This window comes from Corynebacterium sp. TAE3-ERU2, from assembly GCF_019209955.1.
Taxonomy (GTDB): domain Bacteria; phylum Actinomycetota; class Actinomycetes; order Mycobacteriales; family Mycobacteriaceae; genus Corynebacterium; species Corynebacterium megadyptis.
Genome location: NZ_JAHUTL010000007.1, coordinates 1 through 57333, shown reverse-complemented (window position 1 = coordinate 57333; position 57333 = coordinate 1). Strand labels below are relative to the sequence as shown.

Genomic DNA, 57333 nt, shown 5'->3' with positions numbered 1-57333 from the left:
GCCGTGATGGTATCCCACAGCACGGCCTCGCTGATGACGCGCATGATCGCATAGAAACCAAAGGAGACCACCGCGGCCACGATCGTGGCGAAACCCGGGGACTGGTACTTGGGCGTCACCTGCGCGAAACGCTGCGGCAGCGCCCCATAGAACCCCATGGCCAGCATCGTGCGGGCGGGGCCAATGAAGGTAGATTGCAGCGAGGCCGCCGAGGACCCGAGCACTGCGATAGACATGAGGATCGCCACCGGCCCCATCACCGGACCAGCCAATTCGGCAAAAATATTCTCCTGAATCGTCTCATTGCCCAAACCGAACTCGCCGCTACCCGGACCGGAATAGCGCAGCGTGGAAATCGCGATGATTTGGTAGAGCACGACGATCACCAGGATGGTGGCGGTGGCTGCCTTGCCCGGGGTGGAATTGGAGCCTTGGGTCTCCTCACTCATGGTGAGCACCACATCCCAGCCCCAGTAGATAAACACCGACAGCGCAATACCGGCGGCGAAGGCCGAGAAGGAGCTCACCCCGAAGGGATTGAGCCACTCCCAACTGAAGGGGGTGCTATCGAAAGCGCTGCCTGTTTCTGCCTTGTATAGCGCCATCCCAGAAAAGAGCAGCAACACCCCGATCTGCACGGCCACCAGCACATACTGGATGGTCTTGGTGGTATCGAGACCGCGATAGGAGATGGCAGAAGCGATAACGATAAACACCAAGCAGGTGAGAATATTGACCAGCACATTATCTTTTAGCGCCGCCAGCTCGGGGCGGAGAAATACCTGCGAGAGCAACAGGTAGAAGAAGTCCACCGCAATACCCGCGAGGTTGGACAGCACCAAGATGGTGGCGGCCAATAATCCCCAGCCACCCAGCCAGCCGATGACTGGACCGAAGGCGCGGGTGGCCCAGGTGAACGTGGTTCCCGAGTCCGGCATCGATTCATTGAGCTGGCGATAGCCGATGGCCACCAAAAGCATGGGCACAAAGCCCACCAAGAGCACGGCCGGCATGTGTTCGCCGACCTCGCTGGCAGTGGGCCCCAACGCTCCCGAGAGGGTGTACGCCGGGGCGATACAGGAGATACCAATCACCGCAGCACCGATGATGCCGACGGTGCCGGAGCTCAGCCCCTTGGATACGGACAGAGAGGGAGTCTCGCTCATGATGTCCTCCCCTCCTCCACCGCAAAGCGCACGCGATGGCCGCGAGGCACAATGATCATCGGCACCGTCAGGTGCTTGAGGATGCGCATGGTGATGGAGCCGGCGAACACGGAGCGGGATTGCTCCACCCGCGAGGAGCCCACACACAGCAGATCCCCCTCGCGCCACTCCACGGTGTCCACAGCGTTGGTGATCTCGCTGCTCTTGCCCATCTCGATCGCCACCGGCACCGCGCGGGTGGCGATGCCGAGGGTCACCCGTGCATCATCGAGCACTCGTTGGGCGTTCTCCTGAGCGAAGGACTCTCGGGCTTCATCGTGATTGACCCCCAGCAGCGCCAAAAGCCGCAGCGGCACCTCTGCCCGGCGCGCCGTGAGCAGCCCTGTTTCGACGAGGCTGCCCGAGCCGGGGCGGGTGCCCACCGCGCAGGTAATGCGGCTGAGCGGGTGGCGGCGATAGCCTCGCGGCGCCAAGGCCACCGGCACCGGCGAGCCAAAGAGCAAGTCCGTGGCCACGGTTCCCAGCTTGTGCCGCTTCAGCGGGCTGGAGGACGCCCCACCCACGCACAGCAGATCCGCCTCGAGTTCCTCGGCGGCACGGCTGAGACCTGCGGCGGTCGTGGCCCCCGAATAGATACGGGCGCAGGTGCGCACGTCCTCGGGCACGAGGGAGAGCGCTTCTTTGAGCCAGCGGAACCCTTGGTTGAGCAGAATGTCGTGGGCATCGCCGGTGGGCGGGTATTCGTGGCTAAACACATCGTGGCGGCGCAATACGAGCACGATGGTGAGCTCGGCATCGAGGGACTGGGCCACATCGATGCCCAAGTTCAACGCGTCGAGCCCTTGCGGGGTGGCTTCATAGCCGACTACACATCGCATGATCACTCCTCGAGCAAATCGTGGAGCGTGGCCGCAACCTTATGCCCCATGCGGATCGCGCCATCGACGTGCTGGTAGCCCGCGCCGGCAATATCCGAGCAGGCGAAGTACATGCGCCCGACTGGTTCCTCGTTGTACTTCCCCCAGCGGAAGAGCCCGCCCATATCGTAGGAGCAGGCATAGGCGCCGCGGGTCCATTCCTCAGCGCCCCAATCGGAGAGGTAGAAGGACTCGGGCTCGCGGGCCTCCTCGCCGAGCATCACGGCCATGGCGTCGAGAATGGTGCGCTTGCGCTCCTCCTCGGGCAGCGCGAACATCTCCTCCGCGCGGGTATCGATGATAAAGCCCACGAGGGTGCCGCGGGCATCGCCGTGATTGGTGTTGTCGTAGATCTCCTGCACCAGGTGCTCCGAGGAAAAACAGGTGCCCGAGAGGCCCTTGTCGCGCCAGAAGGGAGTGGCGTAGGTGGCGTGCACCTTAATCACCAGACCCATGGACTGGTGCTGGTGCATGATGTGCTGGGTGCGGGGCATCTCCGGCACATAGGAGATGCGATTGTAGAGATTCGGCGGGATCGCAAGAATGGCATAGGCGGCCTCCACCACGGTGTCGTTATCGCCATAGACCACCACGCCCTCATCACTGCGCTCGATGGTGCGCACCGGGGTGCCGAGCAGGATATTCTCCGAGCCAATCCGCTCGGCGAGGGTGAGAGACACCTTCTGCATACCGCCCACCACGCGGGCGTCGAGGATGAAGTCCTCATCCACCAAATTGCTGAACGAGCCCGCCGAGGCGGCCATGTGCAGCGCCTGCAGCGCGGAGAAGGTGTGGGCCGGTTTGGTGAGCATGCCGCCGGCAATGAAGAGACCGATGTTCTTGCGCGCCTCCTCATCATCGGACTGCTGCTCCAGCCAGTGCTGGAAGGTCACATTGTCCCACTCCTCGGCGCGCGGATGCTCCCAGGGCCGGGCCGGATCCATGTCGGAGACGTGCTCATCCATGAGCGCGATAAGGCGGAGGATCTCGCGCTGCGTGGATTCGGCGCACGGGAAGAGATCGCCCGTATAGCGCTTCACCTCGCCATCGGGGCCGAGGTAGATGTTCTCGCCCTCGCGGTAGCGTTGAAACGTCTCCAAGCCGAGTTCATCGAGGGTGGCGAGCAGCTCGGTTTGATCCGGCGACACCCACTGGCCGCCGATCTCGAACCAGCCGCCATCCATGACATCAGAGCGGGTGCGCCCACCCACTCGGTCGCGGGCCTCGAGAACGGCCACGCTGTGGCCGGCCTGGGTGAGACGATGTGCAGCGGACAAGCCGGCAGGACCGGCGCCAATGATCGCAACATCGACAGTGCGGTGCTCAGACATGATGAAACTCCTTCGATAACGCAGGGGGACGGGATAGCGCCCCTAATAAGGAGGGCCGTGGATACAGCCCGTGGATACGGCGTCGTACGCCGCGGCGATGAGCCACTAGTGGGCGCTCATGACGTGCTTGATACGGGTGTATTCCTCCAAGCCGTAGAGGGAGAGGTCCTTGCCATAGCCGGAGTCCTTGAAGCCGCCATGGGGCATCTCTGCCACCAGCGGGATATGGCAGTTGATCCAGACACATCCGAAGTCCAGCTCGCGGCTGGCGCGATCCGAGACCCGCACATCGCTCGTCCAGACGCTGGAGGCCAGACCATAGGAGACGTCATTGGCCAAGGTGAGCGCCTCATCGATATCGGCGAAGGGCTGCACCGTGAGAATCGGGCCGAAGCTCTCCTCCTGGATGGCGCGATCCGATTGCCGCAGCCCCGTAATCACGGTGGGGGCCAGGTAGAACCCCGTGCTGCCCACGCGCTCCCCGCCGGTGGCGATGTGGGCGTGCTCGGGAAGGTCGTTGAGCACACCCAGTACTTTCTCGAAATGGCGGGGATTGTTGAGCGCGCCATAGAAGGCCTCGGTGTCCTCCGGTGCGCCCGGCCGCAACTTCTCGGCCTGTTCCACCAGCAAGGACGTGAATTCTTCCTCCACGCTCGCCTCCACCAGCACCCGGGTGGCGGCAGTACAATCCTGGCCGCCGTTGAAGAACCCAGCCTGCGCGATACCTTCGGCAGCAGCGGCGAGATCGGCATCAGCACAGACGATCACGGGGGCCTTGCCACCGAGCTCGAGGTGCGAGCGCTTGAGGTTCTCCCCGGCGCTGCGCCCCACGGCGCGTCCGGCCGGAACCGAGCCGGTGATCGCACACATCCGCACCGTCGGGTGCGCCACCAACGCCGCACCGGTGGAGGCATCGCCGAGAACGATATTGACGACACCATCCGGCAGAATATCTGCCAAGAGCTTGGCCAAAGCCAGAGTGGAGGAGGGCGTCGTATCGCTCGGCTTGAATACCACCGTATTGCCGGCGGCGATGGCGGGAATGATCTTCCACAGTCCCATCATCAGCGGGTAGTTCCACGGCGCTACCTGGGCCACCACGCCCAGCGGCTCGCGGCGGATCGAGGAGGTGTGTCCCTCCATGTACTCGCTTTGCGCGACCCCCGACAGCGTCCGAGCGGCGCCGGCGAAAAAGCGGACCTGGTCGGCGCCCACCTGGCACTCCTCGGCCTCGATCATGTGAATGAGCTGGCCGGTTTCGCGGGATTGCACCTCGGCCAGGTGGCGAGAGTTCTCTTCGATAGCGTCGGCGATCTGCAGCAGGTAGCGTTGCCGCTCGCTGGGAGTGGTGCGGCTCCACTGGCTAAAGGCCGCCTCGGCCGCGGCCACCGCAGCATCGATATCCTGCTGGCCCGAGATCGGCGACTGCCCAAGCACCTCCTCGGTCACGGGACTGATGAGGTCGAAAGCCTCGGAGGTCTCCGCTGGCACGAAACGATTATTGATAAAGTTCTCAAGCATTGCGCCTCCTAGCACGTTAGGCCCACCACGCTGCGGGCTGTGCTGTTCAGTATGGGGAGGCGGTCCACCACACTCACATCGCCCACGTGGCAATAATCACTTTTCAGATTCACCACGAGGGAGAGTGCATTTCACGGTTAGGGTACGCTAATCGCGCGCGGGCTTGAGGTGGTGTGGCATGCGGGGAGCCGGAGGAGAAGAGTTCTGGTGCCGGGAGGGCGGCGTCGATAAGCGCATAAGAAAACCGGCCACCACCTCGAAAGGCGGAGCCGGTATCTCTTATGCTGCTATAGGTTTAGCGAGCCTTCTCGACGATCTCGACGAGACGGTAGTGCTTGTCCTTGGACAGCGGGCGGCACTCTTCGATGCGGACGCGGTCGCCGATGCCGGCGATCTCGTTCTCATCGTGTGCCTTCACCTTGGAGTTGGTGCGGATGGTCTTGCCGTAGAGGGCGTGCTGCTTGCGGTCCTCGAGCTCCACCACGATGGTCTTCTGCATCTTGTCAGAAACCACGTAGCCGAGACGGACCTTCTGAGCGCCCTTTTCCTTCTTGTTCACGTTTGCCTCACTCATTGTTAAGCCTCAGCTCCCGGAACCACGGACAGGCCCAGCTCACGCTCGCGGATAACCGTGTAAATGCGGGCGATGTCGCGCTTGACCGTGCGCAGGCGGCGGTTGTTGGTCAGCTGACCGGTAGCCAACTGGAAGCGCAGGTTGAACAGCTCTTCCTTGGCCTCGTTCAGCTTGGTGGTCAGTTCTTCTGCGGAAAGCTCACGCAATTCGTGTGCAGGGGTACCGGTAGCCATTAGAACTGGTCCTCCTTCCTAACGATGCGGAACTTCATGGGCAGTTTTTGACCAGCGCGACGCAGTGCCTCCAGGGCAACTGCCTCGTTCGGGTAGCTCATCTCGAAGAGGATGCGACCCGGCTTGACGTTGGCGACCCACTTCTCCACGGGGCCCTTACCGGAACCCATACGCACGCCGAGCGGCTTCTGGGTCAGGGGGCGATCCGGGAAGATGTTGATCCACACCTTGCCACCACGCTTGACGTGGCGGTTGATGGCAATACGTGCGGCCTCAATCTGACGGTTGGTGACGTAGGCCGGCTCGAGAGCCTGGATTCCGTAGTCACCGAAGGTTACGCGAGTGCCGCCCTTGGCCATACCGCGACGGTGCGGGCGGTGCTGGCGACGGTACTTCACGCGCTTGGGAATAAGCATGAGGTTTAGCCCTCCTTCTTCTCTGCGCGCTGACGGCGCTGGCCACCGCGGCGCGGACGCTCGCGACGGTCGCCGCGGCCACGACGGGCCTGCGGTGCGTTGAGCTCGGACTCGCGCTTGCCACCGACGACGTCACCCTTGTAGATCCACACCTTCACGCCGATGCGGCCGAAGGTGGTGTGGGCCTCGTAGGTGCCGTAGTCGATCTCGGCGCGCAGGGTGTGCAGCGGAACGCGACCCTCGTGGTAGCGCTCGGTGCGGGACATCTCGGCACCGCCGAGACGACCGGCGCACTGCACCTTGATGCCCTTGACGTGCGGCTGGCGCATCGCGGATTGGATGGCCTTGCGCATAGCACGACGGAAAGCAACGCGGTTAGCGAGCTGCTCGGCGATGGACTGAGCCACCAGCTGAGCGTTAGCGTCGATGTTCTTGACCTCGAGGATGTTGAGGGCGACCTGCTTGCCGGTCAGCTTCTCCAGCTGGCCGCGAATGCGGTCGGCCTCGGAACCACGACGGCCGATCACGATGCCCGGGCGGGCGGTGTGAATGTCGACGCGGACGCGATCGCGGGTGCGCTCGATGACAACATCGGCGATACCAGCGCGGTCAAGACCCTTGGAGAGGAACTCGCGGATCTTGATGTCCTCAGCGAGGTAGTCTGCATAGTTCTTGTCGGCGTACCAGTGGGACTTCCAGTCAGAAGTGATACCCAGCCGGAGGCCGTGGGGATGGATTTTCTGGCCCATGCTTAGGCACCTTCCTTCTGGCTCTCGACAACCACAGTGATGTGGCTGGTGCGCTTGCGAACTTGGAAAGCACGACCCTGGGCGCGCGGACGGATCCGGCGCATGGTCGGGCCTTCGTCTGCCCATGCCTGGGAGATAACCAGGGTCTTCGGGTCCAGACCAAAGTTGTTTTCTGCGTTAGCCGCAGCGGAAGCAACGACCTTCGCGACCGGATCGGAAGCGCCCTGGGGGGCGTACTTCAGGATCGCGAGTGCTTCGGACACGGACTTGCCGCGGACCAGGTCCACGACACGACGTGCCTTCATCGGGGAGACCCGGACGAAGCGCGCGGTAGCGCGGGCGGTAGTGATTTGGTCACTCATCGCTTACCTACGTCCCTTCTTGTCATCCTTGACGTGACCCTTGAAGGTCTTGGTCGGTGCGAACTCGCCTAGCTTGTGGCCCACCATGGAATCATCCACGAACACCGGCACGTGCTTGCGACCGTCATGGACGGCGAAAGTGTGACCGATGAAATCGGGAAGAATGGTGGAACGACGAGACCAGGTCTTGATTACCTTCTTGGTACCGTTTTCGTTCTGAACATCCACCTTGTTGAGGAGGTGCTCATCGACGAACGGGCCCTTCTTGAGGCTACGTGGCATCTAAATTCCCTCCTCTTAACGCTTCTTGTTGGAACGACGACGGCGAACGATCATGTCGTTGCTGTAACGGTTCGGCTTGCGGGTACGAACTTCCTTCTTACCCCAAGGCGACACAGGGTGGCGACCACCAGAGGTGCGGCCTTCACCACCACCGTGCGGGTGGTCAACCGGGTTCATCACGACACCGCGGACGGTAGGACGTACGCCCTTCCAGCGCATACGGCCAGCCTTGCCCCAGCGGATGTTGATCTGATCCTGGTTTCCGACCTCGCCGATGGTGGCGCGGCAGCGCACATCCACGCGGCGGATCTCGGAGGAGGGCATACGCAGCACGGCGTACTTTCCTTCCTTACCGAGCAGCTGGATCGAGGCACCAGCGGAACGAGCCAGCTTGGCACCAGCGCCCGGCTTCAGTTCCACGCAGTGAATGGTGGTACCGGTCGGGATGTTGCGCAGCGGCAGGTTGTTGCCGGGCTTGATATCAGCATGGGGGCCGGATTCAACGATCGCGTGCTGCTTCAGGTTCTTCGGCGCCACGATGTAGCGCTTCTCGCCATCGGCGTAGTGAAGCAGAGCGATGTTGGCGGTACGGTTCGGGTCGTACTCGATGTGAGCGACCTTGGCCGGAATACCGTCCTTGTCGTTACGGCGGAAATCAATCACGCGGTAACGACGCTTGTGTCCGCCGCCCTTGTGGCGAACGGTGATGTGACCGTGTACGTTACGGCCACCGGTCTTGCTCAGCGGGCGCAGCAGAGACTTCTCCGGGGTGGAACGAGTGATTTCCTCGAACTGGGAGACAGAGCTCTGACGGCGACCCGGCGTAGTCGGCTTGTACTTACGAATAGCCATACTTTCTCAGTCCTTAATGTCTCGACTCGCGGGTTACGCGGCCGAACCGCCGAAGATGTCGATTGCGTCGCTGCCTTCGCGCAGAGTCACGTAGGCGCGCTTGGTTGCCTTGCGCTGGCCGTAGCCGCCGGTGCGGGTGCGCTTGCGCTTACCCTCACGGTTGGCGGTGTTGACGCGAGCCACCTTGACACCGAAGATCTCCTCGATGGCGTGACCGATAGCGCGCTTGTTGGCGCGGGGGTCCACCAGGAAGGTGTAGGTGTTCTGCTCCATCAACTCATACGACTTCTCGGAGACAACCGGAGCGATGATGATGTCGCGGGGATTGGCGATCTTAGCCATTACTTCTCCTCCTTCTCGACGCGCTGTGCGCGGGTCACGAAGGCGTTCAGTGCCTCAACCGAGAACACGACGTCGTCGGAGTACAACACATCGTAGGTGTTGAGCTGATCGGCGACGAGGGTACGAACGTGCGGCAGGTTGTTGACGGACTTACGCGCGGTGATGTCCTCGCGAGTCACGACAACCAGAATCTGACGACGGTCGGTGAGACGCTCGAGGAAGCCCTTGGCCTTCTTGGTGGAAGGCACCTGGCCCGGCACGAGCTCGGAGACCACGTGGATGCGGTCGTGACGAGCGCGGTCCGAGAGAGCGCCACGCAGAGCGGCGGCGATCATCTTCTTCGGGGTGCGCTGAGCGTAGTTACGCGGCTTGGGGCCGTGGACAATGCCGCCACCGGTCCAGTGCGGAGCACGGATGGAACCCTGGCGAGCACGGCCGGTGCCCTTCTGGCGCCACGGCTTCTTACCACCGCCGCGGACTTCGCCGCGGGTCTTGGTGGAGTGAGTGCCCTGACGCTTGGCGGAGAGCTGTGCATTCACAACCTGGTGCATCAGCGCAATGCTGGCGTCCTGGTCGAAAATGGATGCGGGCAGCTCAACCTGGCCGTCGGTGCCACCGTCAGCGGTGTGGACGTCAAGCTTGAGATTGGTCATGCGTGTGCACCGCCCTTCACTGCGGTCTTAACGGTTACGATTCCACCGCGTACACCAGGGATAGCACCCTTGATGAGCAACAGGTTGGAATCGGCGTCGATCTTCTGAACCTTCAGGTTCTGGGTGGTGACGCGGTTGTTACCCATGCGTCCAGCCATACGCTTGCCCTTGAAAACGCGACCCGGGGTAGCGCAGGCACCGATGCCACCGACGCGGCGGTGAGCGGCCTGGTTACCGTGGGCTGCGCCCTGGCCAGCAAAGCCGTGACGCTTCATACCGCCGGCGAAGCCGTGGCCCTTGGAGGTGCCGGTGACATCCACGAAGTCAATGCCTTCGAAGATCTCCACGGTCACGTCCTGGCCGACCTCATATCCGCTCACATCGTCGAGACGAATCTCGGTGAGGTGGCGGCGAGGGGTAACGCCAGCTTTCTTGAAGTGACCAGCGCCAGGCTTGTTCACCTTGCGAGGGTCGATGTCGCCATAGGCGATCTGGATGGCGTTGTAGCCATCGGTTTCAACGGTTCGGATCTGGGTAACCACGCAGGGCCCAGCCTCGACGACGGTCACCGGCACAACGCGGTTCTCCTCGTCGAAGACCTGGGTCATGCCGAGCTTGGTACCCAGAATGCCCTTGATCTCTTGTTCACTCATTATCTATTCTCCGTGCCAAAAAGTTTCGTCGATCACTGAATGTTCACGTCGACGCTGGCCGGCAGATCGATGCGCATGAGGGCATCAACCGTCTTCGGCGTCGGGTCGAGGATATCGATCAGGCGCTTATGCGTGCGCATCTCGAAGTGCTCGCGAGAGTCCTTGTACTTGTGGGGAGAACGAATAACGGCGTACACGTTCTTTTCAGTGGGCAGTGGCACAGGGCCGACAACACGGGCGCCTGTGCGGGTGACCGTCTCCACGATCTTGCGTGCAGACGCATCGATCGCCTCATGGTCATAGGCCTTGAGCCGAATGCGGATTTTTTGTCCCGCCACGCTAATCCTCTTCCTCGCTTGTCCCACATCGAATTCGAGTGGTGGGAATCGCTTTCATGTTCTCTATAACGTTGTCCGGCCGGTCAGTTGGGGCTGGTCGCAACGCCAGTGTTACTTGTCGGTTTCTCACAAAGTAGGAAAGAAAGTTGGGTGCATGATGCAAACATCACGCCCAGTGCTTTGTATCCCTACGTGCTAGTTCCGCTTCCCCCTAGTTCACACTGGATGAGAGCGAGACGATGACCGTAGTTATCCAAGCTGGAAGGGATTGTTCATCCGGTTTCCATACTGCCGCTGTTTACTTACCATGCCCCTTCTTCGCGATCCGGTCTCCGCGCAACCTTGTGCGCGGACTCCATCTCTACGGCCGCATCCGAAGATGCGACAGAAGGTGGTTCATGCTTGCCCTACCAGCGCCGGCCAACCTCTATCCACCCTGCTAGAGGGCAGTTTTGAGGCGCCGCCGTGTTAAGGCAACTCAAGTATTAAAACACAGAGCTCCCGATAAGCGCAAGTAGTTGCTACTTTTCCGCTCCGCGGCACGCTTATCGACGCCGCCCTCCCCTCGCCCTCACGCCCCGCCCGAGAAGCTATGAACACTGGGCGATGTAACGCTTCGTACCCCGCGCGCGTTTCAGCTTATGTGCCGTCTACATCGCGGCGCGCGACCGTCTACCTATTCCGCCGTGCCTTCGTGCACTCCAGGGCGACATCACCCCACGCCCCTCGGGACGTGGTCGCCCGGCACGGCGCTAACGAACAGAATGAGATTAATGAAGCCCTCCTCCCTTTTCGCCACTGTTGCCGCCGGCATCATGGCCGCAGCCGCCGTTTTCACTCCCGCCGCCAGCGCCACCACCCACGCCGGTGACTCTATTTTGATGGACACCGCCAAAGGCAGCACCTATGGCTGCACCCTCACCGATATTCGCCACGACAACAACGGCCGCGCCTGGGGCGTCACTGCAGGCCACTGCTTCGAGGAAGCCGATGTCGTCTCCGTGCGCTCCGCCGGCGATAACCAGGTGCTCGCTACCGACGCCGAATTGGCTGAGCTCAAGACCTTCTACGGCCACAATAACGAGCTTCTTCCCCCGCAGGTAGAAGACGTTGCGGTATTCCCACTCGCCGCTGACGTGGACTATGACACCACCACTATCCACTCCTATTCGCACCACCGCCCCATCCTGAGCGAGCTGGTCAAGGGCAATCCTTTCTACGATGCATGGAACTCCCCGTGGGAGCTCGGCGAGCCGCAGGCCATCACTCCTGATCTCGTCGGCCGTACCGCCTGCCAGGAAGGCGGCTCCTTGGGCCGTACCTGTGGCGTGATCGTCTACTCCGATCCCGAGTCCTCCACCGTGGTGGCCATTGTGCCCACCATCCAGGGCGACTCCGGCGGCCCGCTGCACGTGGCCGGCCCGGACGGAAAGCGCCACGTCATTGGCGCCCTGTCCGGCGGCACCATCCTGCTCGTCAATTCCTTCTCGGACCCGAGCCATTTCCCGCTGTTTGGCTAAATAGCGCCGCGCGACTGCGTACCTCACCCCCGATCATCCCTGCGATGCTCGGGGGTTTCGTTGTGTTTATCCCGTGCCGTTCGGATGTGGGTAAACCGCACAGAATTCCACTAAGAACATTGAAGAATAGCGATATGACGTGTAAAAGGCGTTCTTTTCTCGCCTATTTTTCTTCGTTACTGAACTGATACCTAGCGAAGGGTGCCAAACCAGCAGGTTAGGTCTAAGATGGCGAGGGCGGCCTTAATTATTAAGTCCGCACGCATGCCGAACACCGTCGGCCCTGCATACTGGGCCGTCTCACCTAAGGATTGATTCTCTGGTGAGAAAGGATCCGGCATAGAATTTTCGATACTTTATACAAAGGAGAATTTCTCATGGCTGAGAACGAGAAGAAGACCGGCACCGACATCGACGTCAAGAAGGATTCCGTTTTGGACACCCAGCGCGGCCGCACCAGCATCGACGACGTCGTCGTCGCCAAGATCGCTGGCATCGCTGCCCGCGAGGTCTCCGGTGTGCACGACCTGGGCGGCGGCGCTGCTCGTATGGTTGGCGCTCTGCGCGACTCCTTCAACGCTGGCACCGACGTTCGCCAAGGTGTGGACGTTGAGGTTGGCGAGACCGAGGCTGCTGCCGACGTCGCCATCATCGCCGAGTACGGCGTAGCCATCCACGAGCTGGCTGAGGCTATCCGCCAGAACGTTATCGACGCTATCGAGTCCATGACCGGCCTGAAGGTCACCGAGGTCAACGTTGTGGTTCACGACGTCAACCTCCCCAAGGACGAGAACGAGGACGAGGAAGAGTCCGCCGCTCCTCGCGTCAACTAAACGCGACTGCGAACAGCCTCATCAGCGTTCATAACCATATGTCTCATACACCGCATCGTCTTGACCAGACACACGCGGCAGAACTGAGCGATGCTCTCCTCGGAGTGGACGGGGTTGACTCCCTCCACTCCGGGCGATACGGGCAGATTGCGCTTCTTTATCCCGGTGTTCGTTACCCGGGTTTGGCTCAGCGCACGTCCGATAATGGCGACCAGCGACTGGAGATCCATCTCGTGGTCACCCAGGATGCCCTCTCTGATCTACAGGGCGTGGCACAACGGTGCCGCGAGGTTGCATCCCCTTATGTTTCTGGCGCTATCGATGTCACCATCGCCGACGTCGCCGCGTAGCGGGTTCACCCCTTCCCAGGGCGTGGACCCCACATCATTTCTAGACTTCAAGGACACATTCCATGAGTAAATTTCAACTCGGAATCGTCATTGGCCTCGCGCTTGCCTTCGCTGGCATTTTCGGCGGCTTCGGCGGTTTCTTCCTTGCGCTCGCGCTGGGCGCCCTCGGCGGCGTCCTCGGGTCCCACTTCGGTGGCGAGATCGACCTGCGACGCGCATTCGACTCCGTGAACAATCGCGGAAGGGGATAGCACGTGACGGCCCCCAGTACTACTGATGGCCGCGGCCGCACCAGCATCGACGAACGCGTCACTCGCACGATCATCCTCGAAGCGCTGAACGCTGTCCCCGGCACAGTGAAGCTCGAGCGGCTCGGCCGCCGCAGCTTCCCGCGTATCGACGCCCTCGTGGACAACGAGTACCGCACCGTCTCTGTGGAGGCCTTCATCGCCTGCTCCTTCCCTGCCCCAGTGACCTCTGTGGCAGAGATGGCCCGCCGCGCTATCGCCGGCGCGGTGAAGACCTATCTCGACTACGAGTGTGAATCAGTCTCCGTGGTTGTTGGCACCGTGGTCCGTGGCGAACAGCGACTCTCTCTCGAGGAGCTACGCCACTACGATCCCATCCCTACCCCCGTGGAGCTGGTGAATCGCCGCCCCGAAAAGCTCACCGCCATCACTACCGCTGACTATTACCCCGGCGTGAAAGGCCGCGAGGTGAGCGTCGATAAGCACAGTGCTGCCCTCGCTGAGATCGAGGTAGCTGAGCGTTCCCCGCTGCAGCCCATCGAGGTCAATCGCAGCGCCGAGCCGCGTTCGGTACGCGCGCCGCAGCGCCAGGAGCCGATCGTGGTGAAAGCTCCCAAGAGCATCACCGCGGTGCCGGTACAGGCGCCGAAACGCGCCACCCCGCACTCGCCGCGTGTCCGCCCGCGCCCCGATATCACTCCGGTGCGAGTGAACACGGTGCCCGTGCGTCCGGCGCAGCGCCCGCAGCCGACCGAGCCCTTCCACCCCAGCGCCCCGAAGCGCTCCGCACTGACACCAGTGCAGGCCCGCCGCGTGCCCGTGGTGGAGGTGCGTGCGCCGAAGCCGATCGAGCCTTTCCGCCCGAGCGCGCCGAAGCGTCCGCGTCTTATCGAGCCGCGTCGTAACCCACAAAAGCCCACCATCCGTCCTGTGGTTAATCCCAGTGCGGTGTACCAGCCCAATCCCCAGAAGAGGAGGTCCGCACGATGAAAGCACAACCCGCAGCCCGCGGAGTAGCAATCTTCATCGGCCTGCTCCTCGTCGCCGCCGGCGCTATCGCCGGCCGGGAACTTTGGGTCCTGCTCTCCGATACCAACCAGAGCAGCTGGATCGAGCCCGTGCTGAATTATCTGCGCGATGTCGATCAGTGGGCCACGTGGATGTTCGCAGTCGCCGGGGCGTGCGCCGCACTTGCCCTGATCCTGCTGTTTATCGCATTCAAGCCGCGCTCCACCACGCACCTCGAATACAGCTACGGTGATACCACCCTGCATATTCGTCGCGTGGACTTCGCCCGCCTGCTCACCGCCACCGCCCTCAGCATTCCTGGGGTGCGCGCCGCGGAGAGCACCGTGCGGAAGAAGAAGGCAGGCGTGCAGGTACAGACTGACTTCGCCGACGAAGCCATGCTGGACAAGCTGCGCGCGGAAGAGGAGAAGCACGTTCATGCCCTCTCCTCCTCCATGAAGCTGAAGATCACCACTCACAACGACGGAAAGGAAAGCTAGATGACTACCCGCCTTTCTTTTATTGACCGTCTCGTGGTGTTCCTCGTAGCCCTGCTCCTCGGCGCCTTCGCTGCCCCGTTTATCGGTGCGCTTTTCGACGCCCAGTGGGCCCAAGACATCTTCGCATGGCTGGACATCCCCAATTGGCCCGACGCCGTGGAGGGCACCGGCTGGATCATCGGTCTGGCCGTGACCATCGCCGTGGCCGTCCTCATCGGATTGCCGCTGATCATCGCCAACCTGCGCACCCATCGTTTCTCCCGAGGCACCGCCTCCCGGGATTCGGTAGAGGCTGCCGGCACGGGACTCGGCGGTACCGAGGATCTGCACGGTCGCATTAGCGTCGAGGTCGCTGACCTCGCCGATGCCGCCGCAGACTCCATCGAGACCATCGACGGCGTGGAGCGCGTCCGCACCAAGGTGTACTTCGATCGCTCCGAGCCCACCATGCAGTTCACGATCCTGGCGAAGCCGGCCTCGCTCCACAGCGGCCTGCTCCCGGAGCTCGACTCCATCCGCCACAGCCTCGACGAGGCTCTGCCGGAAACCAAGATCGCGATCCGCTATATCCTGGAGATGTTGCCGAATCAGCGCCGTATCTCCACCAATAGCACCGTCTAGGAGCCCTCGGGCTTTCTCAGATGGTGGTGTTGTACCACCAGCGCCCCTCTCGCTACGGCGAGCAGGGGCGCTGGTGCGTCTCTGCCCCGCATGCTGCAGCTGCGGCGGCCCGCGCGTGCAGTGTGCACTCCCCTAGCGTCACAGTGCCCGCCGCGAGGCTGCGCCTGTGCGCCGCGCAGCCGCGATGGGGTGGGCATGGTCCACTCCACCTGCGCGCGTAGGCGATGCTGCTCGGGTAGTTCCCCTCTCGTGGTGTGACCACTGGGAACCACCAGCAACCACTCAGCGGCGCTGAGATACCCCGTGGCGGCTGCATGGGCGTGCTGGGCCATATCCCTCTCTGCCGTGTCCACTCTGGCACCGCGCCAAAGAGTCGTGAGCGGGCCAGGCGATGCTTTCGCTGTGCTGCACTGGCGCGAACGGCGGCGTACGGGCATGAAAAATCCCCCTAGGAGAACCTAGGGGGATTAGTTCGCTCTAGCGAGCAGCTATGTGCCGGCTAGGAGGCGAGGATCATTACTTGATGATCTTGGTAACGCGACCAGCGCCCACGGTGCGGCCACCCTCACGGATAGCGAAGCGCAGACCCTCGTCCATGGCGACGGGCTGGATCAGCTCGACGGACATGTCAACGTTGTCGCCAGGCATAACCATCTCGACACCGTCGGGAAGCTTCACGACACCGGTAACGTCGGTGGTGCGGAAGTAGAACTGCGGACGGTAGTTGTCGAAGAACGGGGTGTGGCGGCCGCCCTCGTCCTTGGACAGGACGTAGACGGAACCCTCGAACTGGGTGTGGGGGGTGTAGGCGCCCGGCTTGGCAACAATCTGGCCACGCTCGACGTCCTCGCGCTTGGTACCACGCAGAAGCAGACCACAGTTGTCGCCAGCCTCGGTGTAGTCCATCATCTTGCGGAACATCTCGATACCGGTGACGGTGGTCTTCTGGGACTTCTCGCGGATACCCAGGATCTCGACCTCGTCGTTGACCTCGAGCTTGCCGCGCTCCACACGACCGGTAACCACGGTGCCGCGGCCGGTGATGGTGAAGATGTCCTCGATCGGCATCAGGAAGGGCTTGTCGGTCTCGCGGACCGGATCTGGGATGAAGTCATCGCAAGCCTGCATGAGCTCAGCAACGGAGTCAACCCACTTCTGGTCGCCCTCGAGAGCCTTCAGAGCGGAGATGTGAACGATCGGAGCTTCCTCGTCGTACTCCTGGTCGGCCAGCAGCTCGCGGACCTCCATCTCGACGAGCTCGACGATTTCCTCGTCATCCACCATGTCGCACTTGTTCAGTGCAACGAGGATGGAGGGCACGCCAACCTGGCGAGCGAGCAGCACGTGCTCACGGGTCTGCGGCATGGGGCCGTCAGTAGCGGCAACCACGAGGATTGCGCCGTCCATCTGAGCAGCGCCGGTAATCATGTTCTTGATGTAGTCGGCGTGGCCCGGGGCGTCCACGTGTGCGTAGTGGCGCTTCTCGGTCTCGTACTCAACGTGAGAAACGTTAATGGTAATACCGCGCTCGCGCTCCTCGGGGGCGTTGTCGATCGCCTCGAAAGCGGAAGCCTCGTTCAGCTCCGGGAACTTCTCTGCCAGAACCTTGGTGATAGCTGCGGTGGTGGTGGTCTTACCGTGGTCGACGTGACCGATAGTACCGATGTTTACGTGCGGCTTGTTACGCTCGAACTTAGCCTTTGCCACTTCTGTGTCCTCCTGGACTTCGCGGTGGCTACGACTCTCGCAGCCACAAGTTGTTTGCTATTTCCTCATAGGCTCAATGCGGTTGCATCTCGCTGAAGAAGATATAGCGGATCATTTATTGCCAGTTACATGATAATAGGTGTGGTGATGGCAGATTTCAAACCATCCTCACTTCCATTCCGGCCCGCCGCCACCATCGTCCTTCGTCCCTGATGGATAAGGATATGGGTGCGTGTGGGCCAACGCAGGTAACGGCCTGCTCAACGGGTCTCTCATGGATAGAGTGCCCGCTCAGCGGGCCGTTACCCGCAGTTCCCGGCTAGGTCTGGCATAAACCTAGCTGGAAACCAGGGCACAGCCGGAGCTTAGGCGCCGGTGCGCTCGGCGATGATGTCCTGCGCCACGTTGGTGGGAACCTCTGCGTAGGAATCGAAGATCATCGTGTAGTTAGCACGACCCTGAGTCTTCGAACGCAGGTCACCGACGTAACCGAACATCTGGGACAGCGGAACGAGGGCCTTGACAACCTTCGCGCCGGAGCGGTCGTCCATGGACTGAACCTGGCCACGGCGGGAGTTGATATCGCCAATAACCTCGCCCATGTACTCCTCGGGGGTGATGACCTCGACGGCCATCAGCGGCTCGAGCAGTGCCGGCTTTGCCTTGGCAACAGCTTCCTTCAGCGCCTGGGAACCGGCGAGCTTGAAGGCCATCTCAGAGGAGTCAACCTCGTGGTACTGGCCGTCGAGCAGGGTGGCCTTGATGTTCACCAGCGGGAAGCCAGCAAGGAAGCCGTACTGCATAGCGTCCTGGATACCGGCGTCCACGGAGGGGATGTACTCCTTCGGGATGCGGCCACCAGTGACCTGGTTGTCGAATGCGTAGGTTGCGGACTCGCCCTCTTCGAGCTCCTCTGCATCGGGTGCGTAGGGCTCGATGGAGATGATGACCTTCGCGAACTGACCGGAACCACCGGTCTGCTTCTTGTGGGTGTACTCGAGCTTCTCCACGGGCTTGCGGATGGTCTCGCGGTACGCCACCTGCGGGGCACCCACGTTGGCCTCAACCTTGAACTCGCGCTTCATGCGGTCCACCAGAACGTCGAGGTGCAGCTCGCCCATACCGCCGATGACGGTCTGGCCGGACTCCTCGTCCAGGTTCACGGTGAAGGTCGGGTCCTCTTCGGCCAGCTTCTGGATAGCGGTACCCAGCTTCTCCTGGTCGGCCTTGGACTTCGGCTCGATGGCCACCTGGATCACGGGATCCGGGAAGTCCATGGACTCGAGGATGATCGGGTCATTGGCGTTACAGAGAGTGTCACCAGTGGTGGTCTCCTTCAGGCCAATGAAGGCGTAGATGTTACCAGCGTGTGCCTTCTCAACAGGGTTCTCCTTGTTGGCGTGCATCTGGAACATCTTGCCCACGCGCTCCTTGCGGTCCTTGGTGGAGTTCAGGACCTGCTCGCCCGGCTCGGCGGTACCGGAGTACACGCGGATGAAGGTGAGCTTACCGAAGAACGGGTGCGCTGCGATCTTGAAGGCAAGAGCGGACAGCGGGGCATCGTCGGAGGGCCTGCGGGTCAGCTTGACCTCTTCCTCGCCCACCTTGTGGCCCACGACCTCGCCCACGTCGAGCGGGTTCGGCAGGAAGTCCACAACAGCGTCGAGCAGCGGTTGGACACCCTTGTTGCGGTAGGCGGTACCGCAGTACACGGGGTAGATCTCGGAGTTGACGGTCATCTTGCGGATGGCGCCCTTGATCTCGTCCATGGTCAGCTCTTCGCCGCCGAAGTACTTCTCCATGAGCTCTTCGTCGGACTCAGCCACGGCCTCGAGCAGCTTCTCGCGGTACTCCTCGGCCTTCTCCTGCAGATCGGCCGGGATCTCCTCGACGGTGGCTTCGGTACCGATATCGGTCTTGCCACGCCAGGTGAGGGCCTTCATCTCGAGCAGGTCGACAACGCCGTCGAAGTCGTCCTCAGCACCGATCGGGAGCTGCATAACGAGCGGCTTCGCGTTCAGGCGGTCCACGATGGTCTGGACGGTGAAGTAGAAGTCCGCACCCATCTTGTCCATCTTGTTCACGAAGCAGATACGCGGAACGTCATACTTTGCAGCCTGACGCCACACCTGCTCGGACTGCGGCTCAACGCCTTCCTTGCCGTCGAAGACAGCAACAGCGCCATCGAGCACGCGCAGGGAGCGCTCCACCTCAACGGTGAAGTCAACGTGACCCGGGGTGTCGATGATGTTGATCTGGTTACCCTCCCAGAAGCAGGTCACTGCTGCGGAGGTAATGGTGATGCCGCGTTCCTTCTCCTGCTCCATCCAGTCGGTGGTGGAGGCACCGTCGTGGGTCTCGCCGACCTTACGGTTAATACCGGTGTAGAACAGAATACGTTCGGTGGTGGTGGTCTTACCGGCATCGATGTGGGCCATGATGCCGATATTGCGGACCTTCTTTAGATCCTTAAGCACTTCTTGTGCCACAGTAAATCCCCAATTGTTGGTTGGTGTAGGCCGCCAAATGGCGCCCTGAGTGGATACAGTTGTCTCATTCTCAGCTATCCGCGCGAGCGTATCGCCCGTTAGCTAGTCGACGCCATCTCTATGGCGGCTCATCGCCCGTGCTGTTCGGGCTCGCCCCCACCCGCGAGATGCAAAGCATCTCCCAGTGGGGTGCCCATCAAGCAGGACACGAAAAATGACACTACCAGCGGTAGTGGGCGAATGCGCGGTTAGCTTCAGCCATCTTGTGGGTGTCCTCGCGGCGCTTCACGGAAGCACCGAGGCCGTTTGCGGCGTCGAGGATCTCATTAGCGAGACGATCAACCATGGTGTGCTCGCGGCGCTGACGGGTGAAGGTCACCATCCAGCGGAGTGCGAGAGTGGTTGCACGGCCGGGACGAACCTCGACCGGAACCTGGTAGGTGGCGCCACCCACGCGGCGGGAACGAACCTCGAGGTCAGGCTTGATGTTTCCAACAGCCTTCTCCAAGGTGCCCACCGGATCGGTGCCGGTCTTTTCCTTGCAGATCTCGAGAGCGCTGTAGACGATGCGCTCAGCGGTGGACTTCTTGCCGTCCAGCAGAACCTTGTTGATCAGCTGGGTGACGAGCTCGGAGTTGTAAATCGGGTCCTTAACTACAGGACGTACAGGTGCCTTGCCCTTACGCATGTTTTACTTCTCCTTCTTCGCACCGTAGCGGGAACGTGCCTGCTTGCGGTCCTTCACACCCTGGGTGTCAAGTGCGCCGCGCACGATCTTGTAACGAACACCGGGGAGGTCCTTCACACGACCACCACGCACGAGCACCATGGAGTGCTCCTGCAGGTTGTGGCCCTCGCCCGGAATGTAGGCGGACACCTCGATACCGGAGGTCAGACGCACACGGGCGACCTTACGAAGTGCGGAGTTCGGCTTCTTCGGGGTGACGGTGTACACACGGGTGCACACGCCACGGCGCTGCGGAGAGCCCTTAAGAGCCGCGGTCTTCACCTTTGCGGTCTTATCATGTCGGCCCTTGCGGACCAGCTGCTGAATAGTTGGCATGAACTTCTTTCTGTATCTGACTAGCGCGTCGAATAGACAGCTACCTGGATTCCCATGGTGAGGCTATGGTGCTGGAGCTACTCCACAAGGACATCACCGGCGGCCGCAGGAGGCGTCCGCCTAGCAGTCCCTCAGTGAACACTGCGGGCTTGCGCCCACTGTGCCCTCTACGCAGTCTTCGGGTGTTCTCTTTATTTTTTCCTTGCCATCGCAACCCGGCGATGAAAGAGCCAATAATCAAGACACGGCAAACCCAGTCAGCCGCTCTCGCTGGCCTACTGGGTGGTGTGTCAGGGATGGTTCTTGCAGCACACAGGCACTGTATGGCAAGCCGCCCAAAAAATCTTTTTCAAGCTTGGGCAAGTATAGTTCACACCCATCCCACAATCAAGCGCCCCACCTGCAGAATCGCTGAGCACCACTTCCCATCGCGGAGTAATTCCGCGGCTTAGCTCTTGGTGTGCGCGCTATCCTTGAGCTCCCGAGCAAGCGCCGTAAGCGCCTCTTGTCCGGATTCATAGCTGCCGTCCTTGGGCTCGGCCATGATGGCGATCGGTAGGTCCTGGTTGTCGGGGCCCAGCACGATCCCGAATTGGCGCACGAGATAGCGCCCAGCATCATCGGGGCCCCAGCCGCCCTTGAAACGCGGTTCGGGCAGGACGGCAAGCCCATAGGGCTGGTGCTCAGCACTATCACCCATGGCCTCGTAGGTGGTTTCTGCCCCTTCCAGGGTGGGCAGGCTGGCACCGAAACGCACCTGATCCTTCAACGCCCACTCGGTCTGGCCATAAGGGGTGAATTGGCCCTGGTGGAAGGCGTTGTAATCGGTCTCAGTATCGCCGCCATCGCGCAGCACCTCATTGGCCGCGAGGGCCGCTTCTTCGCCACCGCCGATGGCATTCCACAGAATCTCTGCCGCGGCATTGTCCGAGACCGCGATAGCTGCCTCCACCACACTCGGATCAGCCACACCGGCGCGCTCGGCGGCAATGGCGATGGCCACCTTGGAGGTGGACCATGCGGCTCCCGTGGTGAGGCTGCCATGCACCTGGCCATCGACGGCGATACCCACGGGGCCATAGCGTTTCTCTAGCTGCGAGACGGCGTCGTCAAGCGCTGCATGATCGATGCGCGGAACCTCGGCGCGGGTGGATGAGGAGGAGGGCCGTGAGCTCGAAGAACTGGACTCTGTGACGGGGCTGTCGGGGTCCATACCGATGGTGCAGCCGGCGAGGGTGCACGCCGCGATCACCGCCATTCCGCCGCGCAACGGCCGTAAAATTCTCATTTCTCACCTTGTCTGTGTGCTCCGGGTTCGGCATTAGCTTAGACCGTAGGTGTCGTAACACACAGAACAGCCCTCCTACCCATTCTGGCCGTCCTCATACTCAGCGGTGATGGGAGGGCTCCTCTCCCACTTTGAGGAGCCGCTCCCCGCCGAACTAGGTGACGGTGATGAAGGGTAGAAGGGCTGTGTACTGATGCAGACCGAGGGCCGAACTAGGCGTGGTAGTTCGTATCCTCCAGCGGCACATTGGCGCCGGTGAACTCCTGGTAGCTGCCGTCCGGATCGTAGATCGCATCGCCGAAGGGCGAGATCGAGTACGCCGGGCTGCTGGCGGCTTCGGTGGGCTTGACCGCAATGTTGCGGTAGCGCGAAATACCGGTGCCGGCCGGGATCAGCTTACCGATGATCACGTTCTCCTTGAGGCCAATGAGCTTGTCCGAGCGCTTATTAATAGCGGCATCGGTGAGCACACGGGTGGTCTCCTGGAAGGACGCGGCGGACAGCCACGACTCGGTAGCCAGCGAGGCCTTGGTGATACCCATGATCTCGCTGCGGAGCTGTGCGGCCTCGCCGCCCGACTTGCGGGCCTCGAGGTTGGCAGCCTTCGCCTCGGAGAGGTCCACCAAGGTACCGGGAAGGAACTCGGTGGAGCCGGACTCGATCACGGTGCCGCGGCGCAGCATCTGGCGGATGATGATCTCGATGTGCTTATCGTGGATCGCCACACCCTGGGTGCGGTACACCGCCTGCACCTCATCAATAAGGTGCTTTTCGACGCCGCGTCGGCCGAGGTGCTCGAGCACATCGTGCGGATCGGCCGGGCCGCGGAGCAGGCGCTGACCCACTTCCACTCGGTCACCTTCGCGCAGGGTGCGCTCGATGGTGGACTGCGGGTTGGACTCCATGGGTACGCGCACCTGGGCCAGGCCCTGACGCTTGGAGAGCTTCTCGTAGACCACATCATCGGAGCCGTCGTCCGGCACGATGGTGAGGGTGTAGAAGTTGCCGGTGTCTTCCAGCTTGACGGAACCAGCCACCGAGGCGATCGGAGCACGGTTCTTCGGCACACGGGCCTCGAAGAGCTCCTGCACACGGGGCAGACCGCCGGTGATGTCGCCACCGACACCACCCTGGTGGAAGGTACGCATGGTCAGCTGGGTACCGGGCTCACCAATCGACTGGGCGGCGATAATACCGACGGCCTCGCCGATCTCCACCTGCTTACCGGTGGCCATGGACTTGCCATAGCACTTGGCGCACACGCCGGCCGGGGTTTCACAGGTGAGCACCGAACGCAGCTTGATGACCTGGATGCCGCCATCGATGAGGGTAGTGACTTCCTCTTCGCCGATGTAGGTACCGGCGGGCAGCACAACCTCGCCCTCGTCGGTGGTGGCATCGGCGGCGAGCACGCGGCCATACACGCTGGTCTCGTTGAGCGGATCCGGGGTGTAGCCGGTGATCTCGCCGGCAGCATCGGTGACCGGCTCGGAGATGGCCACGCGAATACCCTGGCGGGTCTCGCAGTCATCCTCGCGCACAATCACATCCTGGGCGACGTCCACCAGACGACGGGTCAGGTAACCCGAGTCGGCGGTACGCAGAGCGGTATCGGCCAGGCCCTTACGGGAACCGTGGGAGTTGTTGAAGTACTCGAGCACCGACAGCCCCTCACGGAAGGAGGTCTTGATCGGGCGGGTGATGTAGTCACCCTTCGAGTTCACAACCATGCCCTTCATACCGGCCAGGGTCCAGATCTGACGCATGTTACCGGCGGCGCCCGACTTCACGATCATCGGAATCGGGTTCTCGTCCGGGTAGAGGTCCTCCACGGCCTGACCCACGGTGTCGGTGGCGTCCTTCCACAGCTCCACCAGGCGGTCATAGCGCTCACGCGGGGTGAGAGCACCCTTCTCCCAGTACTTCTTCTCGATCTCTCGGGCCGAGGCCTCGTAGCGCTCGAGAATCTCGTGCTTGTTCGGAAGCACCAGCACGTCGGACATGGTGATGGTCACACCGGAGCGGGTTGCCCAGTAGAAACCAGCGTCCTTCATCTTGTCCATGGTCTGGGCCACGGTGATCATGGGGTACTTGGCGGCGAGATCGTTAATCACATCGCCGAGCATGATCTTGTCCTGGCCGCCACCCTTACGCACCATGATGCCCTCAAGGTACGGGTAGTTCCACGGCAGCAGCTCGTTGAACATGATGCGTCCCAGCGTGGTGTGGGCGGTCCACACCTGGCCGGGCTGCCAGCCATCGGGGAAGTGCTCCGCTTCGACCTCGGCGGTCGGGCGCAGGTGCGAGATACGCACCTTGATCGGGGCCTGCAGGCCCAACACGCCACGGTCGCGGGCCATGATGGCCTCCGCGTAGGAGGAGTACACGCCCTGCTCGGGGCCATCCTCGGTGGCAGCGCTGTAGGCGCCTTCGCCACCGAGCTGATCCGGGGTCTTCTCCAGGGTCAGGTAGTACAGGCCGGTCACCATGTCCAGACGCGGCATAGCCAGCGGCTTACCGGAGGCCGGGGACAGGATGTTATTCGAGGCGAGCATCAGGATGCGGGCCTCGGCCTGAGCCTCGGCGGACAGCGGCAGGTGCACAGCCATCTGGTCACCGTCGAAGTCGGCGTTGAAGGCCTCACAGGCCAGCGGGTGCAGCTGAATAGCCTTACCCTCGACGAGCACCGGCTCGAAGGCCTGAATACCCAGGCGGTGCAGGGTGGGGGCGCGGTTAAGCATCACCGGGTGCTCGGAGATGGCCTCTTCCAGCACATCCCACACCTCGGGGCGCTGGCGCTCCACCATGCGCTTCGCGGACTTGATGTTCTGGGCGTAGTCGTGCTCCACCAGACGCTTCATCACGAAGGGCTTGAACAGCTCCAAGGCCATGAGCTTCGGCAGACCACACTCGTGCAGCTTCAGCTGCGGACCAACGATAATCACGGAACGACCGGAGTAGTCCACGCGCTTACCCAGCAGGTTCTGACGGAAGCGGCCCTGCTTGCCCTTGAGCAGGTCAGACAGAGACTTCAGCGGACGGTTGCCCGGGCCGGTGACGGGGCGGCCACGACGGCCGTTGTCGAAGAGGGCGTCCACGGACTCCTGCAACATGCGCTTCTCGTTGTTCACGATGATCTCGGGCGCGCCGAGATCGATCATGCGCTTGAGGCGGTTATTGCGGTTGATCACACGACGGTAGAGGTCGTTGAGGTCCGAGGTGGCGAAGCGGCCACCGTCGAGCTGCACCATCGGGCGCAGCTCCGGCGGGATCACCGGGATGCAGTCGAGCACCATGCCAGCCGGATCGTTACCCGAGCGCTGGAAGGCGGCAACCACCTTCAGACGCTTGAGGGCACGCATCTTCTTCTGGCCCTTGCCGTTATTGATGATCTCGCGGAGGCTCTCGGCCTCGGCGTCGAGGTCGAAGTTACGCACGAGGGTCTGGATGGCCTCGGCGCCCATACCGCCGGTGAAGTAATCCTCGTAGCGGTCGACGAGCTCTTCGTAGATGGTCTCGTCGATGATCATCTGCTTCGGGGCCAGCTTGGTGAAGGTCTGCCAGATCTCGTCGAGACGATCGATCTCCCGCTCGGCCTTCTCGCGGATATGCTGCATTTCCTTCTCAGCAGCATTCTGCACCTTGCGGCGGGCATCGGCTTTCGCACCGGCCTCTTCCAGCTCCGCGAGGTCCTCTTCCATCTTCTGAGCGCGCTCAGCGATCTCAGACTCGGCATCGGCCTCCACGTCCTTCTTCTCCAGCAGCATCTCAGCTTCCAGAGTGGTCAGGTCGGCGTGGCGTGCCTCATCGTCCACCGAGGTGATGATGTTGGCAGCGAAGTAAATAATGCGCTCCAGGTCCTTCGGAGCGAGGTCCAGAAGGTAGCCCAGGCGAGAGGGAACGCCCTTGAAGTACCAGATGTGGGTCACGGGCGCGGCCAACTCAATGTGGCCCATACGCTCGCGGCGCACCTTGGACTTGGTCACCTCAACGCCGCAGCGCTCACAGATGATGCCCTTGTAGCGGACGCGCTTGTACTTGCCGCAGGCGCACTCCCAGTCGCGGGTAGGACCGAAGATGCGCTCACAGAAGAGGCCGTCCTTTTCCGGCTTGAGGGTGCGGTAGTTAATGGTCTCCGGCTTCTTGACCTCGCCTTTGGACCAACGACGGATATCGTCGGCGGTGGCCAGACCAATACGGAGCTCGTCGAAGAAGTTGACGTCGAGCACGCAAACTCCCTTTCCCCCACGCGGTGGTGGGGTGTCGTAGTTTTTGTAAAGAACTTGAAGTGTCAGTTTCTTGCGCTTATTCCCCGAGCTCGCGGCGTGGCCTGTGGCCGCGCCGGAGCTGGTGGGAAAGAAAGCACCGTATTTTTAGGCGATGTCGTCCGAGCGCTCGTCGCGAGAAAGGTTGATGCCCAGGGAGGCACCGGCCTGATCGAACTCATCATCGTCGGTAGTGCCCAGCTCCATCGGAGTGCCATCGGCGGAGAGAACCTCCACGTTCAGGCACAGCGACTGCAGCTCCTTGAGCAGCACCTTGAAGGACTCGGGGATGCCAGGATCGGGGATGTTATCGCCCTTGACGATCGCCTCGTAGACCTTCACACGACCCACCACGTCATCGGACTTGATGGTGAGCAGCTCCTGCAGGGTGTAGGCGGCGCCATAGGCCTGCATAGCCCACACCTCCATCTCACCGAAGCGCTGGCCACCGAACTGTGCCTTACCGCCCAGCGGCTGCTGGGTGATCATGGAGTACGGGCCGGTGGAGCGGGCGTGGATCTTCTCATCCACCAGGTGGTGCAGCTTCAGCATGTACATGTAGCCGACCGAGATCGGGTGCTGGAAGGGCTCGCCGGAACGACCATCGAAGAGTCGAGCCTTGCCGTCGCCGTCGATGAGCACATCGCCGTCGCGGTTCGGGCGCGAGTTGGCCAGCAGACCAGCCAGCTCCTCGTTGGAGGCGCCGTCGAACACCGGGGTCGCGGTGAGCGAGTTGGCGGGAACGTCGTACAGCTCCTCGGGGAGAGTCTTGAGCAGCTGGGCGTTCTTCTCGTCCTCGGGGTCGATCTTCCAACCAGCGGCTGCCAGCCAGCCCAAGTGCACCTCGAGCACCTGACCAATGTTCATACGACGGGGCACACCGTGGGTGTTCAGGATGATGTCCACCGGGGTGCCATCGGCCATGAAGGGCATGTCCTCGGCGGGCAGGATCTTGCCCACCACGCCCTTGTTACCGTGGCGGCCGGCGAGCTTATCGCCGTCCTGGATCTTGCGCTTCTGAGCCACGTACACGCGGATCATCTCATTCACGCCCGGGGAGAGATCGTCGTCGTCCTCGCGGGAGAAGCGACGCACGCCGATAACCTTGCCGGTTTCACCGTGCGGCACCTTCATGGAGGTGTCGCGCACCTCGCGAGCCTTCTCGCCGAAGATGGCGCGCAGCAGGCGCTCCTCCGGGGTCAGCTCGGTTTCACCCTTCGGGGTGACCTTGCCCACCAGGATGTCGCCGTCGCGGACATCGGCGCCGATGCGCACGATACCGCGCTCGTCGAGGTCCTTGAGCACATCCTCAGAGACGTTCGGGATCTCCCGAGTGATCTCCTCGGCACCAAGCTTGGTGTCGCGGGCATCGATCTCGTGCTCCTCGATGTGGATTGAGGTAAGAACGTCCTCTTCCACCAGGCGCTGGTTGAGGATGATGGCGTCCTCGTAGTTGTGGCCTTCCCACGGCATGAACGCAACCAGCAGGTTGCGGCCGAGGGCCATTTCGCCCTCGTGGGTGCCGGGGCCATCGGCCAGCACTTCGCCTTCTTCCACACGCTGCCCGAGGTTCACCAAGGGGCGCTGGTTGTAGCAGGTGCCCTGGTTGGTGCGCTCGAACTTGCGCAGCATGTAGGTCTCGCGGGTGCCGTCATCAGCCATCACGGTGATGAAGTCGGCGCAGACGTTCTCGACCACGCCGGCCTTGTTGTTGATCACCAGGTCGCCGGCGTCATAGGCGGCGCGCAGCTCCATACCGGTGCCCACATAGGCGGACTCGGAACGCACCAGCGGCACAGCCTGACGCTGCATGTTCGCACCCATGAGGGCACGGTTGGCGTCGTCGTGCTCGAGGAAGGGAATCATGGCGGTCGCCACCGACACCATCTGGCGCGGGGAGATATCCATGTAGTCCACGCCCTCAGGACCCACGACCTCAATGTCGCCGTCCTTCACGCGCACCTCGATGCGGGAGTCGAGAATCGTGCCCTCCTCATCCACGCGGAGAGAGGCCTGCGCCACGGCGGCGCGATCCTCTTCATCGGCGGTGAGGTAAACGATCTCGTCGGTGAGCTTGCCGTCCTCCACCTTGCGGTAGGGGGTTTCGATGAAGCCGAAGTGGTTCACGCGGGCATAGCAGGAGAGCGAACCGATCAGACCGATGTTCGGGCCCTCAGGGGTCTCAATCGGGCACATGCGGCCATAGTGAGACGGGTGCACGTCGCGCACCTCAATGCCGGCGCGTTCACGGGACAGACCACCCGGGCCGAGCGCGGAGAGACGACGCTTGTGGGTCAGACCAGACAGGGAGTTGTTCTGGTCCATGAACTGCGAGAGCTGGGAGGTGCCGAAGAACTCGCGGATGGCAGCCGAGACGGGGCGCACGTTAATCAGGGAGGTCGGAGTGATGGACTCCGCGTCCTGGGTGGTCATGCGCTCGCGGACCACGCGCTCCATACGGGACAGGCCCACGCGGACCTGGTTCTGGATGAGCTCGCCAACGGTACGCAGACGGCGGTTACCGAAGTGGTCGATGTCGTCGGTATCGATCGGGATCTCCACGCCGTCCGGGGAGACCATGGAGGTTTCGCCGGCGTGCAGGCGCACCAGGTACTCGATGGTGGTGGCGATGTCCTCTTCGGTGAGGGTCATCGTGCGCTCATCAGCACCGGTGAGGCCGAGCTTGCGGTTGACCTTGTAGCGGCCCACCTTGGCCAAGTCATAGCGCTTGGGCTTGAAGAAGCTATTGTCCAGCAGGGACTGCGCGAGATCGCGGGTCGGCTGCTCGCCCGGGCGCTGCTTGCGGTAGATCTCCAGCAGTGCCTCATCGGTGTTGGAGACAGTGTCATTCTCCAAGGTGGACATAATCAGCTCGGAGAAACCGAAGCGCTCCGTGATCTGCTCGGTGGTCCAACCAAGGGCCTTGAGCAGCACGGTGACGGGCTGACGACGCTTACGGTCGATACGCACGCCGACGCTATCGCGCTTATCCACGTCGAACTCGAGCCATGCGCCACGGGAAGGAATAACCTTCACCGAGTGCAGGGGACGCTCGGTGGACTTATCGATGGTGCGATCGAAGTACACACCGGGAGAACGCACGAGCTGCGAGACCACGACACGCTCGGTGCCGTTGACGATGAACGTGCCACGGTCGGTCATCATCGGGAAGTCGCCGATGAAGACCGTCTGGGACTTGATCTCCTGCGTTTCATTGTTAATGAACTCGGCTGTCACATACAGCGGAGCGGAGTAGTTGATGTCCTTATCCTTGGACTCATCAACGGTGTTCTTCACGTCCTCGAAGCGCGGCTCCGAGAGCGACAAAGACATGTTGCCGGAGTAGTCCTGAATCGGGGACAACTCTTCCAGGATGTCCTCAAGACCACTGGTAATACGGGCACCCTCGGGTGCCTCGGCCTGTTGACGGGCGCGCCACTCGGGCGTGCCAATAAGCCAAGCAAAGGATTCGAGCTGTAGGTCGAGTAGACCCGGCAGCGCGATGGGCTCCTGAATTTTCGCGAATGAATATCGCTTCGGAGCTCCGGGGATTTCGGCCACTGACTTGGTCTGGCGGGAGACTGCCAAGATGCGTCCTTCCAGCACCTCACGCGACAACTACAGGGATGTGCTTCAGTGTGTTAATAGTGGGACACACACCAATGCCTAGCCCCGAGCCGCCGCTAACTTTGAGCATTTCGGTCTGCTATAGGAACCTCGCCCAACCGGCCGCGATAGCACTAAACGACCTTGTCAATTCGGTTTTTCCAAACCATTTAAACAAGGTCTCGTGAAAATCTGGGGTCGACGGATTCCAGCGCAAAGAATCAGCTTATACCACAGCTGCACGCTTGTAAAGGCCGTGGGCGATGAGGCGAATGGGACAGCAGTGCTGAGACTGGCATTCACGCCGCAGGCGGCCTGTATAAACATCGGAGTGGATCGAGGTGGCAGCGTGAAAATCTCACGCGCCGGTGCTGACCTCCTCACGGCCCGCCTGTTCCCGGCGCGCCCGGCGTCCGCCGATAAATACTCCGATGAGCGCTAGGAGCGCCAGAGCTTCACCGCATCCTAGCAGCACCCAGCCCGCGATCCGAATACCCTGTCCACCGCGCGTGTGCTCCGCGGCGGCAGCGAGTGCCTGCTGGTTCTCCTCGCTCATGCGGAACTCTCCCACCAGAACCAACTCGGGTTTTTCCCGCTTGGCGTCGGCGTAGAAGTCGTTAATATTCTCCTCGATGTTGAGCACTAAGCCGCTCTCGACGTCCACAGAGATCCGGCGATCGACCTCGTGGTAGAGATAGCCGGCCGAGTCATCCTGCAGCCGTGCGGTGTTGAAGATTCCGGGGTAGGACTGCGCCACGTTCTGCGGCTCGATGTACTGGTGATAGACCTTCACCTCACGGCCGGCGATCTCGGAGTTCTCCACAAACTCCAGCGGAAAAGAGCGGCGCAGGGTGGAGTCATAGAATTCCAGGCCGTGATTGGCTGGGGTGGGCTCGAACTTGAGCCACTGGCCGCCGATATCGAAGCTGCGGGTGGGGCTGGCCATTTGATCCGCCACGGTGGCAGGGGAGCTCGCGAGCCCCGTGAGCCGGTTCATGCGATAGCTGGTGATATCGGCGGTGATCAGGCGGTCCTGATCCGCTTGGCGGGACTCGCGCATGAGCGTCGAGCCGGCTTTGACGGTGACAGTGTCCGCATCGGCGGGATCTACGAACTCAAAGTGCACCTGCTTGGTCACCGGCGCATCCAGCACCCGTCCCTCGGGCGAGCTGAGCAGCCGTGACTGTGCCGTGTCATCGCGAAGCGTCCACGTCACCGGGCCCGTGTCGAGGGCGATGCGGGAATCGGTGTGCAGTGCGCGCGGCAAAAAGAGCCCCGCCGCGATGAGGGCGGCGGCCAACCCGAGAACAAGGGAGGCGGCGATGCGAGACTTTGGCAGCATGCCTAAAGAGTGTAGCCGCCGCCCTTTGCGCAGTGGGACCGAGGCGCATGCGCAGCGCACCACCCCGGCTATCTCAGGCACGGGCCCTCTCCCCTCCTGCTCCGAAGGCGAGGAGAGCACCGCGGCCATGCGCACGGCGGCGGTGTCTGAACCAGGCGGTGTCCGGGCCATCTTGTAGGCTTGCCCTAGTATCTGAGCGCCGCCGCCCCGAGGCGCTCGTTTTCCTCCCACTATTGCCACTGACCTCGTTGTATGGAAGGACGTTTTCTGCGCCGTGTCTGATCCCCATCCTCAGCACCAGCCTCAGCACCCTGAGGAGCAGGCGCGCGCCGATCACGCCGCCCAGCAGCAGCCCGATAGCGCCGCCGCCCCCAGCAGCGCCGGCCCCGGCGACTCGGACGACGAGAGCTCGACCCCACCCACCCCAGCGTTTATTGCCTCGCCGACGACGCGCGATAAGTGGCTTTTTGTCTATCTCTTCGCGGATATGCTGCTGAGCCTGGCGATGATCCCGCTTCGGGTGTGGCTGCTGAATAATCCGCTCCCTTATGCGCTGCTCGTGGGCGGCTATACCTCCGCGATTATTGGCGGCGCCCAGTCCACCGTGGGTGGCACTGCCGCCTGGGTGATCGTGGTGTGCGCTCTGGTGGGCGGGCTGCGCTCCATCCCCCTGTGGTGGATGATTGGCCGCTGGTGGGGCCGCGAGTACCTCGCCATGGTGGTGGAACAATCTCCCCGGATGCGCACCTGGCTGGACCGTCTGGGGAGGCTCAGCCCTCCCCTGCTGCTGGGAGCAATCTTTATCTCCTATATTCCCTTCATGCCGATTCGCCTCATCGCGAATCTTTTGGCCACCATCCGCGGGGTATCCTTCCGCATGATTCTGGCGGTCAACGCCGCCGGCGTGCTGGTACGCAACAGCATCTTTGCCTATATCGGTATCCGCTATGGCGAGCAGGTGATCGGGGTGGTAGATCAGATCAATCGCTATGCCCTGTGGATCACGCTTGCTTTGGTGGTCTTTGCTGTGATCTCGGCTCGCCGCTCCAAGAGCCGCCCCGTCTAGCTGTCGGTAGGCTGGCGCCATGGATACCTTTCGATCACATTCTGGACTACGGCTGCCAGTGCAGGGCTTGGGCACCTATAAGCTCAAAGGCGCGGCGGGAGTGGAGTCCATTCGCTCCGCTATCTCTGCGGGGTATCGGCTCGTAGACAGCGCCTATAACTACGAGAATGAGGGCACCGTGGGCAGGGCGGTGCGCACCGCGCTGCGTGCAGATGGCAGCGCCACCCGCTCGGAGCTGCTCATTACCTCCAAGCTGCCGGGGCGCTATCACAGCGACGCCGTCACCTGCGTGGAAGAGTCCCTCTATCGCTTGGGACGGAACTTTATTGATCTGTATTTGATCCACTGGCCCAATCCCTCGCAGGGGCTGTTTATCGACGCCTACCGCGGGCTCATGGCCGCGCGGGATAAGGGACTCATTCGTCACATCGGCGTGTGCAATTTCCTGCCGGAGCACCTCGAGCAGGTAGAAGCCGCCACCGGCGAGCTTCCCGCAGTGAACCAGATCGAATTGCACCCCTACTTTCCCCAGGTCGAGGCCCGCGCCTATCACCGCGAGCGCGGCATCATCACCCAGTCCTGGAGCCCGCTCAACCGCGGCGAGGTACTCGAGGAACCGGTGCTGGCAGAGATCGCCCGCGGCCATGATGCGACCCCGGCGCAGATCGTTCTCGCCTGGCATCGCGCCATCGGCGCACTCGCCATTCCGAAGGCCAGTTCCCTGCAGCGGCAGCAGGAGAACCTGGCCGCGCTGGAGATCACCTTGGATGCGGCCGAGATAGAGTCCATCACGGCGCTGGGCCGGGCAGATGGGCGTCGTAAAGCCCAAGACCCCGCAGTCTATGAGGAGTTTTAGGCTGCGCCCCGCGCTGCCCTGAGCACCGGTCACCCCGAATACTGGGGCGGCCGGCGCTGCTATATCCGGGGCGCGCACCGCCCACCGCGCCGTACCCCCTTCTTGGTGAAAACTACCTACGGTTCCGTCAGAGCTCTTCTATGTGACCCGCAACGCACTTAGGATTCTCTTCTATAGCGTTCATCTATTTTTCATCGACATAGAAAGCTGGATCCCATGGCCCCTATCTCTCGCCGCGGCGCTGCACTCGCGCTGGTATCCACCACTGCCCTGCTGCTGCCCCAGCACGCCGTCGCCGCCCCGCTGCTTCCTCCGGCCCCAGAAGTAAGCTCCTCCACTTCCGGCTGGCCGGATCTGCCGGAGGACATTGCGCCGCCCTTCGTGCCGGAGCCGCTGCGCGAGGCCGGCCTCACTGGGCTGCGGCTCACCGCCCCCTATAACGAGGCTCCCGGCGCGATCCGCAGCACCTTTGGTCAGCGCGGCCCCCACGAGGTGGCCGCCACCACGGTGGCGCGGCAGTGCACCGACGCTTTTTACGTGTTCTACAACTCGATACTGCGCTACCAGAACGGCGCGAACTCGGAGGCGCCCTGCTATGGCACCTGGCCCTCCGGACCGGAATCCCCCATCGGCTCCCAGCTGGTCTACCCGGCAGACATCGCCGAGTCTGATCCCGCACCGTTGATCGTGCTCTCCCCCGGCATCGGCGCCGAGCCGGGCATGGTTTCTCGCCAAGCCGAGCTCTACGCCAGCCACGGCTATGTGGTGGCCATCGGCTACACCTGGATCAACTGGTTCGGCTACCAAGTGGAGCTGGCCGCCACCGCCGCGATCGACGCCGCCACCAGCCCGGGCCCGCTGCAGGGCAAGATTGACACCTCCCGCACCGTGCTCGTCGGCCACTCAGCCGGCGGCGGCGCTGTGATGCGCGTGGCCGAAAGCCTCGGGCCGGCGATGCACGCCGTGGGCGATGAGAACTTCGCCGTCCGTGGCGTGACCGCCGTCAACCCCGGCCCCGCGGATTTCGGGCTCGCCTCCGAGCCCACCACCAAGCCCGCGCTGGTGCTCTTCGCCGAGCACGAGACCCTGGTGGCCCACCCGATCTCCGAGTTGCTCTACACCAACGCCCGCGGCCCCAAGTGGCGCGCCACCGTGAACAATGCCTTCCATGGCACCTTCGTGGATGCCCCGGAGCACAACGTGTACGGCGGTCTGGTGCTCTCCTTCAGCGAGTACGTGCTGAGCAATTCGGAGCGCACCCAGGCCATCTACACCGGTGAGGGCTTGGCGTCTGACTCCGAGCTGCACGATGTGCAGCGGGAGAATATCGGCTAGCCCTGCGCCCCGCGCCCACCATCCGCGCCGCCCGCGACCAAGGAGTTGTTCCCATGACCTCGACACTGCGCCGCCGCCTGCTCACCCTCTGCGCCACGCTCGCGCTCGTACCCACCGCTACCGCCACCGCCCAGGCCGTGGGCGATAGCCCGCAGCCGGTTCTTCCCGACTCGGCTGGCCCCCGTGCCTGTGTGCCGCATCTGGGTAATCCGGCCCAGGGCTATGGGCAGTTCCCCTTGGGGCTGGTGCCGCCGGATTTCGGCGATGAGGGCTATGAGGACTTGCCGGTGGCCGATCCTGCAGGGCTTCCCGAGCAGGTGGTGCTGCGCGATAATACCCAGGGCTTTAATGACAAGGTGGAGGTGGCGCTGCGCCACGGCGAGCTTGCCGTGCGCCATGTGGGCGATCCGGTCTGGCGGCAGCTGCCCACTCCCGACTGCCTGCGTGGGGAAATCGTGGGCATCTCGCTCAACGAAGATGCGCTCGTGGCCCTCGATGACGCGGGGTGGATGTACACCCTGTCTAATCTCTTATCCAGCCCCAGCCGCTGGGGCTGGATCCGGGCGTGGGGCGGGCCGGTCTGGTTGGGGAAGGGACACCGCTCCCCCACCACGGAACCGGGCCGCTGGGCGCTGAGCGTGATCGGCACCCACACCGACCGCTGGTATGACACCCCCGATGGCAAGCAGCAGCCGATCTCTTTGGCGAAGGTCACCCAGGTGGTGGCGCTGAGCGAGGATGGCTCGCGGATCTACACCCTCGATCCGTGGCTGGCCCGCGACTACTCCTATGAGGTGGGCACCCCACTGAACTCGCGTTTCCGCGTGCACAGCATCAGTGCTGGCGGCTCGGTCATCTTTGTCACCAATAAGTACGGCGATATGTACACTCGCCTGTCGGATTTTGATATCAACGGCTCCGATCCGGCCCAGTTCCGCTACACGTGGGGCGAGGATGCTCGCCCCGCCGCGCCCGATGCGCTGCGCCACCGGCTGGATCCTCGCACCGCCCCGATTGGGCTGCCAGCCGAGGACTGGGCCCAGCAGCCGCATATCCCCGGCGAGATCACCGACCGCATCTCTATCCACTCCACCGCCGCTGGTTCGGCGCAGCGGGAATTGCGGGTCGAGGGCCGCCACGCGGGCCGCACCGGCTACTGGCATAAGCAGCTGCGCGCCAGCGAGTGGGAGTTCACCCCCACCGACGCGCCTTTGCAGGGCACGCTGCTGGAGAACTCCTCCTATGATCGCTCCCACGAGACTCTCGCCCCTGCCTCGCCCTTCTCCTATGCGGGATCGCTCAGCGACGCCGCCCGCCTGGAGGTAGATGAGTTTGCTTATGCCTCGCCCTCCCGCGAGGTGGACCTGCAGATCAATGGGCGCCGCTATCCCCTCGTGCTGCACACTATCGATGGCCGTCTCGGCTCGGCGCTGAGTATGCGCACCTTGCCCATCGAGGGCGAGTTTGGGCCACGCCCGGCAGGCCTGGTGCAGGCTGTGCCGCGCAACTATATGGCCGCCTTTGAGGTGCCCGAGGCCACCCGCAGCGCCGCGGCCAACGATCCCGCCCTGGCGCGCTTCCTGCGGGACTATCTGGGCGATGAGCAGTTCCATCAGGTGTATCTGAAGGTCACCCCGAACACCATGGAGATTATCAACTCCCCGGTGCCGAACCTCGCGGCCCCGCTCATCAGTGACACCGCCACGCTGCACGCCGTGGAGCGCTAGCCGCAGGCCCTCGGGCACAGCAAAAACCTCCCCAGCACCTACAGTGCGGGGAGGTTTTTAGGCATGTACCTTCTCACGCTGCCACGCGCGGCGGCAGCGGAGAAAAGGAAATGACCTTACTTGAGGGAGACCTTAGCGCCGGCATCCTCGAGCTTGGTCTTGGCAGCCTCAGCGTCGTCCTTGTTAGCGCCCTCGATGATAGCCTTCGGAGCGGACTCAACGAGCTCCTTGGCTTCCTTCAGGCCCAGGCCGGAGACGATCTCGCGGACAGCCTTAATAACGCCGATCTTCTTGGAGCCAGCGTCCTCGAGAACGACGTCGAACTCGTCCTTCTCCTCAGCAGCAGCGGCACCCTCAGCGCCCGGAGCAGCAGCAACAGCAGCAACCGGAGCAGCAGCGGTGACGTCAAAGACCTCTTCGAATTCCTTAACGAACTCGGAGAGCTCGATGAGGGTCATTTCCTTGAAAGCTTCAATGAGCTCGTCCTTGGTGAGCTTAGCCATGATGGCAATCCTTTCGGTAGTGTTCCTCCCCAGCGGTGGCGCCAGTGCGCGGCCGCCGAGGTGAATCTAGGTGTAATGAGTGTGTACTTTCGCGGTATGTCGCCGCCGGGATGGCGTCGACAAGCTGCAAAAGTTCAGGGTTAGTCTTCCTTCTTCTCCTGCAGCGCGACAGCGAGTCGAGCCACCTGAGAAGCGGGAGCGTTGAACAGGCCAGCGGCCTTTGCCAAGCTGCCCTTCATGGCGCCGGCCAGCTTCGCGAGGGTGACCTCGCGGTTGTCCAGGTCAGCGATAGCGGAGACCTGCTCAGCATTGAGCGCGTCACCGTCCATGAAGCCGCCCTTGATGACGAAAGCCTTGTTGTCTTCGCCGAACTTCTTCATCGCCTTGGCAGCGTCAACTGCCTCGCCCTTAACGAAGGCGACTGCGGTGGGTCCGGTGAAAACATCGTCGAGGCCCTCGACGCCGGCATCCTTAAGAGCCAGCTTCATCAGGGTGTTCTTGGCGACGGAGTACTGGACATCTTCGCCGAGCGAACGACGCAGTTCAGTCATCTGAGCCACGGACAGGCCGCGGTACTCACTGACGAAAATGGAGTCTGCGTTCTCAAAGCGAGCCTTGAGCTCCGCAAGATCCGATGCGTTCTTCGGGTTAGCCATTACTTCGCCTCCTTCCTCAATATGTCTTGTGTCGTTTCCGCCGAGGCTTCCCACAGATGCAGAAAGCCCCGTGCAAGAGCACAGGGCATATCCCTTTCACTACTGAAAGGCATGATTCCAAGTGTCTCCTGCGTGGGCCGGCTGAATCACTTCAGCACCTTCGACCCGCCCAGGCTGGGCGGATGACCGACGGTCTTCGGTGAAACTTGTCGCGACCCGCCGATGAGGCGAGCCGCTCAAACTTCGACTGCTTAACCTATCCCCTTGTCGCAGCAGAAGTCAAATATGCTCAGCGTTCCTTCGCTTATCGACGCGTGCAGCCCCACACCCCCACCGGCCCTCGCACACCCGTGCGCCCAAGAGCGGACGCTGTCTGCCCCGGGGCCTACACTCACAGATGTCCACCCGCTGCCGAACGCTTCAGGAGATCAGTCATGCCCGCCGCCACCCCGGCCCCGCGCCCCGCTGCGGATGTGGAATTCGCCGTGGTTGATCTGGAGACCACCGGGCTGGGCGAGCGCGATCGAGTGGTGGAAATCGGGGTGGTCATCAGCGATGCGCGGGGGACGATCCTGCGGGAATGGGAAAGTCTCGTGCAGCCGGGCTGCGCCATTCCCACCACAGCGATCCATGGCATTAGCACCGCCGACGTGCGCGATGCCCCGCGCTTCGCCGAGGTAGCCGCCGAACTGGCCGAGCTGCTGGATCAGCGGGTGCTCGTCGCCCATAATGCCCCCTTTGATCTGCGCTTTTTACGCCGCGAGTTTGCGGCGGTGGAGGTGGAATTCGCACCACTCCGCTGCCACTACCTCGATACTTGCGTGCTCGGGCATGCGGCTTATCCCAGCTCTCCTTCCCGCAGCCTGCGCACGCTCTTGGAGATGGCCGGCATTAACAATGCCGCCGCACACACCGCGCTTGCTGATGCCCGCGCCACTGCCGAGCTGCTCGCCGCCTGCATGCAACGGCTAGAGCTAGCGCCACCCACCGAGACCTTCGCCTTTCACCACGGACTCAGCCCAGCGCTCCGCGCGATGGCAGCGCCCCGCTATCCGCGCCGCCGCCGGTCCGAGCAAAGTGTGACTCAGAATACTTTTACTTCGCTAGAGTGAAACTATGAGCCCCCACAGCGCCCCCGCAGCACAGCCCTCCCGTGGCGCGGATAGCACTGCCGCCTGGGACGCGGATGTGATCCTCTATGACGGCAGCGTGGCCACTGTCCGCGCGGTACGCGACAGCGACCGCCCGCTGCTGGTGGAGTTTTATACGCGCGTCTCCGATGCCTCGAAATACTTGCGGTTCTTTAGCGCCCACCCCACCCTCAGCGAGAGCGATTTGGACTCCTGGGTGCAGGTGGATCACCGCGATACGGTCACGCTAGTGCTCACTATGCGCGAGCAGATCATCGCCACCGCCCACTACGGGGTGGTGGACAAGCTCCTGCCCCAGCGCGTGGCCGATGTGTCCTTCCTGGTCCAGGACGATGCCCAAGGCAAGGGGGCGGCCAATATTTTGCTCGAACATCTGGCACAAGCGGGCCGCGATAATAAGGTCGAGCGCTTCTTTGCGGAGATGCTCACCCAGAACCGCGCGATGGTGCACGTCTTTCGCCGCGCCGGCTATGAGGTTCGCCCTGAACTGGAGGACGGTTTTATCACCGTCGATTTTCAGATCGACCCCACCGACCGTTCCCGCGAGGTGATGCTGCAACGCGAGCAGAAATCCGAGGCCGCCGCGATTTCGAGGCTGCTGCGCCCGCGCTCCGTAGCGGTGGTGGGCGATAGCGACAGAATGCAGGCCTTCATTAGCCGCATCTTCTCCTCGCATTTCCGCGGGCAGGTACATGTGAGCACGGGGCCGGTGCACGCCCCCGCACCGGCGGCGGAGGATCCAGCCCCGGCGGCTCCCGCAGCCCCCGCAGCCCCCGAGCTACTCGCCGCCATCCCCGGCCCCATCGATCTGGTGGTGGCCCACTATGAGCAAGAAAGCTTTGATGCACTCCTAGCCACCGCCGCCGCGAAAGAGGCCACGGGCATCGTGGTGCTGGCGCGGGGCGAGAACCCCTCCCTGAGTAGCGCGGACGCCCACCACGTGCTGAGTGCGGCCCGCGCCCGCGGCATACGCGCCCTCGGACCGGCCTCGCTCGGGCTGATCAATACTGACCCCAAGGTGAGTCTCAACGCCACCCCGGCGCCGCTCCCGCAGCGTGGGCCGGTGGGACTGTTCACCCAGTCCGCTGGGGTGGCCACCCTGGCTCTCGCCCGCGCGGTGGAGCTCAACATTGGGATTAGTTCTTTTCTCGCCTCCGGCGCTTTCGCGGATGTCACCGGCAATGACGTGATCCAGTATTGGAGCGCCGATGAGGCCACCTCCATCGCGCTGCTGAGCCTCGATGCCATCGGTAACCCGCGCAAGTTCTTCCGACTGCTCCGCCGCCTCGCCGTGGACAAGCATGTGGTGGTGTTTAGCCCCTCCCGCGCGTTGCGCTCGGCACTGCCCGCCGCCGCGGCCCACGACTCCGCGGCGCAGGATTCCGAGGTGCACGCCCCTGCCGCCGCCTTCGATGAGGTCATTCGCCGCACCGGGGCGATGGTGGTGTCCCGGCGCGACACCATGTTCGATATCGCGCGCATCCTCTCCTCCCAACCGGCGCCGGGCGGTCGCCGGGTGACGGTGATCTCCAATTCGGCGGGCTTGAGCGAGCAGATGGCCCAGGCCGCGGGCCGTTTCGGGCTGGTGGCCGAGGCGGTCACCGTGCGCGGGGAACCAGTGGCGGGACTGGTCGCCGCCACCGCAGAGGCCCTCCGTAGCGACTGCGATGCGGTGCTGTGTGCCGCGGTAGAGATCAGCGAGCCGATCATCGCCCCCGTACTGCCGCAGCTGCACGCCCTAGCCGCCGACGCCGCTATTCCGCTCCTTGCCGCCGTGGTGGGCTTCGATGAGCGTCTCGCCCACCTCTCTGCGGAAACTGGATGCTCCGGGGTGCCGCTCTTCCGGAACTATGCCGATGCCCTCGAAGCACTCGGGGTGATCGTGGAGACCGCCGAGGTCAAGGCGAAGCAGCGTTATGAGCAGCCGGATAGCGCCGGGTTCGACCGCGGACGTGCCACCGCCGTGATCGAGCGCGCGCTCGCGGCCGCACCGGAGGGCGGGGCACTCAGCGATGAGGATTGTGCGGAGCTGTTGTCCTGCTATGGCATTGAGCTGGTGCGTTGGGAGCCGGCCCGCACAGTGGATGAGGCCCACTCCGCCGCCGAGGGCTTCGGCTGGAATGTGGTGCTGAAAGCCACCGCCGCCCAGGTACGCGGCCGCCCGGAGCTGCACACCATCCACCGCGCGATCAACGATTTCGCCTCCTTGCGCCGCGCCTGGGATGCGCTCGGCCAGCTGGGCGTGGAGCTGGGGCTGGCCGCCACCGCCGAGGAGGCCGTCCAGGCCCTGCACCCGGTGGTGCAACCGACGGTGTCCACCGGCACTGCAGTGAATGTGCGCGGTATCGAAAACCCCGTGCTGGGCCCGATGATCTCGCTGGGGCTGACCTCGGCCGCGGCGGTGCTGAATGAGGATCGTCGCTGGTGCACCCCTCCCCTGAGCGAGACAGAGGCCCGCGCCATGATCACTCACCTTGCCACTGCCCCACTGCTCACCGGCTATCGCGGCACCGAAGCCGCCGATCTGGATGCACTCCAGCGCATTATTGTGCAGCTCGCCCAGTTGAAGGACGATCTGGCCAGCGTCGCGGAGATCGAGCTCACGCCAGTGATCGCCAGCCCCCACGGCGCCCAGGTGGTGGGCGCGCGCGTGGTGGTGCAGCCACAGTCCCGCTCCCGCGATCCCCTGATTCGAGCGATGTGATGCGTCATGTCCCGACCTGTGTTGCTGCACTCGGAAACGCTGTATAGCTATAGCTTTGGGCGCGAGCACCCCATGGGCCCAGACCGGGTACGGCTAGCCGTGGAGCTGGCGGACTATCTTGGCGTGCTGCCGCTCTGCGATACCGCCGTTCCGCTGCCCCAGCACCGCGAGCAGGCGCGCCGGATCCATGACCCCGACTATCTGGCGGCGCTCGGCCAGCTCACCCCCAATCCCGCCTATGGCTGGGGCACCGAAGACAATCCCCTCGCCGCCGGAATCCACGAGGTGGCGCTCGATATCGTGGCCGCCTCGACCACCGCCGCGCAGCTGGTGTGGGAGGGCCACTGCACACGGGCGGTCAATATTGCCGGCGGGCTCCACCACGCGCAGCGACGGGGAATTTCTGGTTTTTGCATGCTTAACGACGCCGCCGCGGCCATTGAGTGGCTGCTGCGCCATGGCGCCCAGCGGGTGGCCTATGTGGACGTCGATGCCCACCACGGCGATGGGGTGGAGCAGATGTTTTGGGACGATCCACGGGTGCTGACGATCTCAGTCCACGAATCGGGGCTGTATCTTTTCCCCGGTACCGGATTCGCCGGGGATATCGGGGGACCGCAGGCCCTGGGCACCGCGGTCAATGTGGCCGTGGAAAAAGACATCACGGATCGGGAATGGCTGCGCGCGGTTCACGGCATCATCCCGCCGCTGCTCCAACGCTTCGCCCCAGAGATCATCATCTCCCAGCATGGTGCCGACCCGCATCGCACCGATCCGCTGACCCACATGGGGCTGTCGGTCAACGCCATGGAGATGGTCGCACGTTCGGTGCGGCGATGGGCGGATCGCTATGCCCAGGGCCGCTGGGTGGCCCTCGGCGGTGGCGGCTACCACCGAGACTCGCTGGCTCGCAGCTGGGCGGCGCTCCTGGCCGTAGTCGCCGGGGTGGAGCTCGACATGGCCACGCCCATGCCCGCCGGATGGGAGAACCGAGTGCACCGCCACGGGGTGGTGCCTACCTCGACCACGCTGGGCGATTCGTGGGCCGATCTGGCGGGGGTGGAGCCCACCGAGGTCATCGGCGGGCCGCGCTGCTAGGCCATGGTGGCGACCTCCAAGGCGGTATTTCCCTATTGGGGCATCGCCGCCTATCCGAGCCCCTAGGGCCACACCTGGTCTCTGTGACGGCCCCAGCGCGGGGCAAAGCTGAGAGAACTATGCCCCCATGACACCCCGGGCAGCGCGGCGCATTTATCCCCCTCACAGGAATATGGCCCCGTTATCGATAACCAGACACCTAGACGTGTTCTAGCTCATAGTCCGCGCGGGCAAGGATCGCCACACTCGGCGGCGCTGCGATAACGCGCTAAATATTGTCCTCTGCCGCCATTCTCAGATAGTCCAGATGTGCCTCCATCGCCTGCACCGCCCGCCGCACATCACGGGTAATGACCGCATCCGCGATGTCGACATGGCGTCCCGGCGCGGCCGCCGTCGAGCCATAGTGCGGCGCGTGCGCATGCAGCCCGTTCACCCGGCACTGATCGCGCAGCCGCCCCAGCAGTTCCACCCACCGCTGATTGCCCGTCAGCGATACCAAGTAGAGGTGAAAGTGGTGATCCGCCTCGAGATAGTCGAACATGCCTCCAGCACTCGCCCCCGTCGAGAGCTCATCGGCATGTGTCGCATACTCCTCTATGTTCGTGACCTGCTCTGATGTCAGCCGCGCTGCCGCCACCGTGCGCACGGCCTCTACCTCCAAGAGCCGACGTAGCTGGTAGATCTCCCATACATCCGTACTGCCGAGCCGCACCACGCGGAAACCACGATTGCGCACCAGCTCCAGCAGACCACGCTCTGTCAAGCTCATCATGGCCTCCCGCACCGGCGAGTTGGACACCTGCAGCTCCTTCGCCATGGCATTCGCCGAGTAGATCTGCCCCACCTGCATATCTCCCTGCAGCAGCAAGAGCCGAATATGCGTCTCCACCCACGACTTATAGGTGCTCCAGGTCTGCCCCTCCTCGCCGACAAAGCCCTCCACGTCGGACATGCACACCTCCTCTATGGCCCCATACCGGACGTATGAGGACCCACAACTTGTGCCTTTAGGTTATATATAACATAAACTGAGCTCCACGTCTCAGGGCCGTGTGCCTATGCAGTGAGGCACAAACCAGGCAAAGAAGACTGCACCACGCCGTCGCTCCGGCGCCGTGTGTGCTCATGTGAAAGGAGATTCATGGTGATGGATTACGTCACCTTGTCGCAAGCGAAATCAGTCGACAGCGTTATTCAGTCCGTATTCGGACCAATCGTGGACGTTATGGAGAAGGTCGTGTTCTTCTCCATCCCCGTGGGCGGCGCCCAGCTGCCCCTCGTGGTCGTATGGCTACTCCTCGCGGGACTATTCTGCACATTCTTTCTTCGCGTCCGCCCCATCCGCGATGCGGCGCAAACGATGCACGTTATTCGCGGCCGGCTGGCCAAGAAATCTGACCCGGGCGAGGTGACGAGCTTCCAAGCCTTTGCTACCGAGCTCGCCGGAACGGTGGGACTCGGCAATATCGCCGGTGTGGCCGTGGCCATTGGTGCCGGCGGCCCCGGCGCCTCCTTCTGGATCGTCCTCGCCGGCGTGATCGGCATGGCCGTGAAGATGGCCGAGGCCACCCTCTCCCAGATGTTCCGCCGCGTCAATAGCGATGGCACCATCTCCGGTGGCCCCATGTATTACCTCAGCGATGGCCTCGCCTCCGTGGGCAAGGCCAAGCTGGGCAAGGTGTTGGGCATGACCTACGCCATCGGCTTCGCCATTGCCGCCTTCGGTGCCGGCAATATCTTCCAGGCAAACCAGGTGGCCCTGCACGTTATCGAAATTACCGGTGGCTCGGAGAGCTTCTTCAGCGGCAATGCGTGGCTGATTGGCGTCATCCTCGCCATCCCCGCTGCCGTGGTGATCATCGGCGGCATCCAGTCCATCTCCAATTGGACCTCCCGCATGGTTCCGCTGATGGCGGTGCTCTACGTGGTGGGTGTTCTCACCGTGCTCGCAGTGAACTTTGACAAGCTGGGAAGCGCCTTCTCCCTCATCATCTCCGGCGCCTTCACCCCTGAGGGCGTGACCGGCGGTGTGATCGGTGTGATGGTGATCGGTATCCAGCGAGCGCTGTTCTCCAACGTTGCCGGTGTTGGTACCGCTGGCTTCGCGCACTCCGCCACCAAGAACCAGAACGCCACCGAGGAGGGCCTGACCGCCGCATGGGAGCCCTTCGTCGACTCCGTTGTGGTCTGTACTCTCACCTCCCTGGCAATCATCACCACTGGCGTGTACCAGAACGCCAGCGATGAGGGCGTGATGATGGCCACCGGCGCCTTTGCCACCGTGAACCAGGGCTTTACCTATGTGCTCTCGCTGTGCATTGTGATTTTCGCCTTCTCCACCCTGCTGTCTTATGCCTACTACGGCCAGAAGGCCGCCGGCTATGTGTTCAATAACAGCAAGAAGGCCGAGATGGCCTATAAGATCGGCTACCTCATCATGATTGTGGTGGGTGCAGCCGTGTCGCTGGACACCGTCGTGCGCTTCTCCGACGCCGCCTTCTTCTTCGTGGCCATCCCCAATATTCTCGGTATCTACCTGCTGGCCGGGCCGCTGCGCCGCGAAATCGCCGGTTACCGCAAGGCCACCGCCGCCGGCAAGATGGAACCCGCTCCCGAGCCGGAGCAAGTAAAGATGCTGAACACCGATTAGTTCAGGCACACGCGCAACTCCGTGCCCTCGCGTGAGCTCGGACGCCCCGAGCCGCGAGTGCATCTTCCGCTGATACGCGCCTGTCTCTCCGCTCGCCGGAGGGTTGGGCCGCGGAACGGACTGTGCGCCCTCCACGGGGAGATTCTCGTTATTCTCCCCACCGCCACCACTGGCCTGGGGGTGCTGTTCTGCAGCACCCAGTACTCCAGGCACAAGGGGTGGCGATCTTTTTTCGGCGCTTCTTTCCCCACATTCCTGTCCGCTCGGTTACCTTGTTGGCTTCTCGCAGCCCGCGGCCTGGGCAGGAGTTACTGCCTACTGCGGTGGCATCCTTAAAGAACCATCGAGGCGGATGGTTTCTCCATTGAGATAGTCATTGTCCACGATGCTTTCTACGAGCGCGGCATATTCTCGCGGGTGCGCCATGCGCCCCGGGAGGGGCACGCGCGCTTCGAGTTCTTCGCGCACACTATCGGGCATTGCGGCCATCATTGGGGTAGCCACCACGCCCGGCGCGATGGCGTTCACCCTGATACCGCTGCGGGCCAGATCCCGGGCGGCGGTGAGGGTGAGAGCATGCACCCCGCCCTTGGAGGCCGCATAGGCTGCCTGGCCTATCTGCCCTTCGAATGCCGCCACCGAGGCGGTCATGAGGATGACGCCGCGAATGCCGTCCTCGTTCACCGGTTCTTGCTGGGCCATTACGGCCGCGGCCGCTGCCACCACCGAGAAAGTGCCCCAGAGGTTAATGTTGATCACCTTCGCGAAGAGCTCGGGATCGTGGGCCCCTGCCCGGCCCACGATGCGCTTCGAGGGCGCGATCCCGGCGCAGGTCACCACCACGCGGATCTCACCGAGGCGGGCGGCGGCGTCCACTGCCGCCTGCACCTGCTCCGGATCGCTGACGTCCACCGGAATGTAGTGCACCCCGTCGAGCGGCTGTTCACAGGCATCGATGGCATCGGGAAGATCACAGGCCGCGATAGTCATGCCGCGCTGCTGCAGGCGCTGGGCGGTTGCCGCCCCCAGCCCGGAGGCTCCTCCGGTGATGATGGCAACGGTTCCTGGTTCAATCTGCATGGCTGCTCCTTAAATCTGTACAGGGCTTATTAGACGAAGGCGGATATACCCGTGACGGCGCGACCAACAATGAGCGAGTTGATCTCATAGGTGCCCTCATAGGTGTAGAGGATCTCGGCGTCGTTGAGCAGTTTGGAGACCTCATAGTCAGTGAGGATGCCGTTGCCGCCGCCGATAGCGCGGGCTAGCTGCGCCGATTCCCGGGCGAGGCGGGTGCCGGTGGCTTTGACCAGCGCGGCGTGGGGCATATCGAAGGCGTCTTCTTCTTGGAGCCGTGCGATGGAGGCCATCATGGACAAGGTGGCGGTGGCATTGCCGAGGATTCGTGTGAGCTGTTCTTGTACCAGCTGGAAGGCGGCGATGGGGGTGCCGAACTGGATCCGCGTCAGCGCGATGTGGCGGGCGCGGTCGAACATGGCGAGCTGAATCCCTGCGGCCTGCCAGCCCACCCAGGCACGGGAGTTGCGCAGCATCTCATTGGTGGCGGCGAAGGATTCCGCTCCGGGGATGAGCGCAGAGTCTGGCACCTCCACGTGGTCGAAGACGAGGTCCGCGTTCTGCATGATGCGCAGGCCCATCTTGCGCGAGATTTTGCTTCGCGTAATACCGGGCGCGTCCAACTCCACGATGAAGCCCTTGACCTGCCTATCGGCAACATCGCGGGCGAAGAGGATGGCAAAGTCGGCGAAGGTGCCACCACCGATCCAGCGCTTGGCACCGTTGAGCACCCAGCCGTTTGCGGTGCGTTCGGCGCTTAATGCAAGGCCCCCTGCCACATCGGAGCCATGCTCCGGTTCGGTGAGGGCGAAACAGCCGAGGTTGTCGAAGCGCCGCAGCCCCGGCAGCCACCTGTTCTTCTGCTCGTCGGAGCCGAGCTGGCTGATGAGGTCTACGACCAGCTCATTGTGAATGCCGACCAGCGCGGAGAGGGAGACATCGGCGCGGGTGACCTCGGCATAGGCGAGCCCTTTGAACAGCCGTGAAGCGCCGGAGAATTCGAGTTCGCCTAATCCGTGCTCGGCGAGCAGAGGCAGCAGATCGAAGGGGAACTCTTCGCGGTCCCAATACTCGCCCACCGCGGGGCGCACCTGTGTTTGCAGGACATCGTGGAGGGCGGCAAGACGGGTGCGCTCCTGCTCGTCCAGCATGTGTGCCACGGCGAGGATATCGGCCTCGGGGATATGTGCTTTCGCGAGCAGGGCGGGATCAGTAGGGAGTCCGGCGTGCGGGTGGGACATGGGGTGCTCCTAAGATGAAACAAGGACAAAGCCACAACAGCATGTGTGTCCTAGAACACAAAGTACGGTTTATTCAGGAATTGTACAGTTGCTGCGTGGAATGTACAGCCCTTTGCCGAGATCCTGCGCTAGAAAGCCCCTCACTTCATGACCACTACCGCCCCCGTCGCCGCCCCGCTGACCCCACGCCAACAGGAGCTTTTTGCCACCCTGCGCAAGGATTTTCTCGCCCACGGTTTCGCTGATTTCACCATCGATCAGGCGGTGCGCACCCTGCATTGCTCGAAGTCCACCATCTATGCGGTGGGCCGAACGCGCGATGAGATCATCCGCCGGGTTTTGGTGAGTTTCTTTCGGGACGTGGCCGAGCACACGACTGCGGCGATCAGGGACGCAGGGAGTCGTCGACAAGCATTGGAGCGCTATTTCAATGCCATGTCCGAGGCCCTGCAGCCGGCGTCCCAAGAATTCATGCACGATATGTGCACGTTGCCGGTAGCCACCGAGGTCTACATCACCAATACCCGCGCGGCCACCGCCCAAATCCAGCGCATCATCACCGACGGCATGCAGGCAGGGGAGTTTCGCGAGGTACCGGCCTCCTTTTTAGCCGCGCTTATCGACGCCACCATGACCCACATCCAGGCGGGGGAATACGCCCACACCCTGCCCATTCAAGACACCTATCAGGTCTTGGGCGGGATTATCCTGCACGGCATCGACGCGAGCTGAGCCAGCTTAGGGCAGCAGCCGTAGCGCCTTGCCCAGGCGCAGCGCCGCCGTCATGATCCGCGCATAGCCGCGACGCGAGAGCCGCTGCGGGCCGCGAATGGAGAGGAAGCGCTGCTCGGTGATGTTTTGGGCGGCCGTGTATTTCATCATGCCCTCGCGGCCATGCCGGTGCGCCAGCCCGGAGTCCTTCCTGCCACCCATGGGGTTATCGATTGCCGCCCACGCGGCCGTGTAGCCATCGTTGATCGCCACCGACCCCGAAGTCACCTGCGGCGCCAGCTCCCAGGCGGTAGCGGGAGCGGCACACACGCTGGCATTGAGCCCATAGCGTGTGTCATTGGCCGCGGCGATCCCCTCCTGCACATCCTCCACCGGCTGGAGATACACCACCGGGCCAAAGACCTCTTCGGTGCGCAGCTGCGCCTGCTCCGGCACATCGCTGAGCACGGTGGCCTCGTAGAAATAGGGGCCCAGATCGGGGCGGGCGCGTCCGCCGGCGAGCACCTGCGCCCCGTGAGCGCGGGCGTCCTCCACAAAGGAGTGCACGCTCTCCAGCTGGGTGGCCGAGGCCAGCGAGCCCATATCCGCATCCCAAGCGAAACCGCGCACGTGGGAGAGCTGCTTAACCCGCTGCACAAAAGCATCGCGGAAGGCCGCATACACCGGCTTTTCCACATAGATGCGCTCAATCGACACGCACAGCTGGCCAGAATTGCTAAAACAGCCATCGATGGCGCAGCGCACCGCGGCGTCGAGGTCGGCATCGGCGCAGACGATCATCGGATTTTTCCCGCCTAGCTCCGCCGAGTAGCCGATCAGGCGGCGCCCCGCCGTCTCGCCTAAGAGTGCGCCGGTGGCGCTCGAGCCGGTAAACATCAAATAATCGCACTGCTCCGCCACGGCGCCGCCGACCACCGCGCCGGAGCCGGTGACGATCTGTGCCAGGTCGCGAGGCAGGCCAGCGTCGAAAAGCAACTGGTAGGCGAGCAATGCCGTAAACGGGGTGGCACTATCCGGCTTAAGCACCACGGCATTACCGGCCAAGAGGGCAGGAAGTGCATCGCAGATACTCAAGGAGAGCGGATAGTTCCAGGGGCTGATCTGCCCCACCACCCCATGAGGATGGTGGTACTCCCGCGAGCGCGAGAGCACCGGCATGGCGCCACGACGCCGCCGCGGGGCGAGGAATTTCTCCGCATGGCGGGCGTAATAGCGCGCATTGGTGGCCACGTCCATGACCTCATCGAAGGCCGAGGCGCGGTTCTTGCCGGTTTCCAGCTGCACAATATCGCAGAGCAGGTCTCGGTGGCGGAGAACGGCGTCATGAAAGCGCTCAACAATCACGCGGCGCTGTGCTGGGGAGACCGTGCGCCAGGCGGCCTGGGCGCTGCGCGCCCGAGCGAAGGCCTCCACCACATCCTCCTCGGTGCCGGCATAAACCCACGCAATCGTCTGGCCAGTGAAAGGGGCCTCCACCGGGATGCGTTCCCGCTCGCCGGCACCTTCCCGCGCGGGCACAGTGAGCTGGCGGAGGGACGCGGCGAGATCGGTGGGCAGGGGGCCAAGGGCGAGACGATGCGGCATCATGCCTCGGAGAGTACCAACTCCACTGCCCTGCCGGCGCTCTGCCCAGCAGCTCACGCACACATCAGTACATTTTTTGGCGAAACCGTATCATTTTGGAACATCTTCGTTTAGGCTTGAGACTCACATCACATCGACTCATGAATATTGATCCGCGCTACACCCGCCCAGCGAAGGAGTACCCATGGCTCAGGCGATAAGCCCCAACGACACCACCCGCGCATTTCTCGCGGCCCGCGACTTCCTCGTGGAACACCAGCAGGACTACGACGCAGCGCGCGCCGGCTTCCACTGGCCCCGCTTCGAGACCTTCAACTTTGCCAGCGACTGGTTCGACTATCTCGCCACCCACCCCGACTCCGCCACGCGCGAAGCCCTCGTGATCACCGAGGTCGATGGCTCCGATACCCGCCGCACCTACGCCGAGCTGGCGCAACGCAGCACCCAGCTCGCCGCCTGGTTTCAGCAGATCGGCATGCGCCGCGGCGACCGTGTGATGCTCATGCTCAATAACCAGGTGGAACTATGGGAGACGATGCTCGCCTGCATTCGCGGCGGCTTCGTGCTCAACCCGGCCACCGCGATGCTCGGGGCGGCGGATCTGCAGGATCGCACCACCCGCGCCGAGGTGACGTGGGTGGTGGCGAACCCCGAAGACGCCGAGAAGTTCAACGACGTAGACGGCGAGTTCACCGTGATCCAAATCGGCCCAGGCGGCAGCGATGCACCACCGGCACAACATTCCCATCCCACCGTGCAGTATTCCGAGTCCTTCCACGCGCCGACGGAGTTCGAGCTCAGCGAGGCAACCGGCGCGGACGATACCCTGCTGCTCTACTTCACCTCCGGCACCACCTCCAAGGCGAAGCTGGTGGAGCATACCCACACCTCCTATCCGGTGGGCCACTTAAGCACCATGTACTGGATCGGCCTCGAGCCGGGGGATGTGCACCTCAACGTGGCAGCACCTGGCTGGGCGAAGCATGCGTGGTCGAACTTCTTCGGCCCCTTCATCGCCGGGGCCACCATTTTCCTCTATAACTATGCGCGCTTCGACGCCGCCGCCCTGATGCAGAAGATGGACGAGGAGAAGGTCACCAGCTTCTGTGCCCCACCGACCGTGTGGCGCATGCTGGCCCAGGCCGATCTAGATCTTCTCACCACCCCGCCACGGAAGGTGGTGGCCGCCGGCGAGCCGCTGAACCCAGAGCTGATCAGCCATGTGGAAAAGAAGTGGGGCGTGACCATCCGCGATGGCTTCGGCCAAACCGAGTCCTCGCTACAGATTGCCAACTCCCCCGGCAATCCTGTGAAGGCTGGCTCCATGGGCCGGCCCATGCCCGGCTTCGAGATCGTGTTGAAAGACCCCGCCACCGATGAGCAGGGCGATCATGGAGAAATCTGTATCTCCCTCGACCCGCGCCCTGTGGGGCTCACCCCAGGCTATTATGGCGATCCCGCGAAAAATACCGAGACCTTCCGCGATGGCTTCTATCACACTGGCGATATCGCTGAGCGGGACGAGGACGGCTATATCACCTATATTGGCCGCGCTGATGATGTGTTCAAGGCCTCGGACTATCGTCTCTCCCCCTTCGAGCTCGAGTCTGCGGTGATCGAGCACCCGGCCGTGGCCGAGGTGGCGGTGGTGCCCTCCCCCGACCCGATTCGCCTCGCGGTACCCAAGGCCTATGTGATTCTCGCGGCCGGCTATGAGCCCACCGCCGAGACTGCCGAGAGCATTCTGCGGCATTGCCGGGCCGCACTTGCCCCCTATAAGCGGATTCGCCGCCTCGAGTTCCACGATCTTCCCAAGACCGTCTCCGGCAAGATTCGGCGCGTGGATCTGCGGCGCCGAGAGATGGACATTCACCAGGCGGATGCCGGGGCCTCGACGGTGGCCACAGAGTGGGCCGATAGCGATTTCCCCGCACTCAAAGGTTAAAAGCGGTCTCGCTGCTCAGCCACCTGGACACACAACACGCGCCCACCCGAATGCTCGGGGTGGGCGCGTGCTGTGCCATCGCGACGGTTTTTAGCGGTGAGTGAACTCGGCGTCGCGCTTGTTCACAAAGGCGTCCATGCCTTCCTTTTGATCCTGGGAGGCGAAGGCCGAGTGGAAGACGCGGCGTTCGAAGAGCACGCCTTGCTGCAGGGTGGTTTCGAAAGCGGCATTGACCGCCTCTTTGACCATCGTGGCGGCAACGAGAGACTTCGCGGCGATCTCCTCGGCCACCGCGAGCGTCTCCTCCAGCAGGGACTCCGTGGGCACCACGCGAGAGACCAAACCGGCCCGCTCGGCTTCCTCGGCATCCATCATCCGCCCGGTCAAGCACATGTCCATGGCCTTGGACTTGCCCACCGCGCGGGTGAGCCGCTGGGAACCGCCCATGCCGGGCAGCACGCCCAGCTTGATCTCCGGCTGCCCGAAGCGGGCGGACTCAGCGGCGATGATGAAGTCGCACATCATGGCCAGCTCACAGCCGCCGCCAAGGGCATAGCCGCTCACCGCGGCGATCACGGGGGTACGCACGGCGGTGAGCCCGTCCCACTCGGCAAACCAGTTGCTGCGGTACATGTCGGTGGCGGATTGCTCGGCCATCTCCTTGATGTCCGCCCCCGCCGCAAAGGCCTTCTCTGATCCGGTGATCACGATGCAGCCGATGGCATCGTCTGCGTCATAGGCTTGGGCCGCGGCAACGACCTCACGCATGGTGGCATCGTTGAGGGCGTTGAGCGCCTTGGGGCGATTGAGGGTGATCAGGCCAACACGGCCTCGGGTCTCGCACACAATAGTCTCGGTCATGGCTCTCCTTCGAGTTCAGAGTGATAGGTAGTTTTATTAGCTCGCTCGTGGGACAACGCCCCTCGGGAAACGCGCCACGGCGGTGTATCTGCCACGATACGCACAACTGCTGAGAGAGGGCATCGCCCCCTGAGCTATCGCCGCCTGCTAGGTGGCGCGCTCGAGCAGCAGGGCCTCGCCTTGGCCGCCACCGCCACAGAGGCTCACTCCCGCCCGCTGGCCCCGCCCGGCGTGCAGCGCCTGGGCGGCGTGCACCACCAGCCGCGCCCCCGAGGCACCGATCGGATGCCCGAGAGCAATCGCCCCACCATCGGGATTGAGTACCGCAGGCTCGATTCCCAGCACCCGCGCCGAGTGCACGACCACCGCGGCAAAGGCCTCATTGATCTCCACCCAGTCGAGATCACTCGCCCGCCAACCTTGGGCTGATAGAGCGGTCAGTATTGCTTGCGCCGGTTGTTCCTGCAGGGAGTTATCGGGGCCTGCGACCTGCCCATGCGCTTTCACGACCGCAAGGACAGTCCAACCCTGCTCCGCAGCGATACGCCGCTGAGTGAGCACCACCGCCGCGGCCCCATCGGAGATCTGTGAGGAATTGCCCGCCGTGAGCGTGCCCTCGGCAGCAAAGGCGGGACGCAACCGCGCGAGGGTATCGGCCGTGCACTCGGGGCGGATTCCCTCATCCTCGCTGAGCAGGACCTCCCCCTCGCGGGAAGAGGTGAGAACGGGAACGATCTCGGCGTCGAAGCACCCTTCCGCGGTGGCGCGGGCGGCCCGCTGATGCGAGCGCGCGGCCACCTCGTCTTGTTCCTCGCGGCTCGCGGGATAGCGCTGCGCGTGCGACTCCGCGAGCTCCCCCATGGAGATATGCAGGTCGGCCGCACTCAGCCCATCGTGACTCATGTGATCGAGAGTGTGCAGCGGGCCAAAGGTGGTGCCCCGCCTGCTGCCCATGAGTAGATGCGGGGCCTGGGACATGGACTCCATTCCACCAGCCACCACCACCTCGGCATCCCCGAGCCGCAGCATGCGGGTGGCGTCGATAATCGCGCTCAAGCCGGAGAGACATACTTTATTCACGCTCGCGGTGTGCGCCCGCGGAGAAATACCGGCAGCTAATGCCGCTTGTTTGGCGGGGTTTTGCCCTACGCCCGCGCTGAGCACATGCCCGAGAATCACCGCGTCGACTGCGGCGGCGGGAATAGTCGCGCTCTCAAGGGCGTGGCGCATGGCGATCGCTGCCAGCTCAGGCGCACTGAGCTGCGAAAGTGCACCGAGCATGCGGCCGGTAGGGGTGCGTGCAGCACCGACAATGACGATGTCCGTATCCGCGGTGATTGTCATGGGGCCTCCCGATGGAGAAACACAAGGTGTACGTTGTGAACCTCTATCGTACCGCCACCATGAGATCCACGCCACATCTTTGTGGGTATCTCCAGAAACGCCAAAGGGCACAGCCCCCGCAGTGGAAGGCTATGCCCTGAAGCTTTTATTAATCACGTGACGCTTGTCGACGTATTCTCCTAGTCGCGGCTACGCAGTCGGACCAAGAGGAGCGTGCCGCCGAGGAAGATCATCACGAGAGCAATGATGCTCATGGTGATCACCGAGGCACCGGTATTAGCTAGGCCGTGGCGCTTTTCTTCCTTAGCTGCCGACTTCGAGGGAGCCGCGGTGGTGTGAGGCACCGTGGTGTGAGGTGCGGAACCCTGAGTGCGGATCGGCTTCTCGGCAGTGGAGGTACCGGGAGCGGCCACCGAGCGAGTCGTGGAAGACGGGGTGGTGGACTCGGAGGTCTCGGAGTTCACAGAAGTGGTCTCCTCCGGAGTGGAGGTCTCGGACTCGGTGGTCTCGGACTTCTCCTCCTCGCGCTCAGTCTCCTTAGCCGGCTCGTCCTTCTTCGGCTCGTCCTTCTTCGGCTCGTCCTTCTTAGGCTCGTCCTTCTTAGGCTCGTCCTTCTTGGGCTCCTCGGGCTTAGCGCACTCGGGGCTCTTCGGGCAGGAGGGCTTTACCGGAGCCTGGGTGGGCTTTTCCGGAGTCTGGGACGGCATCGGTTCTTCAGAGGTGGTCTGCTCAGGCACAACGGGGGCAGACTTAACAACGATCGTCTGTGCGCGATCCTCGCGGTCCTGGTGCAGAACCTCGTGCCCACCTTCGACAGCCTCGCCGGCTTCGGTGCGTACTGCCTTTTCAAAGACAACGTAGGAGTGGCCGGGCTCCAGAGTGACCTTGCCGAAATCAACCTTGACGTTGCCCTTAGCCTCGCTCACGGTCTCCACCTGGGTGGCCTTAGCGACAACACGATCATCGCCTAGGTCCATGAGTTCACCGGTGAAGGTGTACTCCTTGCCCTGCTCAAAGCCTTCGTAGTCAATGGTATCGACCACATGCACTGCCTCGTCCACCTCGGCGGCGTCGAGCTCCACGGCTGCGTCTGCGGAGGCCTTTTCACCCTCCACAGAGACGGTGGTGCGCATAGCGGAGGGGGTGCGCTCCTCCTCCTTCTGGGTCTCCTTCTTGTTATCGTCCACGACCACACGCTCGCCATCCTTGCCGTGGGTCATCTCCACGGTAAGCAGGTTCTGGAAGGCTTCGGCATCGACGGTGCCCGCACGGCGCGGGGTCTGATCGGTCACATAGACGCGGATAACGGCGTCGTCCGGGTGCTGCTCCAGCTGCACCTCAGGATCTTGGCCGACAAGGGCGGCAGCGGCGCGAGCCACATTGAAGTTCTGGCGAGCAATGTCATCGACGGCGGCGAAGGAGTCAGCGCTGGGCTCCTTGGTGCCACGGGCGGTGAACATGTTGTCGGTGTAGCGCCATACAGCGAGCTGGGTGGCGTGGTAGAAGTCGCCCTCGCTGAGGCCGAAGCGATCCTTGATACCAGCTGCATCGAAGCCGTAGCCATTGTAGATGGTGCGCAGAATGGCATCGTTGAACTCGTCGCTGTTATCGAAGGCCGAGCTCGTCCCGGAACCGGGCTTGTTGGAGGCCTTGAGCAGATCATAGGACGAGGTCATGCGTACCGGATAGTTCGACTCGCCAGAGGTCGGAGGCTGCAGGCGCTGGTTGAAGCAGAATGCCACCTCGCCGTCGCTATCGGCAACGTTCTGTCCGGTCCATTCGGTGACACGGTAGTGACTGAAGGGTTCCTCAGCGCTGAAGCCGCGGTAGTCCTGCTCCTCGGCGTGAGCGGTAGCCGGGAGGCCCACCGCAATTACTCCCATGAGCAAGGTGATGGCGACCAGCACGGCCGCCCAGCTTGTTCTTAAAGCGTTCAATGTTCTCCTGCTTTTCAGTATTCGATCCGGCAGCGATCCGGGCGGATAGGTGTACCGCCCGTGGACACCGGGATTGTTTTTTGAGCCATAACACACACATCTCGTATACACGTGGGATGTCTATGGCGATGAAGTGGAAATCTAATACCTTTTTCAGGCTGCGGCAAGCCTGCACTGTTTACAACATTTATTCTTGTTGAAATGTCCACTTTTTAGCCTCAACCTGGACGGAATGCCCGATCGGACACTAATAATGTGGTAAACCGCAGATGAAGCGCTATTTTTGCAGCACACAGGCTTGCCCGCAAAGCCTACTTAGGTCACGGATTGGTAACTATCGGAACCGTTCGCCACATCAGTGAACGGCCCGACCATGGACGCGCCTTACATATATAGATAGAGTGTCATGTGCCCAGCGTATGGGCTTTTTTATCGCCCCACCAGCACATATGAAGGTGGTCACAGACATGGAGGTCCGATGAGTGGAGCTTGTCACAGTCTAGCATACATTGTGTTTTAGCTTATACTTACCTGTCGGGCGGCCTGAATAAGCTCTACAGAGACCTAGATGTGCCCTAGCTTCGCGATAAGCGGACGATGAACGCGAGATGATCTGCGTTCCCCACGGCCATGGTGGAACAGCCCCGAACATGAAACTCGGGAGAGACGAAGATGTGATCAATAGGGGTACGTAGGGGGTGGCTCTGCCATGTGGAACCGAAGGGAACCTGGGCAGGCCAGGTCCCGACCGCATTCCGTCCGCATACTTCGCTGGCGGCGATGAGCCGCTGCCGCTGGGTCAGCGGACCGTGTCGGAGAGTGGCATTGAAATCACCGGCGAGGAGAACGGGGCCAGGAAGTGTCTCCCCATAGCGGATGAAGGCCTGCGTCTGCTGCCGCCACCGCTCCATGAGAAAAGGCACTGGTGGCACGGGGTGCACACCGGCTACGTGGAAGCTCTGCCCCGTAGGCGGGGTGATCGTCGCCGCCTTCGACTCCAAGTCAAAGGACGGGACCGCAGCTGGGGCGACCGAGCCGAGACGAGGGTGCACAAGCACTTGGGTGGCCGCCGGCCCCCGTGCCGAGTGCTCAGGGGCGGGATCGATAAAGGCCTGCTCAAATTCGCTGCCCTGTACCGCGGCGTCCACGCGGGAGCGCTCTGCTTCCGGCAGGACGACGATATCGGGATCCGCTGCGGCCACGAGTGCCTGAAAGCCGGCGGCAGACAGCGTGTTTTGGCTGTTTAAGGTGACCACCGTCAGCTCCGAGGCCGCATCCGGCGGCGGTGCAGGTAGGCTGCCACGAGCAGGCGCAGGCACGGGAACCACGGCCAACACGGTCGCCAACGCCACCGTTATCACGCCCGCTATCGCCTCGAGAATCCGGAAGGTGGTGCGGCGCCGCACCACCGCCTGGAGCAGCAGAACGAGACCGCACACAAGCCCGCCTGCAGCCATGAGATAGGGAAACGCGATCAGCTGGGCGCCGCCGAGGCGAGTGCTCAACCAGCGGGCGGGTGCCCAGTGGGGAACGAGGATGACGAGGCCACAGGCTCCGAGCATGCTCCACAGGGCGAGCTGTACCAAGACAGCGCCAGCCCTTCTCATCAGCGGCACCCCTTAATTCTTAACCAC

General features: G+C 62.9%; 50 protein-coding genes (1 of these 50 only partly in view). 17 read left to right on the top strand and 33 right to left on the bottom strand.

What is annotated here, in order from left to right; all coding sequences use genetic code 11:
• The 15 genes from KRX12_RS10195 to rpsJ all read right to left on the bottom strand — a co-directional run.
• On the bottom strand, positions 1–1166 hold the 5' portion of the coding sequence (locus tag KRX12_RS10195; protein ID WP_218366559.1) for an APC family permease. The gene continues 379 nt to the left of window position 1, outside the view; 1166 of the gene's 1545 nt are visible here — the first part of the coding sequence; it begins with the start codon at positions 1164–1166; its stop codon lies beyond the left edge, outside the window.
• Positions 1163–2044 carry a universal stress protein gene (locus KRX12_RS10190; RefSeq protein WP_218366558.1) on the bottom strand — a complete coding sequence of 294 codons (882 nt, stop codon included), beginning with the start codon at positions 2042–2044 and terminating at the stop codon, positions 1163–1165. Before KRX12_RS10190 ends, KRX12_RS10195 begins: the two co-directional genes overlap by 4 nt.
• Before the next feature lie 2 nt (positions 2045–2046).
• The gene (locus KRX12_RS10185; RefSeq protein ID WP_218364534.1) at positions 2047–3414 is read right to left on the bottom strand and encodes an NAD(P)/FAD-dependent oxidoreductase; all 1368 of its coding nucleotides are present in this window, start codon (positions 3412–3414) and stop codon (positions 2047–2049) included.
• A 105-nt stretch (positions 3415–3519) separates the two neighbouring features.
• The gene (locus KRX12_RS10180) at positions 3520–4935 is read right to left on the bottom strand and encodes an aminobutyraldehyde dehydrogenase (RefSeq protein ID WP_218366557.1); all 1416 of its coding nucleotides are present in this window, start codon (positions 4933–4935) and stop codon (positions 3520–3522) included.
• A gap of 295 nt (positions 4936–5230) precedes the next feature.
• Positions 5231–5509, bottom strand: a complete 279-nt coding sequence (rpsQ, locus tag KRX12_RS10175; protein WP_218364538.1) for a 30S ribosomal protein S17 — start codon at positions 5507–5509, stop codon at positions 5231–5233.
• A gap of 2 nt (positions 5510–5511) precedes the next feature.
• Positions 5512–5742, bottom strand: coding sequence for a 50S ribosomal protein L29 (rpmC, locus tag KRX12_RS10170; RefSeq protein WP_018018666.1), 231 nt, complete (start codon positions 5740–5742; stop codon positions 5512–5514).
• A complete protein-coding gene (gene rplP, locus KRX12_RS10165; RefSeq protein ID WP_018018665.1) occupies positions 5742–6158 on the bottom strand; it encodes a 50S ribosomal protein L16 in 417 nt (138 codons plus the stop codon). Before rplP ends, rpmC begins: the two co-directional genes overlap by 1 nt.
• Before the next feature lie 5 nt (positions 6159–6163).
• Positions 6164–6907: a 30S ribosomal protein S3 gene (rpsC, locus tag KRX12_RS10160; RefSeq protein ID WP_018018664.1), complete on the bottom strand. Its 744-nt coding sequence runs from the start codon at positions 6905–6907 to the stop codon at positions 6164–6166.
• Between the two features lie 2 nt (positions 6908–6909).
• The gene (gene rplV, locus KRX12_RS10155; RefSeq protein WP_151528959.1) at positions 6910–7269 is read right to left on the bottom strand and encodes a 50S ribosomal protein L22; all 360 of its coding nucleotides are present in this window, start codon (positions 7267–7269) and stop codon (positions 6910–6912) included.
• A gap of 3 nt (positions 7270–7272) precedes the next feature.
• Positions 7273–7551, bottom strand: a complete 279-nt coding sequence (gene rpsS / locus KRX12_RS10150; RefSeq protein ID WP_018018662.1) for a 30S ribosomal protein S19 — start codon at positions 7549–7551, stop codon at positions 7273–7275.
• Between the two features lie 15 nt (positions 7552–7566).
• On the bottom strand, positions 7567–8403 hold the full coding sequence (rplB, locus tag KRX12_RS10145; RefSeq protein ID WP_218364540.1) for a 50S ribosomal protein L2: 837 nt from the start codon (positions 8401–8403) through the stop codon (positions 7567–7569).
• 33 nt (positions 8404–8436) lie between these two features.
• Entirely contained in the window at positions 8437–8745 is a 309-nt protein-coding gene (rplW, locus tag KRX12_RS10140) for a 50S ribosomal protein L23 (RefSeq protein ID WP_151528960.1), read from the bottom strand.
• Complete coding sequence (gene rplD / locus KRX12_RS10135; RefSeq protein WP_151528961.1) at positions 8745–9398, bottom strand: 50S ribosomal protein L4; 654 nt, start codon at positions 9396–9398, stop codon at positions 8745–8747. The genes rplW and rplD overlap by 1 nt, the downstream gene beginning before the upstream one ends.
• Complete coding sequence (rplC, locus tag KRX12_RS10130; protein ID WP_151528962.1) at positions 9395–10051, bottom strand: 50S ribosomal protein L3; 657 nt, start codon at positions 10049–10051, stop codon at positions 9395–9397. Before rplC ends, rplD begins: the two co-directional genes overlap by 4 nt.
• A 32-nt stretch (positions 10052–10083) precedes the next feature.
• Positions 10084–10389 carry a 30S ribosomal protein S10 gene (gene rpsJ / locus KRX12_RS10125; protein ID WP_003854291.1) on the bottom strand — a complete coding sequence of 102 codons (306 nt, stop codon included), beginning with the start codon at positions 10387–10389 and terminating at the stop codon, positions 10084–10086.
• Between the two features lie 773 nt (positions 10390–11162).
• On the opposite strand from rpsJ, the gene KRX12_RS10120 reads away from it, so the two are divergent.
• The 7 genes from KRX12_RS10120 to KRX12_RS10090 all read left to right on the top strand — a co-directional run bounded on the left by KRX12_RS10120 (position 11163) and on the right by KRX12_RS10090 (position 15469).
• Positions 11163–11909: a trypsin-like serine protease gene (locus KRX12_RS10120; protein ID WP_218366556.1), complete on the top strand. Its 747-nt coding sequence runs from the start codon at positions 11163–11165 to the stop codon at positions 11907–11909.
• Between the two features lie 377 nt (positions 11910–12286).
• Positions 12287–12742, top strand: a complete 456-nt coding sequence (locus KRX12_RS10115; RefSeq protein WP_218364542.1) for an Asp23/Gls24 family envelope stress response protein — start codon at positions 12287–12289, stop codon at positions 12740–12742.
• 38 nt (positions 12743–12780) lie between these two features.
• Positions 12781–13092 carry a hypothetical protein gene (locus tag KRX12_RS10110; RefSeq protein ID WP_151549463.1) on the top strand — a complete coding sequence of 104 codons (312 nt, stop codon included), beginning with the start codon at positions 12781–12783 and terminating at the stop codon, positions 13090–13092.
• A 62-nt stretch (positions 13093–13154) separates the two neighbouring features.
• A complete protein-coding gene (locus KRX12_RS10105) occupies positions 13155–13343 on the top strand; it encodes a hypothetical protein (protein WP_218366555.1) in 189 nt (62 codons plus the stop codon).
• A gap of 3 nt (positions 13344–13346) precedes the next feature.
• Complete coding sequence (locus KRX12_RS10100) at positions 13347–14330, top strand: hypothetical protein (RefSeq protein ID WP_218366554.1); 984 nt, start codon at positions 13347–13349, stop codon at positions 14328–14330.
• Entirely contained in the window at positions 14327–14848 is a 522-nt protein-coding gene (locus tag KRX12_RS10095) for a DUF6286 domain-containing protein (RefSeq protein ID WP_151549460.1), read from the top strand. The genes KRX12_RS10100 and KRX12_RS10095 overlap by 4 nt, the downstream gene beginning before the upstream one ends.
• Entirely contained in the window at positions 14849–15469 is a 621-nt protein-coding gene (locus tag KRX12_RS10090) for a hypothetical protein (RefSeq protein WP_218364545.1), read from the top strand.
• A gap of 516 nt (positions 15470–15985) precedes the next feature.
• On the opposite strand, the gene tuf is transcribed toward KRX12_RS10090, so the two are convergent.
• The 8 genes from tuf to KRX12_RS10050 all read right to left on the bottom strand — a co-directional run bounded on the left by tuf (position 15986) and on the right by KRX12_RS10050 (position 31229).
• Positions 15986–17176, bottom strand: a complete 1191-nt coding sequence (tuf, locus tag KRX12_RS10085) for an elongation factor Tu (RefSeq protein WP_151528970.1) — start codon at positions 17174–17176, stop codon at positions 15986–15988.
• 365 nt (positions 17177–17541) lie between these two features.
• A complete protein-coding gene (gene fusA, locus KRX12_RS10080; RefSeq protein WP_218364547.1) occupies positions 17542–19665 on the bottom strand; it encodes an elongation factor G in 2124 nt (707 codons plus the stop codon).
• A gap of 220 nt (positions 19666–19885) precedes the next feature.
• The gene (gene rpsG / locus KRX12_RS10075) at positions 19886–20353 is read right to left on the bottom strand and encodes a 30S ribosomal protein S7 (protein ID WP_151528972.1); all 468 of its coding nucleotides are present in this window, start codon (positions 20351–20353) and stop codon (positions 19886–19888) included.
• Between the two features lie 3 nt (positions 20354–20356).
• Entirely contained in the window at positions 20357–20728 is a 372-nt protein-coding gene (gene rpsL, locus KRX12_RS10070) for a 30S ribosomal protein S12 (protein ID WP_151528973.1), read from the bottom strand.
• Between the two features lie 448 nt (positions 20729–21176).
• Complete coding sequence (locus KRX12_RS10065) at positions 21177–22016, bottom strand: hypothetical protein (protein ID WP_218366553.1); 840 nt, start codon at positions 22014–22016, stop codon at positions 21177–21179.
• A 212-nt stretch (positions 22017–22228) separates the two neighbouring features.
• Positions 22229–26245 carry a DNA-directed RNA polymerase subunit beta' gene (locus tag KRX12_RS10060; protein WP_218364551.1) on the bottom strand — a complete coding sequence of 1339 codons (4017 nt, stop codon included), beginning with the start codon at positions 26243–26245 and terminating at the stop codon, positions 22229–22231.
• Between the two features lie 144 nt (positions 26246–26389).
• On the bottom strand, positions 26390–29887 hold the full coding sequence (locus KRX12_RS10055; protein WP_218364553.1) for a DNA-directed RNA polymerase subunit beta: 3498 nt from the start codon (positions 29885–29887) through the stop codon (positions 26390–26392).
• Positions 29888–30245: 358 nt separating this feature from the next.
• Positions 30246–31229 (bottom strand): DUF3068 domain-containing protein, encoded by a 984-nt coding sequence (locus KRX12_RS10050; protein ID WP_218366552.1) that lies wholly within the window; start codon positions 31227–31229, stop codon positions 30246–30248.
• A gap of 274 nt (positions 31230–31503) precedes the next feature.
• Here KRX12_RS10050 and KRX12_RS10045 point away from each other — a divergent pair, with 274 nt between their 5' ends.
• The 4 genes from KRX12_RS10045 (at position 31504) to KRX12_RS10030 (ending at position 36213) form a co-directional block, all read left to right on the top strand.
• Complete coding sequence (locus tag KRX12_RS10045; protein ID WP_218366551.1) at positions 31504–32295, top strand: DedA family protein; 792 nt, start codon at positions 31504–31506, stop codon at positions 32293–32295.
• 19 nt (positions 32296–32314) lie between these two features.
• On the top strand, positions 32315–33151 hold the full coding sequence (locus tag KRX12_RS10040; RefSeq protein ID WP_218366550.1) for an aldo/keto reductase: 837 nt from the start codon (positions 32315–32317) through the stop codon (positions 33149–33151).
• A 216-nt stretch (positions 33152–33367) separates the two neighbouring features.
• Positions 33368–34486: an alpha/beta hydrolase gene (locus tag KRX12_RS10035; protein ID WP_218366549.1), complete on the top strand. Its 1119-nt coding sequence runs from the start codon at positions 33368–33370 to the stop codon at positions 34484–34486.
• Positions 34487–34539: 53 nt separating this feature from the next.
• Complete coding sequence (locus KRX12_RS10030) at positions 34540–36213, top strand: hypothetical protein (RefSeq protein WP_218364562.1); 1674 nt, start codon at positions 34540–34542, stop codon at positions 36211–36213.
• 116 nt (positions 36214–36329) lie between these two features.
• Here the strand turns inward: KRX12_RS10030 and rplL are convergent, their stop codons facing one another.
• Both rplL and rplJ read right to left on the bottom strand, forming a co-directional pair.
• Complete coding sequence (gene rplL, locus KRX12_RS10025; RefSeq protein WP_151528983.1) at positions 36330–36716, bottom strand: 50S ribosomal protein L7/L12; 387 nt, start codon at positions 36714–36716, stop codon at positions 36330–36332.
• 140 nt (positions 36717–36856) lie between these two features.
• Positions 36857–37372 (bottom strand): 50S ribosomal protein L10, encoded by a 516-nt coding sequence (gene rplJ, locus KRX12_RS10020; RefSeq protein ID WP_151528984.1) that lies wholly within the window; start codon positions 37370–37372, stop codon positions 36857–36859.
• A gap of 434 nt (positions 37373–37806) precedes the next feature.
• On the opposite strand from rplJ, the gene KRX12_RS10015 reads away from it, so the two are divergent.
• The 3 genes from KRX12_RS10015 to KRX12_RS10005 are packed head-to-tail and all read left to right on the top strand — an operon-like array spanning position 37807 to position 42325.
• Positions 37807–38484 (top strand): PolC-type DNA polymerase III, encoded by a 678-nt coding sequence (locus tag KRX12_RS10015; RefSeq protein ID WP_218366548.1) that lies wholly within the window; start codon positions 37807–37809, stop codon positions 38482–38484.
• Positions 38485–38488: 4 nt separating this feature from the next.
• A complete protein-coding gene (locus KRX12_RS10010; RefSeq protein ID WP_218366547.1) occupies positions 38489–41227 on the top strand; it encodes a GNAT family N-acetyltransferase in 2739 nt (912 codons plus the stop codon).
• A 6-nt stretch (positions 41228–41233) separates the two neighbouring features.
• Positions 41234–42325, top strand: coding sequence for an acetoin utilization protein AcuC (locus KRX12_RS10005; RefSeq protein WP_218366546.1), 1092 nt, complete (start codon positions 41234–41236; stop codon positions 42323–42325).
• 268 nt (positions 42326–42593) lie between these two features.
• On the opposite strand, the gene KRX12_RS10000 is transcribed toward KRX12_RS10005, so the two are convergent.
• Positions 42594–43280 (bottom strand): GntR family transcriptional regulator, encoded by a 687-nt coding sequence (locus KRX12_RS10000; protein ID WP_218366545.1) that lies wholly within the window; start codon positions 43278–43280, stop codon positions 42594–42596.
• A 195-nt stretch (positions 43281–43475) separates the two neighbouring features.
• On the opposite strand from KRX12_RS10000, the gene KRX12_RS09995 reads away from it, so the two are divergent.
• Positions 43476–44978, top strand: coding sequence for a sodium:alanine symporter family protein (locus KRX12_RS09995; RefSeq protein ID WP_255549180.1), 1503 nt, complete (start codon positions 43476–43478; stop codon positions 44976–44978).
• Between the two features lie 315 nt (positions 44979–45293).
• Here KRX12_RS09995 and KRX12_RS09990 read toward each other — a convergent pair whose 3' ends face one another.
• Together KRX12_RS09990 and KRX12_RS09985 are read right to left on the bottom strand one after the other, a co-directional pair.
• Entirely contained in the window at positions 45294–46058 is a 765-nt protein-coding gene (locus KRX12_RS09990) for an SDR family oxidoreductase (protein ID WP_218366544.1), read from the bottom strand.
• A gap of 29 nt (positions 46059–46087) precedes the next feature.
• Positions 46088–47296 (bottom strand): acyl-CoA dehydrogenase family protein, encoded by a 1209-nt coding sequence (locus KRX12_RS09985; protein ID WP_218366543.1) that lies wholly within the window; start codon positions 47294–47296, stop codon positions 46088–46090.
• A 147-nt stretch (positions 47297–47443) separates the two neighbouring features.
• Here KRX12_RS09985 and KRX12_RS09980 point away from each other — a divergent pair, with 147 nt between their 5' ends.
• Positions 47444–48028 (top strand): TetR/AcrR family transcriptional regulator, encoded by a 585-nt coding sequence (locus KRX12_RS09980; protein WP_218366542.1) that lies wholly within the window; start codon positions 47444–47446, stop codon positions 48026–48028.
• Positions 48029–48034: 6 nt separating this feature from the next.
• On the opposite strand, the gene KRX12_RS09975 is transcribed toward KRX12_RS09980, so the two are convergent.
• Positions 48035–49615, bottom strand: a complete 1581-nt coding sequence (locus KRX12_RS09975) for a succinic semialdehyde dehydrogenase (protein WP_218366541.1) — start codon at positions 49613–49615, stop codon at positions 48035–48037.
• Between the two features lie 181 nt (positions 49616–49796).
• On the opposite strand from KRX12_RS09975, the gene KRX12_RS09970 reads away from it, so the two are divergent.
• The gene (locus tag KRX12_RS09970; protein ID WP_218366540.1) at positions 49797–51557 is read left to right on the top strand and encodes an AMP-binding protein; all 1761 of its coding nucleotides are present in this window, start codon (positions 49797–49799) and stop codon (positions 51555–51557) included.
• Positions 51558–51647: 90 nt separating this feature from the next.
• Here the strand turns inward: KRX12_RS09970 and KRX12_RS09965 are convergent, their stop codons facing one another.
• The 4 genes from KRX12_RS09965 to KRX12_RS09950 all read right to left on the bottom strand — a co-directional run bounded on the left by KRX12_RS09965 (position 51648) and on the right by KRX12_RS09950 (position 57261).
• On the bottom strand, positions 51648–52418 hold the full coding sequence (locus KRX12_RS09965; RefSeq protein WP_218366539.1) for an enoyl-CoA hydratase: 771 nt from the start codon (positions 52416–52418) through the stop codon (positions 51648–51650).
• A gap of 147 nt (positions 52419–52565) precedes the next feature.
• The gene (locus KRX12_RS09960; RefSeq protein WP_218366538.1) at positions 52566–53762 is read right to left on the bottom strand and encodes an acetyl-CoA C-acyltransferase; all 1197 of its coding nucleotides are present in this window, start codon (positions 53760–53762) and stop codon (positions 52566–52568) included.
• 179 nt (positions 53763–53941) lie between these two features.
• Positions 53942–55669, bottom strand: a complete 1728-nt coding sequence (locus KRX12_RS09955) for a thioester-forming surface-anchored protein (RefSeq protein WP_218366537.1) — start codon at positions 55667–55669, stop codon at positions 53942–53944.
• Between the two features lie 605 nt (positions 55670–56274).
• Positions 56275–57261, bottom strand: a complete 987-nt coding sequence (locus tag KRX12_RS09950) for an endonuclease/exonuclease/phosphatase family protein (RefSeq protein WP_218366536.1) — start codon at positions 57259–57261, stop codon at positions 56275–56277.
• Positions 57262–57333: the final 72 nt, after the last annotated feature.

What these genes read in the sequence shown, in the direction of transcription:
- KRX12_RS10190 (WP_218366558.1), bottom strand. Translation starts at nt 2,044, where the DNA reads ATGCGATGTGTAGTCGGCTATGAAGCCACCCCGCAAGGGCTCGACGCG.
- KRX12_RS10185 (WP_218364534.1), bottom strand. Translation starts at nt 3,414, where the DNA reads ATGTCTGAGCACCGCACTGTCGATGTTGCGATCATTGGCGCCGGTCCT.
- KRX12_RS10180 (WP_218366557.1), bottom strand. Translation starts at nt 4,935, where the DNA reads ATGCTTGAGAACTTTATCAATAATCGTTTCGTGCCAGCGGAGACCTCC.
- rpsQ (WP_218364538.1), bottom strand. Translation starts at nt 5,509, where the DNA reads ATGAGTGAGGCAAACGTGAACAAGAAGGAAAAGGGCGCTCAGAAGGTC.
- rpmC (WP_018018666.1), bottom strand. Translation starts at nt 5,742, where the DNA reads ATGGCTACCGGTACCCCTGCACACGAATTGCGTGAGCTTTCCGCAGAA.
- rplP (WP_018018665.1), bottom strand. Translation starts at nt 6,158, where the DNA reads ATGCTTATTCCCAAGCGCGTGAAGTACCGTCGCCAGCACCGCCCGCAC.
- rpsC (WP_018018664.1), bottom strand. Translation starts at nt 6,907, where the DNA reads ATGGGCCAGAAAATCCATCCCCACGGCCTCCGGCTGGGTATCACTTCT.
- rplV (WP_151528959.1), bottom strand. Translation starts at nt 7,269, where the DNA reads ATGAGTGACCAAATCACTACCGCCCGCGCTACCGCGCGCTTCGTCCGG.
- rpsS (WP_018018662.1), bottom strand. Translation starts at nt 7,551, where the DNA reads ATGCCACGTAGCCTCAAGAAGGGCCCGTTCGTCGATGAGCACCTCCTC.
- rplB (WP_218364540.1), bottom strand. Translation starts at nt 8,403, where the DNA reads ATGGCTATTCGTAAGTACAAGCCGACTACGCCGGGTCGCCGTCAGAGC.
- rplW (WP_151528960.1), bottom strand. Translation starts at nt 8,745, where the DNA reads ATGGCTAAGATCGCCAATCCCCGCGACATCATCATCGCTCCGGTTGTC.
- rplD (WP_151528961.1), bottom strand. Translation starts at nt 9,398, where the DNA reads ATGACCAATCTCAAGCTTGACGTCCACACCGCTGACGGTGGCACCGAC.
- rplC (WP_151528962.1), bottom strand. Translation starts at nt 10,051, where the DNA reads ATGAGTGAACAAGAGATCAAGGGCATTCTGGGTACCAAGCTCGGCATG.
- KRX12_RS10120 (WP_218366556.1), top strand. Translation starts at nt 11,163, where the DNA reads ATGAAGCCCTCCTCCCTTTTCGCCACTGTTGCCGCCGGCATCATGGCC.
- KRX12_RS10115 (WP_218364542.1), top strand. Translation starts at nt 12,287, where the DNA reads ATGGCTGAGAACGAGAAGAAGACCGGCACCGACATCGACGTCAAGAAG.
- KRX12_RS10110 (WP_151549463.1), top strand. Translation starts at nt 12,781, where the DNA reads ATGTCTCATACACCGCATCGTCTTGACCAGACACACGCGGCAGAACTG.
- KRX12_RS10105 (WP_218366555.1), top strand. Translation starts at nt 13,155, where the DNA reads ATGAGTAAATTTCAACTCGGAATCGTCATTGGCCTCGCGCTTGCCTTC.
- KRX12_RS10095 (WP_151549460.1), top strand. Translation starts at nt 14,327, where the DNA reads ATGAAAGCACAACCCGCAGCCCGCGGAGTAGCAATCTTCATCGGCCTG.
- KRX12_RS10090 (WP_218364545.1), top strand. Translation starts at nt 14,849, where the DNA reads ATGACTACCCGCCTTTCTTTTATTGACCGTCTCGTGGTGTTCCTCGTA.
- rpsG (WP_151528972.1), bottom strand. Translation starts at nt 20,353, where the DNA reads ATGCGTAAGGGCAAGGCACCTGTACGTCCTGTAGTTAAGGACCCGATT.
- rpsL (WP_151528973.1), bottom strand. Translation starts at nt 20,728, where the DNA reads ATGCCAACTATTCAGCAGCTGGTCCGCAAGGGCCGACATGATAAGACC.
- KRX12_RS10065 (WP_218366553.1), bottom strand. Translation starts at nt 22,016, where the DNA reads ATGAGAATTTTACGGCCGTTGCGCGGCGGAATGGCGGTGATCGCGGCG.
- KRX12_RS10050 (WP_218366552.1), bottom strand. Translation starts at nt 31,229, where the DNA reads ATGCTGCCAAAGTCTCGCATCGCCGCCTCCCTTGTTCTCGGGTTGGCC.
- KRX12_RS10040 (WP_218366550.1), top strand. Translation starts at nt 32,315, where the DNA reads ATGGATACCTTTCGATCACATTCTGGACTACGGCTGCCAGTGCAGGGC.
- KRX12_RS10035 (WP_218366549.1), top strand. Translation starts at nt 33,368, where the DNA reads ATGGCCCCTATCTCTCGCCGCGGCGCTGCACTCGCGCTGGTATCCACC.
- KRX12_RS10030 (WP_218364562.1), top strand. Translation starts at nt 34,540, where the DNA reads ATGACCTCGACACTGCGCCGCCGCCTGCTCACCCTCTGCGCCACGCTC.
- rplL (WP_151528983.1), bottom strand. Translation starts at nt 36,716, where the DNA reads ATGGCTAAGCTCACCAAGGACGAGCTCATTGAAGCTTTCAAGGAAATG.
- rplJ (WP_151528984.1), bottom strand. Translation starts at nt 37,372, where the DNA reads ATGGCTAACCCGAAGAACGCATCGGATCTTGCGGAGCTCAAGGCTCGC.
- KRX12_RS10015 (WP_218366548.1), top strand. Translation starts at nt 37,807, where the DNA reads ATGCCCGCCGCCACCCCGGCCCCGCGCCCCGCTGCGGATGTGGAATTC.
- KRX12_RS10010 (WP_218366547.1), top strand. Translation starts at nt 38,489, where the DNA reads ATGAGCCCCCACAGCGCCCCCGCAGCACAGCCCTCCCGTGGCGCGGAT.
- KRX12_RS10005 (WP_218366546.1), top strand. Translation starts at nt 41,234, where the DNA reads ATGTCCCGACCTGTGTTGCTGCACTCGGAAACGCTGTATAGCTATAGC.
- KRX12_RS10000 (WP_218366545.1), bottom strand. Translation starts at nt 43,280, where the DNA reads ATGTCCGACGTGGAGGGCTTTGTCGGCGAGGAGGGGCAGACCTGGAGC.
- KRX12_RS09995 (WP_255549180.1), top strand. Translation starts at nt 43,476, where the DNA reads ATGGATTACGTCACCTTGTCGCAAGCGAAATCAGTCGACAGCGTTATT.
- KRX12_RS09990 (WP_218366544.1), bottom strand. Translation starts at nt 46,058, where the DNA reads ATGCAGATTGAACCAGGAACCGTTGCCATCATCACCGGAGGAGCCTCC.
- KRX12_RS09985 (WP_218366543.1), bottom strand. Translation starts at nt 47,296, where the DNA reads ATGTCCCACCCGCACGCCGGACTCCCTACTGATCCCGCCCTGCTCGCG.
- KRX12_RS09980 (WP_218366542.1), top strand. Translation starts at nt 47,444, where the DNA reads ATGACCACTACCGCCCCCGTCGCCGCCCCGCTGACCCCACGCCAACAG.
- KRX12_RS09975 (WP_218366541.1), bottom strand. Translation starts at nt 49,615, where the DNA reads ATGATGCCGCATCGTCTCGCCCTTGGCCCCCTGCCCACCGATCTCGCC.
- KRX12_RS09970 (WP_218366540.1), top strand. Translation starts at nt 49,797, where the DNA reads ATGGCTCAGGCGATAAGCCCCAACGACACCACCCGCGCATTTCTCGCG.
- KRX12_RS09965 (WP_218366539.1), bottom strand. Translation starts at nt 52,418, where the DNA reads ATGACCGAGACTATTGTGTGCGAGACCCGAGGCCGTGTTGGCCTGATC.
- KRX12_RS09960 (WP_218366538.1), bottom strand. Translation starts at nt 53,762, where the DNA reads ATGACAATCACCGCGGATACGGACATCGTCATTGTCGGTGCTGCACGC.
- KRX12_RS09950 (WP_218366536.1), bottom strand. Translation starts at nt 57,261, where the DNA reads ATGCTCGGAGCCTGTGGCCTCGTCATCCTCGTTCCCCACTGGGCACCC.